Here is a 57,671-nt window from a genome sequence, read left to right as displayed (position 1 = left end):
CAATTGTGGTTGATGATTATAAAGTACTTAATGAAGACGGTTTACGTTTTGAAGATGAGTTTGTACGTCACAAAATGCTTGATACTATCGGCGATTTATATATGAGCGGTCATAATATGATTGGTGAAGTAGTTTGTTATAAATCAGGTCATGCATTGAATAATCAATTATTGCAAGCATTGCTTGCTAAACAAGATGCATGGGAATATGTGACCTTTACAGAAGAGCAAACTGTACCACTTGCGTTGGGTACTCAACAGCTTATTTTAGCGTAAAATCATAAGCAATATTGTTATATATTATAAACGCTCCTATTTTTAATGGGAGCGTTTTTATTTTATATTTAAAGAGATAATAGTATGAATAATAGTCATTTTTTTGCTCATTTATCACGATTAAAACTAATTAACCGTTGGCCTTTAATGCGTAATGTAAGAACGGAAAATGTATCGGAGCATAGCTTACAAGTCGCTTTTGTTGCACATGCTTTAGCCATAATTAAAAACAAAAAATTTAATGGTAAGGTGAATCCTGAGCGAATCGCATTATTAGCCATGTATCATGATGTTTCAGAGGTCATAACTGGTGACCTACCAACACCTACAAAGTATTATAATCCGCAAATCACGGTTGAATATAAAAAGATTGAAAAAATAGCACAACATAAACTTATTAATATGCTCCCTAAAGAGTTACAAGATGACTTTAGAGCATTAATCGATGATGATTTTTATGATGAAGCAGAAAAAAGTATCGTAAAACAGGCTGATGCATTATGTGCTTATCTTAAAACTATTGAAGAATTGAGTGCAGGTAATAATGAATTTAAATTGGCCGAACAACGTTTAAAAAAGACTTTGTCTGAACGTAATAGCCCTGAAATGAACTACTTTTTGGATGTTTTTCTTCCTAGCTTTAGTTTATCATTAGATGAAATCACAATGGATAAATAGCTTTTCCACTTATGATAAATATAACGCTTAACAGCTTGACTTATTGATAGATAGGTCAGATAGCTTTCAAGTTTGCCTAACTTGTCTAGGTAATCAAGCATCATGCTCATAATATACCTTTTATACTGCTTATTTTTTTATAACGCATAATCAGTATAGAGCTATAGATGCATAAATTAGAAGATTAAGAAAGTTATTAAGCAAAGGAGTGGTATAATTAAAACAGATTGTAGTTTTGTTAAGGCGTCTTAAAACGCTATAAACGTTTTAGTCATCTACAATTTTTTTTACCTTATTAAATAAAATAAACTAAAATGTATGTGCTACCTGAAACCTCCCTACGTTCGGTTATTGGCGTAATAAACATTCCTGAATTTTACTAACTTCATTATTAAGTGCTTCAATAACTAAGTTAGGGTGATATCTTTCAAGCGTTTTTACATTTTCAAATCCATCATTAACAACAGACCCTGTATACTGTTGGGCTTGTTTAATGTTGCTGAATAGATAACTAATATCGTGTTGGTTACGAGTTGCTGTTAAAGTATAACTAACAAAATATTTAGCATGATATTGATAGTCTACGATAGCATTGGCGACAACATGATTACCTTCAACTAATTTGATGGTATCGCCACCATTAACTGTAATAGCTTGTTGGGTAGGCATATTCCAATATGGCCACCATTGTGCACCCAAATAGTTTTCACTACTTAGCACAACGGGGCTGTTATCTAATTCTTGTGCAATACATAACGATAAAGAGGAGTGAAGGATGGTAATCGGTCGTGATGTGCTAAATTTATTTAATATATCGATACCTGACGAATCTTTAGTGATTTCAACGCCTTCTGTATGATAAATTGACATCATTTTTTGAGATGCACAGCTAGTTAGAATAGTTAAAACAGCAAAATAACCAATTAACTTTTTCATACTACATCCTTTTTAAGTCTAATTAATTTTATTTTTTAGTAACTGATGAGTTAATTTTTTAAAATGACAAATGCCAATTTCACTAAAGCACCTTTAATAAGAAGATTGCTAATCTTCTTTACCGCGGATCTTACGAGATAAGCGTTTAAACCCATGAGTAAATTTCTTAATTGCCATGGCAAAAAAAGGAACTTTAATTTCGATACCAAAACGTTCTTGTGCCTCTATCGCATCATTAGCTTTAGTTAACCATATAAAACCTGAGTTAGTTAAATCAATTGCTTTGATTTTTCCTTCTGGCGTTAAGATAAAATTACCACCATGCACATCATTAGATACTAAGTTATAACTGTGAAGTTTTTCGATACAGCTTTTGACTTGCTCACCATACTCTCTCATCTCTTCCCATTTTAGGCTGCGACCCTCAATAAAATTAAATATCATATAGTGACGTTTGGTTCTTTTGTCAAAAGCGACCAAATAAAGTTCATAAGCTATATCACATTTATCTAGCGATATTTTTGCCAGCTTGCGAATTAAATTAAAATAAAAATCACCGGTTATTTTGGCAATGAGTTTACGTTCTAAACGGTGCTCAACGCCCCCATCGATTTTAAAAATAAATTTTGTTTGATTATGATTAATTAAATAAGTATATCGTTCTAATTTATCGCTTGGATCGAGCAACTCATGATGTCCTTCTTCGGACAAAAATTGGTCAAAAAGGTCTAGATAATTTATTTTATCATTTTGTATGTAAGCGAACGTCATGTCTCCGCGTTCGACTTCAATAATTTTTGCAAAGTTATTCAAATTTATTATCCCAGAGTACATCAAAAAAAGTTGGTTTATCTTAAACATTATCAGCATTAAAGTAAATGAAACTGTAATGGTTAATAAGGTTGTATTGTTAAATAATAGCGTTCTAAAAATCAAAAATATTAGTTAGATGATCAAAATGATATTATATGGTTAAATTATCCACTTCATATTGTTTTGTCGGTTATTTATGTCCAATAAAGTATCTAACTGGTTTTTATACATCGTTAGAACAGCAAATCAATTGTTATATACAGGTATTACCACTGATGTTGCTAGACGTTTACAGCAACATCAAAGTGGCAAAGGTGCTAAATGTTTAAAAGGCCATCAGGATTTGACGGTTGTGTATCAGATTTTTATTGGTGACAAATCGATAGCACTAAAGCTTGAATATAAAATAAAGCAGCTCTCTAAGCAGAAAAAAGAGGCATTAGTCAAAAACCGTCCCAATTTTGATGAATTATTAAAATTAATCAATTAATCAAAATGTTAAAGTTTACATTATCGACATTAGTTTTATCGATGGCGCTTTGATTGCTTCAATTTGCTTGTTAAATTCTAATAACTGTTGTCGCCAAAAATCTTCATCAGTTATCCATGGAAAAGCGATAGGAAAAGCCGGATCCTGCCAACGGGCGATAATCCATGCTAAATGGTGAACCATTCTCATCGCTCTTAATGGCTCAATTAATCTAAGTTGTTCTTTATCAAAGTCACAAAACTCTTGATACATTTCAATTAACATATCTAACTGTAAGCGTTGCTCTTGTTGGTTGCCATAAAGTAGCATCCACAGATCTTGAATAGCAGGTCCATTACGAGCATCATCAAAATCAACAAACATTGCACCATCTCGCCATAAAATATTGCCAGCATGGCAATCGGCGTGCAGTCGGATAGGTTGCCAATCATTATGCCAATATTGTTCAACTGTTGTTATTAATTGTGCCAAAATTGTTTTCAGATCGGATTGCACTTTTCTAGGAATAAAATGGCAAGATAATATCCTCTCTTGGGGATGATAAAGATATTCTTCTAATCCGATGGTTGGACGATGCAAAAAAGGTTGTCTAGTGCCAATTTGATGAATACGACCAAGTAACATGGCAACGGATTCCATCTGTTCCAGATTATCTACTTCATATTGCCGTCCGCCAACACTTGGAAATAGGGCAAACCGATAACCTAGATGCTCATGGAGCGTGGTATTATTGAATATTAAAGGAGCAACAACAGGAATTTCAGCGTCAGCTAATTGCTTGGTAAACTGATGCTCTTCAACGATTTGCTCACTACTCCAACGATGAGGTCGATAAAATTTCGCGACATAGCGAGTGCGATCCTCATCATGAAATTGATAAACTCGATTTTCATAACTATTTAAAGCGGTAAGACCTGAATCAATGCGAATGCCGATTGATGCCAAACTATCAAAAATTAATTCAGGCGATAAAGCATGAAATGAAAAAGCAGCATTATCCATTACAGGTTTCATTGTTGGCTAAACCATTCATCTAACTTCTGTTTTAAAGGCTCTAAACCCATGCGTTTAGGTGATGAAAAAGGTGCAACAGTAATATCGCCCTGAAAAGGTAAAATCGCTTCTTTAACCATGTTGACCTGTTTTTTTTGTGCGCCAGAAGCCAATTTATCGGCTTTAGTTAATAGTAACATCACGGGAATATCAACCGAAACGGCCCACTCAATCATTTGTTGATCTAAATCTTTTAAAGGATGTCTTATATCCATTAATACAATCAATCCTTTCAAGCTTTCGCGTTTTTGAAGGTATTCTCCTAAAGATTTTTGCCATTTACGTTTTATTGCTTCAGGAACTTGCGCATAGCCATAACCGGGTAAATCAACGAGACGGCAATTTTCTTCCACTTCAAAAAGATTGATTAATTGAGTTCTGCCTGGTGTTTTACTGGTTCTTGCTAATGCTTTTTGATTGGTCAACGTGTTAAGTGCGCTGGATTTGCCTGCATTAGATCTACCGGCAAATGCCACTTCAACCCCGCTATCACTTGGTAAATGAGAAATATCAGGTGCACTTAAAATAAAATGTGTTTTTGCATAGTTTAATGGTCGAATATCGGTCATAAAAAAGTATCCTTTAAATGCGCTAACGGCACTTAATTGATTAAAATGCTGTTACTGTATAGAAAAACTCAAGCATTGACAACTTTTTCGACGGCTTTTGTCAATCGTCTCATACCTTCTTTAATTTCGTCCTCGGTTATTAGCAAAGATGGGGTGAAACGCAGTACATTTGGGCCTGCATTTAAAATCATCACTTGACTCTCAGTAGCGGCATTTAAAAAATCTCGAGCTTTATTATGGTACTCAGGTTGTAGTTCTGCACCTAACAATAATCCTTTTCCTCGATATTGGCGGAACAGCTTGAATTTATCATTAATTTCTTCAAGTTGTTCAATGAACAGCGCGCGTCGGTTTTGTACGCCTTCAAGTACTTCAGGGGAATTGATGATGTCAAAGGCTTCACAAGCCACAGCACAAGCAAGGGGATTGCCACCATAAGTAGTACCATGTACGCCGGGATGCATGACTGAAGCAATGTCATTGGTTGTTAACATCGCACTAATTGGAAAGCCACCTCCTAATGCCTTAGCCGAGGTTAGAATATCAGGCGTTACTCCATATTGCTGATAAGTATATAAACTACCTGTTCTTCCCATGCCGCACTGTACCTCATCAAACACCAGTAATGTTTTATATTCATCACATAGTTTGCGAACACCTTGCAAAAATTCGGGGGTTGCTGATGTTAATCCACCTTCGCCTTGAACAGGTTCTAATACAATAGCACAGGTATGATCATCGATTACCGCTTTTACCGCATCAAGATCATTAAATGGAACATGAATGATATCAGCTGGTTTTGGTCCAAAACCATCAGAATATTTTGCCTGTCCGCCTACCGAAACAGTAAAAAACGTACGACCATGAAAAGATTGATAAAAAGCAATGATTTTGCTCTTATAAGGGCTATATCTTTGTGCTGCATAATATCGCGCTAGCTTAAATGCGGCCTCATTAGCTTCCGCCCCTGAGTTAGCAAAAAAAACACGATCAGCAAAAGTATTGTCAATCAGTTTTTGAGCTAGATTTAATGCGGGTTCATTAGTAAATACATTACTAACATGCCACAACTTTTCGCTTTGCTCATGCAAGGCTTTTACTAACCGAGGGTTACAATGACCAAGTGCATTAACTGCAATGCCGCCAGCAAAATCAATATATTCTTCACCATTTTGATCCCAAACACGACTACCTTGGCCTTTGACAGGAATAAATTGAGCCGGTGCATAAACAGGTAAAATGACTTGATCAAAAAGTTCACGAGTGATTTTTGCGGGCATTGTTTCATCCTTATTTATTTTTATTAAATGATTTCATATTATTTTAAGCGAATTAATTGCAGTGTAAAGTAAATAATTATTCAATTATTTTAAATTAATATTCAATTTGAAAAACAGTTTTAATTTGCAAACTTGTTAAATAATTTTCTTCTGCTCTCTAATTATTTTCAGGTATAATCAGCAACTGTTCGTTCATTGTACTTAAAAAGAGATAAAAATGAGTCGTGTTATTTATTGCCATTATTTAAAAAAAGAAGCGGATGGTTTAGATTTCCATCTTTATCCAGGAGAGCTAGGCAAACGAATTTTTAATGAAATATCAAAACAAGCATGGCAAGAGTGGCTCAAAAAGCAAACCATGTTAATTAACGAAAATAAATTTAACATGATGAATCCAGAACACCGCAAAAAAATTGAAACCGAAATGGTTAAATTCCTATTCGAAGGTGAAGATGTTGTTATTGATGGGTATAAACCTCAAAATTGAGATAAAAAATGAAAAATAGCAAAAAGCTCATTGCATTAATTATTACTGTCAGCCTACTAACAGGCTGTCCTAGCCAAAATTCGCACAAAGATGATGAAGACTACTACGTCAAAGATACCAATGCCTTCAATATCTTAATCAGCCAATATGCTAACAACATCGAACAAATTTGGGGGCCAAAAGAAGTCCTTATAGCGGGTCCTAAAGACTATGTTCAATATGAAGATAATCTCAAAACCCGTGTCCATATTAACTTCGTTTCGGGTGTCATAACCATTGAAACCATGGCCGAATCGCCGATAGAAAATTTAAAAGAAGCGATCGTTTCAACATTACTCATGCCCGAGCCGGTTGATATTATTCGTCACGATAAGATTAGCCAAAACTTATCTAAAGATCCATTTTTATTCAATCAGGTATTAGACCAAGACCACCAACCGATTCGCTGGAGCGGTCGGGCCAACAGCTTTGCTGATTATGTTCTTGCCAACAACCTAAAATTCCGCACCTCTGGCCCACATAAAATCGCCTATGTTGAAATCAAACTTGTTCCTAACCACATTAACCAACGTGCTAAAAAATTCTTACCAATTGTTACCGAAGCATCAAATCGTTATTTTATCGACGAACGCTTGATACTTGCCATTATGGAGGTCGAATCCGCATTTAACCCCTATGCGGTTAGCCGTACAGATGCACTTGGATTAATGCAAGTACAACAACATACTGCCGGTCGTGATATTTTTAAATTACGAGGAAAATCCGGTGAACCAAGTAGAAAGTTCTTACTAGATCCGCGTAATAATGTCGATATGGGAACAGCGTACTTATCATTATTAAAAACCAAGTACTTAGCAGGCATTAACAACCCAATTTCGTTAAGATATGCAATGATTACTTCTTACAACGGTGGGGCGGGTAGCGTGTTGCGTACGTTTTCAAATGATCGCAACGAAGCCGTCAACATTATCAACTCAATGACACCGCAACAAGTATATCGAAAGCTAGTCACTTCGCATGTTTCGCAAGAGTCGCGGAATTATTTAGTAAAAGTAAGCCGAATTTTAGATAACAAGTAAGTAACCAATATAAATAGCCCACTTTTCACTTTTATGGAAAGTGGGCTATTTTATTTTAAGAATAGAAAGGTCATAATGTTTTGTTAAAAACATAAAATAAAAACTTTAATAAAATCAGTACCTTTCCTGAACGATTTTTTGATGGTTAAATGGCTGTTATAAAGCGCTTTATTCGTGGTTTTGTTAATTTTTTGTATGCCGGATCCTTGTTTAGGTTGGGTAAATAATTGATTTTTCTTGAAAATAGCAAAATAAAAACTTCAATAAAATCAATACCTTTCCTGACAACTTTTTGGATTTAATTGCGTTATTTTTTTAACAAAAAGCAACTCACAAAAAACACCCAAGGTTATGTTGTGTGCCTTATTTCGGCGTCAGAATGTGCCGATAATAGAGGCGGTCAGCACGCCAAACAGGGATGTTTGACGAGTCTGTGTTTTGTCTGGAACAAATTTAAACATTTGAGTATCGAGAAGATGTCCTCAAAGAGCCGAGTATCACGATGATATGAGTAATCATAGTCGATGCGTTAAGACCGAGCGACGGCGTTGGTTATCGAAGGCCACATTCTGCAGCCAAAGCATGGATTCTCAGGGAATTCGCTTTAATTCCCTAACTCGGATGTGATCGCTATAGCTATTTTGACATTAAACTACAAAAGTCAGAAACCAATGCACCCAATCCATCCACCAAAACAAAAAAGGGTTTATTTTTCGTCAAAAATTTGTCAGAAAAGGTATTGATTTAATTTAATTTTTTTATTTGGTGTTTTTGTTCAAAAACACACCAACAAAATCTTAATCCTATTAACTTAACAAAACTTTACAAATTTTTAACAAAAAAACTAGCGCATTATTATTCAACAGATTATAATTTCACCGCTTTTAAAGCAAGGAAAAGCTCATTAGTTGAGCGGTTAATTATAAAAAATCTAAATAAAACAAAAATTTACTTGACAGGATGAACGAAATGCGCTATCATACTTGGCATCTGGCATCTGGCATCTGGCATGCCAAACCTATGCCCTAAAACTTATAGAATCTCACGGTAGTCAAAAACAGACACCATTCTTATTTTCATTACCGAAATCGACAACTTTATCGGCAAGGCGATCGCCGATTTCCAATTTGTTATCTAAATCTTCATTATTATCTAAATCCTCGCTGGTTTTTGCGCCACTGCTCTTATTGTCATATACGCAAGGAACACAGGCGTTGACGGCATATACATCAAGGGCAATAGAGGGGAGTGCACCGTATTTAACGTTTGATGGAGGTCGAACTAAAGCGACTTCAACAGATAGTTTATTGTCTATTACGTTGTCGGATGGTAGAACTTTTACACCGTCAACCAACACATCAAGTGCCACAAACCCCATAAAGTTACCTAATGCAGGGGATACTATGGGTGATATAGTTACTTTTGTGCCACCATCAGTCAACCAATCGGGTGTTTTCTATTCAGTGAGTTTAAACGATTTAGTGAATACATATCATTATTGGGGGGATGACGATGGAGATGGACAGGGTACTAATGGTCTAACAGCAACGGGGAATTTATCGGTGAATTTTGCTGATAAGAATAATCTTACTGTTAGCCGTAGTGATATTTTAGATCCCTGTAAGGCGCCTTATGAAGTGAGATTACGTACTTCTGGTGGAAGTTTAACGACCCAGTATGGCGTGCCAAATAGCAGTACTTTTGGTCGTAGTTCGCTCGTGGTGTATTATATCAGTCCAAAACAGGCTAAAGTCTGTCACGCAAGACCGAGTTTATATTTGGGTAGCGCTGATTATTTTGTTTCTAATGCGACGCGTGATGACAGTCGCTATGCAGGCCCATCTAGCATATGGAATCCTGAAAAGGGCTTTTTAATGCAGTCTACAACCCCATCCTCTTACGGTCTTAATTTTCCGACAACAGGTGCTGATGGTCTTTATTTTGATTTAGATATAGGTGGAGTAGATGAAAATCAGTTGACTTGGTCTCCCGTTACTCATGAGGGAATAACAGCGGCAGTGCATCGGGTAAGACCACGTTCTGGCTCATTCTCTGACAGACAGGGAAACAACATACAATACGATGCTTGGATTCATGATAGATCCCAATATGTAACTCGGGTAACGTTAAATGGTCCTAAGGCAAATAATAGCCAAACAGGTTCAAATAATCCTAGTCGTCTAAGTGTGCCAATTTTACCGCAGACCTTTGAGTTAGAGGGTAGGGATAGCAGTGGTAATGTGGTGGTCAAGTATGGTTTTGTATTGCAGAAGTGGTTCGTGGACCGAACTATTGAAGCTGCTCGGAGAAATCATTCATCTTGGTGTAGTAGTTTGGGTTATCGTATGCCACAGGTTAGGGACTTGACTAACGCAGTGAAGACAGGTAGTACCCCTGTTATTGGCGCCATGCCGTCGTCAACAGGTAATTATTATGAGCGTCGAATAGGGGGAGGATTTTTTTCGGAGTGGGGCATCTCGGGATTTTATAATATCAAAACCACACTCTACTGGGCGAGTGACGTAGCAGATTTATTTGTCGACTCGTTTGACGGCCACATAGAAAACTCTCGCTCCAGTTTTTACCGTCATGGCATTTGCGTAACACCTTGACTTTTAATCTTTAAGCTGTGAGGGTGCTTATTAGGGTGGCCGTGGCGGCTGAGCCCCATAATAGTGCTCTTTCCGACCGACGATGCTGAAGGAGTGAATAGTTTCTCAATATAAATAATTAGGCATTATTATCATAAAAATTGAGTAAAATTAGTACTAAACAAAACAGGCTATTTTCTAGCCTGTTTTTTTGTATAAATGTCAAATAATTTTTTTATAAAAATATTAAAAAGTGATGATGTACGATTCTAGTAAGGTGATTTTTTGTGGCGTATAATTTGGTTCCCACTAATCAACTTTCTAGCGTAAAATCAAGATGAAATTTAATGCAATAATTGCGGCCTTAATGGTTACAAGTCTATCTTGTGCTGCAACAGAACCAGCTCCTCATTGGGGCTACGAAGGTGAAAATAGCCCAGAAAATTGGGGAAGCCTTTCGCCAGAATTTTCAACCTGCGAAACTGGAAAAAACCAATCACCTATCAATATTGAGCATGTTTTTAAAACGCACCATGACAAGCTTAAACTAGCATTTAAACAAAGTAAGCAAGAAATCATCAATAACGGTCATACAATTCAAGTTAATGTTAATGATGGCAATACGCTTGAAATTGACAACGAAGTGTTTACGTTACAACAATTCCATTTCCATACACCAAGCGAAAATAAGATTAAAGGCAAACAATTTCCTATGGAGGCTCATTTTGTTTATAAAAACAAAAATGGTGACTTAGCGGTTATCGGCCTGATGTTTAATAAAGGAAAAGCTAACCCTGAATTGGCGAAAGCTTGGCAACAAATGCCAGAAGAAGGGGATACAGCAGCATTAAATCAGCCTGTCGATATTAAGGCTTTATTACCGAATAGGTTAGATTTTTATCGCTTTAGTGGATCTTTGACAACGCCACCTTGCTCTGAAGGTGTTCGATGGATTGTGTTAGAGCAAGAAAGTAGTGCATCTGCTGAACAAATTGAAAAGTTCCATTCAATCATACATCATGATAACAACCGTCCAGTTCAACCTTTGAATGGACGAGTGATAGTTAATTAATACTTTTTGGCTCTATGGTGAGAGTGAGTAGAGCCAATAATTACTGCACTTATCACTTATAACACACTAAAATATATAATGTATTTTTTAATGGCTTTTTATCATTAAACATTACACGAATACCGTATAAAAATTTTACGCTATCATCAAATAATATTAATATCCTGTCAAAACATGAAAAGTCATATAATCAGGACTGCTTTATTGATTTTATGTTCAGGTGTTTTTTATCTTTATCTTATCTTTAGTGCCTCAGCATCTTGATTGTCATCAATCATATTCTATAAATACGAGTGGATAGGTTAACTGAACCACCTATCGTTATATGCTTTTAGAGATGAAAGCATGATTATTGGCAAATTAAAGTCAAATCATCAAAGAAAAGTAGTCTTAATTTTAGAGCAATAGCGCTCACCGATATGACAGCAATACATAAACCCAGTATGAATTAAAAGAAGTTATATTATTCAACAATAAAAATTGTGTTTTTTATAATTAAAAAGGAATAGTTAACATGAAAGGTAAAATTTTAAGTCTAGCAGCAATTGTCGTAATGGGGGGATTCTTTGCCGTTCAGCTAATGCAAATCAAGAGATAGTTTGTCCCGAATCGGTAAAAATAAAATATGCTAAACCTGAACTAGAAGTTGTGCCCGAAGGCTGGGAAGTGTCTGAAAAAGGCTATGATAAGAATAAAATTAATGGTTTAATCTTGCCAGAAGATATCGCTCACACCAGTTCTCTTATTCGACTCAATCAAGTGGAAGTATATTCCGGAAAATCACCTGATTCAGCAAAACGAATAAAACCCAAGCCCGCAACGATAAATGGGAAAAAATATAAGGCAGTTTGGTTATTAGAGAGCAGTGATGATACTAATAAACTGAGCTTTTGGGCTAGCTGTAATTATAACTACAATAACGAAGTACAATTGACAAAGCCTATTGATGCATCACTGAAAACTTGTTGGGCAGTTGACACCCAAAATTAGCATCAAGGAACACTTGCTAAATTAGTGTGTAATACTGAAAAAGCAAAATAAATTAATATTAGTTTGGATATTTCGGGGGATATGTTCACATTTCCCACAAAAGTTATACCTCAATAAAGATAGTAAAAGGTAGTCGTTTGTGACTGCCTTTTACTTTTGTCAGAAATTGGCGTTTTATATAGTCCTTTATCACACTTATAACCATATTGGAGCAAGTGAAATAAATAATGAAAATCTGAGCGGATCAAATCGTTATATAGATTGCTTTTCTATATGTTGATTTATAAAATCAATGACAGGTTGCCAAATTTCTTGTTCGGGTGCTTGATAATCCCATAAGGGTGTAACCAACTCATCTAATATTTGCAATTTAGCGAGAAAATTTTTTGAATAGGTTTGACGTTGTTCATCTGACATGGCTAGCAACCTTTCTGACGAAATGTATTTGCGCTTTTGCCGTGGGTTTTCAATAAAATTGCCTAAACTACATAATTCTTTCTCATTTTCACATTCTGAATAGGAAAAGGGATAAGTTTGTTCTACTTGGTCAAAAGTGTAAATACCCCAAACTTAGTACAAGATTCAAGTAGAAAATAATACTCCTTGTTTAGGGTTTTATACTCAATCTGCGTTATATTATTTAATGCTTCATGAGGTTTTTCGTTGTTATAACTGGTTAGCCATTCTTCTGTTACCTTTCTTGCTTGTTCCAGATTATTAAATAGATATAAATCTAGTACCTCTGTGCGATAGATGCGATTAAATCGTTCCAATATACCCATTTTGATATGGGTTGCCGAGCTCAATATAATCAATGGCTATATCATGTGATTTAGCCCAGTTAATAAACGTATTTCCAGTGAATTCCGGTCCATTATCTACTCGTATTTTGAGTGGATAATTATGATATTCAGCCAGTTTATCCAGATAACGGGTGATCCTGCCAGCCGGCAAACTGACCGCAATATCAATGCCTAGCACCTCACGATTAAAGTCATCGATGACATTGAAGTGTGGATAATTCAACAGTAGATTCCTCCCACAATTGAACGTAGTTTATTCGACTTGCCTACGATAGTTATTGCTAGTTAGGTAGTTTCTGTGAAATAAATAGTGCTGCTAAATTTCCTGCAATTCCATTACCAATTATGATTAGTTTATTCTTTTTTATATAAGCCCTTTAGACTCTATATAAATTAATCCAAATGATTTTTAAAGTTTAATATCACATACATCAGCTCTTTCCATATAATTTGTGGAAACTGAAGAAAATATAATTTTTTTATTTTTATCAATAAGATAAGTTGCAGGGATAGGCAGTTTATACGTCTTATCATTATTAAATAATTCTAAATCTGCTCCCATGTTTTTATAGATATCACGAACATTTTCTTGCAGCGTAAAAACAAGCCCATATTTATCAGCAATTTCGTTCCCTTTATCAGAAAGTATTCTAAATTCGAGGTTATTTCGTACCGTTACATCGTGATTAAAATGAATAGTTTGAGGAGAAATCGCAATAACCGTTGCACTATCAATAAGATTGTTATTTATAGCTTCTTGGTAATGTGCTAATTCAGCCATACAAAACGGACACCAATTACCACGAAAAAAGCTAAGTATAACTGGATTATGTTGCAATGTATCGTAGAGCGAAATAGGTAGACCCTCAGCATCTGGCAACGTAAAATCAGGAGCTATATCACCGACTTTAAGAGCGTGGTTTTCTAAATTTAGCTCTATAAGTTCATGAAGTGATTGTCCGAACGCATTTAAAATATCAACTGGCACAGTTTGCGCCATTTCTTTTTGTATTAGCTCAAGTTTTTCATTTAATTTCATGATTATTTTCCTTTAGAGGTTTATTTATTGTGCGTATAGCTTTTTTAACAATACGCTGTGTAAATGCTGAATCACTTTCTGATAACCATTGTGAATAGAGGTCTGATACCCAACTTGGTCGAGTTTTACTTGCATCATTTAACCAATTAGCAACTGAATCTTGGACATATTTTTCAGGTTCGTTTTTTAATGGTTCAAGTAAAGAAAGAGCCATTTCAGGTTGTGTTTTTAACTCACTAATATGCTTAGACCAACCCCCTCTAGGCCTTAAACATTCAACTGGAATGGCAAACCACCTAACGTAGGGATTTGGGTTTATTACCCAAGTAGAAAGTAATTGAATAGAAACAATTAAATCAGAAGATAATTTTTCTCGAACGGCCATCCAAACCCATTTGCAAACTCTAAAGTGGATATCTTTAGCGTAAGATTGAATCTGGATAAGTAATTCTTGTAGCGATAGTGGAGGTTTCTTTTGGGTAAGAACCACTCTAAATAAATGCTCTTGATCTATTTGTAAGCATTCATTGAGATTAGTCGTGGCACCAAGCCCGTTATTCAATATGTCAATACGATTCATTATTCGTAACACCCTGGTAATATGATATTGTTGGGGTAGATGATTTTTTAATCTGTTCAGTTAACTTTCCATGTATCGTATCACTCATAAAATACTGACTCATAAAGACCGAATGAAGTCGATATGGAGTAAAACCGAAAGTTCTTCCCATTGTCAGCAATTCATAATAACAATCAATAATCTGATCTACATGTAATACTATTAAAAGCCGATTATTCGGCATAATTATTAAGTACGGAGAGAAATAAGGTAGTTTTCGTTCACTTTTAATAAGCCCTTTGAGAACATATTCTCGACTTATCAACCAAATAGCTTCAAAAAACGCATCATACGTGGAAGCAAATTTTATTGTTATCTTATCTTTAATAAAAGATGATTTGTTAAGATGCGTAACAATTCTAAGATTCTTTGTTTCCTGAAGCATATCAGTAATCTCTAAATTCATAAATTATAATTAATCATCTTTAAGCTGAGACATTTTATTTAAAATACAAACGAGCGTTTTAATTTCAGAATCTGTTAAATTTTTTGTAATGTTAGCAATCCAAAGACTATGTTCCTTGAAGATTCGGTGTATCAAATCTTGGCCTTTTTTAGTCAGAGTAATATCAATTTTTCTTCCATCGGTGATGTCTTCAGTTTTATTGACCAATTTTTCTTTAACTAAAGAATGAATGAAAGAGGTTATCGTTGGTTTTGTAACTCCACTCAGAGTAGCAATTTCTTGCGGTGATAGCACCTTATGCTCAAATAGAAGTACGAGCACCATAAAACGCCCCTCAGATAACTGATAATCACTTAGTCGTTTAGCACATTCTTTGTCTATTCTCATTCCAGTAGAAAGTATACTAAAACAAGCTTCTACCGATAATATATTGGCTGCTTTATGTTTTTTAATAATACGAGCTAATGATATATATTTTTTTTCCAACTTCACGATTATGGCCTCCTTTTAATATAGTTAGATGTCTAACTAAACCGCCAAAAAAATAGTTAGACATCTAACTATATCTGGATTATAAAAAAAACATATTCCTTGTCAAGAAATATTAAAAAATAATTTCACTTAAGTATAAAGCTCATCAACAAAACAAATTAATACAGATTGTAACTACCCCCTAAAATAGTACAGCAAAAAAGTAGAAAATTCTCTATGATAAAAGTAAAAGGGGATTTAATTATGGAAAAAATGACTGAACATCAAATCGTCGCTATTTTAAAAGAAGCTGAAGCGGGTATTCCCGTTAAAGAACTGTGCCGTAAATATGGCATGGGTAATTCAACTTTCTATAAATGGCGGGAAAAATACGGCGGAATGGAAACTTCGGACATCAAACGCTTAAAGGAGCTGGAGGTTGAAAACCGTAAGCTTAAGCAGATGTTTGCCGAGCTGAGCTTAAAATCCCAGCTTCAGGAAGAAATCATAAAAAAGCTTTAGTGCCCACAACAGCACGTAAAACGTGGGCACAGCAACTACAACAAAATCATTTAGTTACTATTGCTATGAGTTGTGCCATTGTTGGCTTAAGCCATTGTGCTTACTATTATCAACCTAAGTTACTGGATGATTCGGTGATTATTTCGGTGTTGAATGCTATCACAGACCGGCATTTACGCTGGGGCATTTCCTAAATGCTTTAATCGTATCAGAAAGCTCGGCTATAAATGGAATCATAAACGGGTGTATCGGGTGTATTGTGAATTAAAGCTTAATCTCAGGGTAAAGCGTAAAAAACGCATTCCTCCACGATGCCCGGAAAGGTTATTAGTCCCCAATAAACAAGGTGAATGTTGGTCAATGGATTTTATGAGTGACAGTAGTGGTAATCAACGTCGCTTTAGGACATTCAATGTCATCGATGACTTTAATCGTGAGGCGCTAGGCATTGATATTGCAGTAAGCTTACCGGCAGGGAGAATTACCCGTTACTTAGATAAACTGGCCAAATATCATGGCTATCCATTAAAAATACGGGTCGATAATGGGCCAGAATTTACAGGAAAAACCTTTATAAACTGGGCTAAATCCCATTGATATAGCCATTGATTATATCCAGCCCGGTAGCCCTTATCAAAATGGCTATATTGAACGATTTAATCGTACCTATCGTACTGATGTACTCGATTTATATCTTTTTAACAACTTAGCACAAGCAAGGAGAATAACCGAAGAATGGTTAACGATTTATAATACCGAAAGACCGCATGAGGCATTAAATAATATGACACCCATTGAGTATAAAACACTAAAACAAGCAGCATGATTTTCTACGTGAGTTGTGTACTAAGTTTGGGGTATTTACAGCGATTACATCCAGATATTTATATGAATGAGTTATTAGTTGGAATGCGTACTATTAATCAAGTTTTAGCGCATATTATGAAAAAACTTGATATTTATGATGAATTTAAATTAGGTACATCTGAATTGTATGTTAAGTAAAAATTTATTTATAAATTTAACTTAATGCGGATGGCAAAGGACTAAGTGGTGGAGCTGGCGGGAGTTGAACCCGCGTCCGAAATCTCTACATCCTCGGTACTACATGCGTAGTTTGTTTTTGAATTTCATCTACCCGCTGCGAACAAACACGCCACTGATAAACTAGCTTGATTAAGTTTAATGCTTCCGCCCCAAGCAAGGCTTCCACACGATCTCGTTTGGGTTTGACTCCTCTTGATCCCCGTCCTACGAGCGGAGGCTAGGGAGAGAAGGCTCTATACAGGTTATTAAGCTGCTAGTGCGTAGTTTTCGTCGTTTGCGACTATTTTTTTGCGGTTTATTTACGAGGCCTACCGCACCTCGGCATGCACCTTGGGTTTCGCAAATCCCGTCGAATCCAGAATCAGCCCCAATTGTGATTTGTAACTATGTACAATATCGGGCCATTATAGGTGAATTCAAGTATGAATACAAGTTAGCCGACTTCGGGATTAACCCAGTTTTCGGTTGGTTTTTCGTCTTTTAATGCCGTAATAATATTATCAACAGCACATTTTGCCATCGCGTAACGAGTTTCTACCGTTGCTGATCCTACATGAGGCGATAATAATACGTTATCAAGCTCTAGCAATGGTGAGTTAGTCGGGAGCGGTTCTATCTCGAATACGTCTAGGCCAGCAGCTTTGATGGTTTTATTTTTTAGTGCTTCAAATAATGCTTGTTGATCAATAATTTTTCCCCTTGCGCCGTTAATGAGTATGGCTGATGGTTTCATTAAGGCGAGTTTTTCTTTTGTGATTAGTTTTGTCGTTTCTTCGGTTAAAGGTAGGATGATCACTATAAAATCGGCTTGTCTTAATACGTTGTCGAGTTCAAGACGTTTAGCATTATAGGTTTGTTCGATATCATGCCGAGCTGATCGATTGTAATAAATAATGTTCATATCAAAGCCACAATGAGCGCGTTTGGCAATCGCTTGTCCAATTCGTCCCATGCCTAAAATACCGATGGTTTTCCCGTAAATATCGGTTCCATAATATTCTGGTGTGATCCCTTTTTTCCATTTTCCGTTATGAATGAGGTTAGATAATTCAACAGTTCGGCGTGCGGTTGCCATCATTAGTGTAAAAATTAGATCTGCGGTGCTTTCAGTTAATACTTTTGGTGTATTCATTAATCGGATGCCGTGTTTTTTTAAGGCATTAAGATCGTAGTTATCAAAACCAACTGAAATGGTTGCTGCTGCTTTTAATTTTGGCATTTTGGCTAAAAAGTTGTCGTCAATACGAGTGGAGATGTTGCCAATCATACCTTCGGCATTAGCTAGTGCGTTAGTATAACTTGTTGAATTGTAATCTGTGTTGTCATCAAATACGGTTAAATTGAAAGCTTGTTCTAGTCTAGTTTGTTGGTCAGCAGGAATTTTACTGAATAAAACTACGTTCTTTTTCATATACTCGCCTACATAATTTTGTTTACATCATTTTGTAACAGTATATCGCTATTTTTTAGAATTGTAATTCAATCAAAATTAGCCGATTTTATGTCTGTTAATGAGTTTTAAGAAAGTATGTGTATCAGTCAAAAATAAAATTTGTAATAGTTTAGATAGTAATGTTGGTTGTGTACTGATTTTGTGCTTTGATTAAAATTAATAGATAAGGTTTTATTGTATTGATAACTTTATTTTAAATTTTAAAAAAAATAAAAAAATATTTATTAAAAATCATTGTGTTATTTATTTTTTCATTAAATATTAAAAAATAGGTGAAATTAAATTGAACTTTTTGCTATTTAGATTGTCTATATTAACAGATTATGTTTTTCATTTTTTGCCCTCCACTCGAATATTCGAGTGGATTTTTTTTGCCTTGTTTTTGGTGAAAAATAATTTGCGTTTAGTTAAACAGAAATATAGTATCTATTTGGGTTATTAAATAGCATTATTTTATCAATTCTTCCTTCAATATTTTTCACTTTATGTTGAGTTGCTAATTCTAAAAATAAATATCTAGCAATAAAATGCGCTTTAGTAATAGTTTTATTTATGTGAGCTGAGAGAGTTTTCATGTTATTTACAAAAAGAATACAAGGGCACCTTGTTGCACTTATGACAGTGTTTATTTGGGGAACGACTTTTATTGCAACTAAAGTTTTATTAATCGATTTTAAGCCGATTGAAATTCTGTTTTTTCGATTTAGTTTAGGGTATGTTGTCCTTTGGATCTTAGCACCGCGTTTTTTGGCATGGCAGGGTTTTAAAAAAGAGTTTATGTTTTTGTGTGCTGGGCTGTGTGGTGTCACTTGTTATTTTTTGTGTGAAAATATTGCATTAACTTATACAACGGCATCTAACGTTGGGATTATTACTACTTTAGCACCAATATTTACTGCGATATTATCGATATTCTTTTTAAAGGCCGAAAAACCGCCTAAACGTTTTTATATTGGTTGTTTATTTGCCGTTATTGGTGTTGGGGTCATTAGCTTTAATGGCAAGTTTGTTCTTTCGCTCAATCCACTTGGTGATCTGCTAACTATGTTAGCTTGTTTGTTTTGGGCTTGTTATTCAATTTTGGTAAAAAAGAGTAGTAATTATGGTTACAATACAATTTTATTAACAAGAAGATTCTTTTTTTATGGTCTGATGTTGATGTTGCCAGTATTGTCTTTCTTCGATTTTGAATGGCATTTGTCTCGTTTTACCGATCCAGTAAATCTACTCAATATTTTATTTTTAGGTGTCGGTGCTTCGGCAATTTGTTTTGCATCTTGGAATTATGCTGTTAAATTAGTAGGGGCAGTCAAGATTAGTATTTATTTATATTTAGTCCCTATTCTTACCATTATTGCTGCAGTTATTATTTTGAATGAGTCTTTTACTTGGATTGCCGCTATTGGTACATTGTTTACGCTTTGCGGTGTACTGTTGTCAGAAAGTAAGGTTAGTATAAAAAGAAGCTAATTTTTTATTTGTCTACGAAAGCCCAAAAGGCGCATTAGTCTCTTGGGTTTGATAGTTTTTTTATATTTTTGATATCATTAATTAAGTTGTTGTACTCTTTTGTCGATGGCATCCATAATAATTTGTCCAAGATGTTCATAATTTTCATCAAAATGGTGTCCGCCGGGTAGTTTGAATGCTTCACCTTTCATTTCTGGTTGTAAGCATCCTGTTTCGTCTTTTTCTTCTTCACCGTAAATACAAAATAGTTTGCTTGCTGGAATTTTGTTGACTTCTGGCCCTGTTTTCATTTCGTTGCCTGATTGGCCAAGCCAGCCACTGATTTCGATTTCAAAATTGGCATCTTTTGAAAAGGCAATCATAACAATTGCTTGAACGCTATTTTGATCTGCAATTGATAAACGATTATAAAGCGAAGGTAAGATGTCTCCACCAAATGAATACCCTGCTAGCACAAAACGGGTTGTTCCCCATTTTTCTCGGTATTGTTGCATTAAGTAGCTCAGATCTTTAGCACTACGTTCAACCGAACGATGTTGCCAAAATAGTTTTAATGCATCAACTCCAACCACGGAATAACCGTGCGAAGCCATGTATTCTGCCGATACTTTATCTAAATCACGCCAGCCCCCATCTCCCGAATAATAAAGTGTTACTGTATTAGGGTGAACTTCTTTATTGGTTGCCGGTAATTCAATAACAGGTAGTTGTTCATATTTCCCAAACAAAACCGATGCAAGGTGTAAGCTTAGTAGTTCAACTGGCGAGGCTTGATACTCCCCTATTGACGTTGTGACAGCGATTTTTTTTTGTTCACGAGGAAAGACAGCCACTTCTTCTTCAGGTGGGTTATTCCAAATCACTTGCCATGTTCCATGGCTTGCTTGTGCTGGCAAAGGGAGGTCACAATCTTTATGATTTAATGTAAATTCAATTGATAGTGCTTTCGCATCATCACTTTTTTGCTCTGTTAACCAACGGTAAGCAAAAGCCGCACCTTCTTGCATTCCTGCAACGACAAATTGTGATTCATTTAATATCTTGACGGCTTGATTAAAGCGGTTTTGTTGTTCACTACAACTCTTTTCTTTTGGTTTTAATTCAAACTGTACTAGTTTGGCACCCATTTTTTCAGATAAGTCTAATAGCTGTTGTTCTGTAAAATGATTTCTATTGGTGGCAACAATGATAGCAGCAGCTTCAGCTTGTTGTTTAGGGCTTGCTGATATGATCGAAAGGTCATTGCTGATTGTTATCGTTTTTACTGATGCACGACTTTGGTTTTTTATAAAATACCAACCAATAAATCCTAGTAATGTTATGAGTATTACGGTAATTAAGAATAAAATATAACGTATTATTTTTTTCATTTTATGAACTCTTATTCTTTTTTAGCCCTGTTATGCCGCCTGAAATGAGCATGGTTGTGTCAATTATTGCAACTAAAGGATCAAGTCCTGCAGGAACGGCCATATAACGGGGTTCCCAATGTGTTGCGAACTTTTCTTTAAAACGGCGTAATCCTTGAAAATTATAAAAACGCCCACCACGACGAAAAACTAATGCACCGAGCCTTTGAATCATAGGCGCTCCTCGACGCCTTTGCATTCCAGCAAGGGGTACCATGCCTAAACTGAAGTATTTAAAGCCTTTTTCTTGATAATGTAAAATCAAACCAACCATCAAAAATTCCATCGTTAATTTGGGAATATCTTGCACAACACGCATTAAATCGATACTAGCTGAATAGTTTTGATTAGTTTCTAACAAATTAACAAAAGCAATAATGCGTCCTTCATATTCGATGGCTGCGATTGTAAAATTATCTAAATATTGTTTAGAAAAAGATCCTAATGAAAATTTTTTTTCTTTCGAATGTTTGTTTTTAAGCCAAGCATCCGATACAGCTTTTAATTGCTCAAGTGGAGCAGTTCCTGGTGGATAGAATTTTAATGAGAGTCCATCGCGTTGCCCACGATTCCATGTATAACGAAGATCTTTATAAGTTTTTGATGTTAAGTCAAATATTTTTAAGTTAACTAATGCTTCTTCGCCGAGCTTAACTGTGCGCAAACCAATATCCATATAGAAAGGCAGATTAGCCGCTTTGACTTGATAAAACACAGGACGTAGGTGATGTTCGTCACATAAATCACGGAATGACCAAATCAAATCGGCTTTTTCGGCGTTATCTCCTATTGGGTCATAAAGGGCGACCATGCTTCTCCCTCGTCTTGAATACATGATGAATGCTGTTTCGCTGGCATTAAAAAGTAATGATTTATCACCACTCATCGCAAGCCCACCTTCTGGTTGTTTTGAATCTAAAACAATTTGGTAAGCTTTGCTAAGCTGGTCATTGTTAGGCGTGGTTAAAATAGGTAATGCGGGACGGAAAATCCAAAATAGCATGACACAGCTTAATAAAATAAAGCTTCCCAAAGCTGCGCGTAGTGCTCGAGGAACTTTGCTATCTAACTCAAATTGCCACCATAATGAGTGGCTATAAGGTACGTCTTGATAGATGAATAATATTACCCAAACAAAAAGGGCTATGGTACAAAAGCAAATTGCAAAAAAATTAAAAGAAAACGGTATGACGATTAAGCGGCTTTTTCGATAAAAAGCATGTCTAAAATGGATTAATAAGATTGCGACGCATAATAATACGCTGGCCTCTATCCAATGCAATCCTCGTAGTAATGAAAGTGCAGATCCTATTAGTAATAATATGACCGAAACACTCCAAGCCGAAAATAACCGGCGGCGTAATCCCATTGCGAGTAATAAGAATAAAACACCAATTAAGCTAGCGCTTAAATGCGCAATGTTGATCACTTTTTCAGGAATAAGTGAGATGATTAATTTGCGGTTAAAACCAGGTAAAACGCTTGAGAACATCATAACAACGCCAGCAAAAAAAACTGTTGCTGCCATGACTGATGCAGCAATACCTGTTTTGGCTTCTTTAGCTTGTGGAGGAGCTAAAAAGTGTTTCCCTTCATTGGCAAGTAACAAGATACTGGCTGGAATTAGGGGGAGTAAAATATAAATGATACGATAGAGAACAAGTGCAACGGTTAACGATGCGGTCCCAATTTCTGATGATAATGACGCTAGCATAATAGCTTCAAAAACACCTACGCCACCAGGCACATGGCTTAACACTCCAGCGACTAATGCGAGAATGTAAATCATAATAAAAGTGAAGAAATTAGGTTGTATTGGCAATAAAAAATAAAGTATAGCACCAGCTAAAACAGCATCAAATAAAGTGATAACAAGCTGACAACTTGCCAGTTGAATGTTAGGTAAACGGATTGTCCAGCGAAATAATTTAAATAATCTGGTATTTTCATTCGGCCTTTCAGGCAATCGATGATAGCATAAAAAAACGAGCAACAAGGCATAGATGCTAAATATTGAGCCTGCAGTTAACCATACGCTGTTTTTTGTCATATGAAGCGCCAACATGGTTTGATGAGGATGGATGAGGGCTGCGATTGCTGCAAACAACGGTAATGAAAAACCTAATGATAATGTCACAAAAAGAGACATTCTAGCAACATCTATAGCGGTTAAACCTTGTTTAAAGTAAAGACGACACCTTACAGCACCACCTGATAATGCCGATAGACCGATTGCATTACCAATAGCAGAGGCGCAAATTCCACCAACAATAATAGTAGAGGGTTTTAAATTAACGCCTGCGTAACGTGCGGCTGACCATTCGTAACAGATTAACATTAAATAGCTACCGATCGCAGATAGACACGATAATGCAATTGTACGCATAGATAAATTATGTATTGCGAGTTTTAACTCACTAAGATTGATTTCTTTAAGTAAGTGCCAGCATACAATAAGTGCTATGAAAAAAATAGATAGGCCAAATAGTAGAGCTAAAAATTGGCGATAGCGAGTGAAGTATTCTATGAACTGCCAAGGCAAAACTTTACGCGCTGATATTTTCACTTAATCAACTCCAATACTTGCTTCGATAATATTTTTATTTTCGCATTCTACCTTCCCAATCTAGTTAAAACAATCATAGAAACATAAAAAATATTCACATTAAATATTTTTTTAATTTACGTTATCAAGTTTACTTAATATTTAAAAAGATAGTTAGAAGTTTGTTTATTTATATAACTCGAAATATTAGTATGCAATGGTGGTGAGAAACGTTATAGATAAATGCCATTAAGGTGATAAGATTTTATCGCAATAATATATAAATAGCTAAGGTTAATCATTAGTCAAAATGAATATTAATTTACTATGTTTAGTAAAGTATTTGCCAACTATTTGTTATTAATTCTATTTAAATTTTTTACGTTTATCATTTTATCTTAATTAACTTTTTGAGTAAAAACTGGATGAATAAATTACCAAATACACAATTAACACAGCAACAGCAAAAAATTGTTTTGGATATCCAACTTTTTGTGAAACAAAAACTTATTAATGACTTTTCTGGTCATGATATGGCGCATATTGAACGGGTGGTGAGATTGGCTATGCAGATTTTGCAACATGAACCCAAAGCCAATAGCTTTATTGTGATTGTGAGTGCTTATTTACATGATGTTATTGATGACAAAGTAGTTTACGATGTCAACCAAGCTACTACTGAACTACGTCAGTATTTAACATCGCTTGCTTTGACTAATAACGAAATTGAGTTGATTTTTGCTATTATCGAAAACATGTCATATCGAAAAAATCTTTCAAATAAAAAAACGTTATCGTTTGAAGGTCAAATTGTGCAGGATGCGGATCGTTTAGATGCACTAGGCGCAATTGGTATTGGGCGTACTTTTTATTATGGAGGAAATAAGCATAATATAATGCACGATCCTTTAATTCCACCAAGAACGTCAATGACAGAACAGAATTATAAACAACCTAATACCGTCATTAATCATTTTTACGAGAAGCTTTTTTTGCTTAAAGATATGATGAATACTAAAACCGCAAAAAAAATGGCTAAGCAGAGGCATCGCTTTTTGGTTCAATTTGTCGCGCAGTTTGAAAAAGAGTGGTTGGGTGAAAACTCATGATATGATCACCTAATTTTTGAATAGTAGAGTTAGGCGAGTATGCCGTACGCTACCTTAAAAACGGTTTTTAATCTATCTCAAGCTCGCTTAGTTTTTTTACAGTTAGAACGGTATTGGTGCACCAACAAGCCACAGAACAATAGGTAACGTGATTAAACTTAATAATGTGCTTAATAAGGTTGCACTTGATACCAGTTCTGGGTGAGTATCAAACTGAACTGACATGAGTGTTGTATTGGCTGCACTTGGCATTGCAGCTAATACAATTAATACCTGCTTATAAATTGGTAAAATGGGCATAAAATAGACCATGCAAAATGCGACTAGTGGTGAAATGATCATTCGGGTAAGTAATGAAAGTGAAAGCTTAGGATAATCCAGTTGTTGGATCTTTATTTTGGCAAGTTGCATTCCCAAAATAATCATAATCACAACGATCGACGAATCGCCAATCATTCCAATGGATTTTATAATTGATTTAGATAAAGGAATATGACATAACTGAAAAAGAATACCTAAAAAAGCGCCATAAGCTACAGGCATTCGGATAACTTTATTGATGACATCCTTTTGACTGACAATGTCTCTACGAGCGCTGCCTTTTGCTGCATAATAGATACCAACAGTGCTCATTACAAATTGTTGTAATACCATCATAATTACGCCAAGATCAAACCCTACTGAGCCAAAAAAAATTAACAGTACTGGTGTACCATAATTACCATTATTCATAAAACATGAACTTAAAATCATGGCGCAGCGCTCTTTGGTTGAATATTTCATTATCATAGACAAAATTGAGATGATAATAACTAATGAAAAACAAAGACCCAAAATATAACAAATATAAAATAGATAATCGGTAGTCAAACTATGTGTATAAAATGTTTTAAATGCCAAAAAGGGGGATAGTACATAAAGTGACATTTTCGATAGATTAGCGACATCAAAATTTAAGGCTTTCTGTGCGATGAAGCCCACAATAAAAATACAAAAAATAGGGAATAAAATAATAAAAAATTGCATAAGTTATATCTTTTTTGGTTAATTTTATTAATTCATTGAATCAAGAGCAATAACGATTGATTCTCGAAGCTTTTGACAAGTATCATCATCAAGCGCTTGGTTGTGTTTATCTGTTAGAATAAACAGATCTTCAATATGTTCGCCGATAGTTGCAATTTTTGCACTGCGTAATGATAAGTCTAAGTTAGCAAATATTTCACCCACATAAGCAAGCAACCCCGGCCTATCGAGTGCAATGAGCTCCATATAAGTTTGGCTGTCATTGAAAGCAGAAAGAAAGTTAACTTGAGTGGGTACTAAAAACGATCGTAACCGTTGTTTAGGTGGTTTAATGGTTACACCTTTATAAACAGGTTGCTGTAGTGCTTTATCAAGTGCATTCACTAGGCCTTGATTTCGATCTTCTTGCACTGTTTGTCCATTAGGATCTAATACAATGAAAGTATCAAGCGCAAAGCTTTTTTTATTCGTAATGATAAGCGCATCGTGAATTGTTAAATTGTGCATACTTAGCGTATTACAGACAGTTGCAAATAAGTAAGGTCTATCTGGCGAATAAATAAAAATTTCACTGCCACCATGATATGGGTGGGGATTTATGGCTACCAATATTTTGGTCAAATCGTGCTGTAATAAAATTTGTGTATGCCATACAATCTGTTCTTTAGTATAACGAAGAAAGTAATCAACACGATAGCATTGCCAAAGATCTTTAACGATCTGTTCATCATAATTTTGCTTAAGTAAAATGGCTAACGCTTCTTGTTTATTTTTACGTGCTATACTTCGTTGCTCAGGAATTTGGCGGATATCTGAATCAAAGGAGTTTTTTGCATTAAGGTAGAGTTCACGCATTAAACTTTGTTTCCAACTATTCCACAGCGTTTCGTTTGTTGCACACACATCTGCTACTGTAAGACAAAGCAAATACTGTAAACGACGTTTACTTTTGACAATTTGAATAAACTCGTTTATAACGGCAGGATCTTGTAAATCGCGGCTTTGTGCTGTTACCGACATTAGTAGGTGATAACGTACTAACCAAATAACTAGTTCAGTATCTTTGGTTTCTAATCCATGCAATTGGCAAAATTCTTCAACTAGATGGGCTCCAATTTCAGAATGATCACCATGTCGTCCTTTACCTATATCATGAAATAACCCTGTAATAACTAATAATTCAGGTTTAGATAATTTAGCAAAGACTTTTGCGCTATTAGGGTGTTTTTGCTTGCCGCTTTCTGTTTTTAGACTATCGAGCTCAAGCAATAAGCGGATGGTGTGTTCATCAACGGTGTAAGCATGAAACAGGTCAAATTGCATCATGCCAGATATCTGTTTCCAGCCCGGTATATAGACCGAAAGTATGCCATATTTATGCATGGGTAAAATTGCTTTTTCAATTGCATCTGGGTGTTTGATAATTAACATGAAAAGCGATCTTGCTTTGGCATTTTCACAGAGTAAATTAGTTAGAGAACGTCTTGCTGAGCGTAATTGTCTAATGGTATTAGAATAAAGGCCAATCACTTGAGGATTAAGCAATATTGTATAAAACAGCTGCATAATCATAATAGGCTCTTTTTTAAAGATCTCATCATCTCTTACATCAATGAGTTTGTCTCTAATTTGAAAATATTCATCGATATTATAAGGTTTATTTTGTGGGCTATGATTAAGAATAGACTCATAAAACAGCTGTAATAGCATTTGATTGAGTTCAGTAATATTGTGAGCAACACGATAATAATCATGCATCATTTTTTCTACAGGTGTGTTACCGTCACCTTTGTAACCTAACATATTGGCAATGCTAAGTTGTCGATCAAAAAGCAAGCGGTTATCATAACGAGAGATCACACAGTGCAAGGCAAAACGCATTCGCCATAAAAATTTACGACACGTTTTAAAGTCTGCAATATCTTCAGGGGTTAAGTAGTTGAAATCGGACATTTTTTGCAAAAATTCGCCACCAAAATGGCGAGTTGCGATCCATTGAATGATTTGCATATCTCGCAAACCACCTGGACTATTTTTTAAATCAGGTTCTAGATTATAAGAGGTACTGTGATATTGTTTGTGGCGTTCTTGTTGTTCTTGAATTTTTGCTTTATAAAATGCATGGGAAGGCCAGATTTTATCGCTAAAAATTTGTTTATGTAGTTCATCTAACAGTAATTGATTTCCCGAAATAAGTCTTGACTCAATCAAATTAGTCATTATGGTGATGTCATTTTTCGCTTCTTGTAGGCAAATTTTTAATGTCCTAACACTGTGCCCTATATCTAAATGTAAATCCCATAATAAGCGAACAAGATCACCAATTTGTTTTTCAATTTCTTTAGTTAACGGATAATCACTAAGAATCAAAATATCAATATCTGACAATGGATGCAATTCAGCCCGTCCATAACCACCAACGGCAACCAAAGCGATGCGGTTGCGTTTAAAGAAAGAGGAGACATGTTTAGGTATTTGGTAGAAAGACCATAATCGTTCAAGCAAACGATCGATAAATTGACTACGTAAATGCACTAGCGTATCAATATCAATTTGTTGCTCAAATTGCATCATAGACCATTGTTGAAAAGCTTCGAGTTGTTGCTTTAGATAGAGGATATTTATTTGTTCATCGCTAAAATCAAGCGGCGATACAGGGTAAAACAGATGCGTTTTAGTCATGATCATATTATCAAATCAAGATAATTCAATAGCCATATCCTTACCCGATTTTCAATGAGTGTCAAGCTACCGTTAGAATAATATGATTATTTATGACTGATTTTTATAATAAAAAAGGAACAATAATTTGTTCCTTTTTTAAAACTTTCAATAAAATATAAGTTTTAGTATAAAACCTATAAGGTAAAATCGCTTAAATCATCTTCATTCATTTCAGCATCAATTTGCCCAACTAAGTAAGAGCTCATTTCGGCTTCTTGTGGTGCAACTTGTACATTATCAGATACTAGCCAATTATTGATCCACGGAATTGGATTTGATTTAGCTTCAAATGGCAATTTTAGTCCAACCGCTTGCATACGGATGTTAGTGATGTATTCGACATATTGGCATAAAATGTCTTTATTCAAACCAATCATTGATCCACCTTCAAACAAGTATTCTGCCCACTCTTTTTCTTGATTTGCCGCTTGCAAAAAGAGGTCATAACACTCTTGTTCACACTCTTTGGCTATGTCTGCCATTTCAGGATCATCTTCGCCACTTCGTAGCGTATTAATCATAAATTGTGTGCCGGTTAAATGTAGGGCTTCGTCACGGGCAATAAGTTTAATGATTTTTGCATTACCTTCCATGAGCTCACGTTCTGCAAAGGCAAAGGAACAAGCAAAACTAACATAAAAACGAATAGCTTCAAGTGCATTGACACTCATTAAGCACAAATAAAGTTTCTTTTTTAGTTCGCGTAAATTAATAGAAACAGTGCGATTATTGATGTTGTGGTTACCTTCGTGAAATAAATTATAGTAACTTGCGTAGCTAATAAGGTCATCGTAATAACCTGCAATGTCACCGGCACGTTTTTGTATTTCTTTATTGGTAACAATATCGTCAAAAACGACAGATGGATCGTTAACAATATTACGAATGATATGCGTATATGAACGTGAATGAATGGTTTCTGAAAACGACCAAGTTTCTACCCATGTTTCAAGTTCTGGAATAGAAATTAGGGGCAATAATGCAACATTGGGGCTGCGTCCTTGAATTGAATCAAGCAAGGTTTGATATTTTAAATTACTAATAAAAATATGTTTTTCATGTTCTGGCAATGCGGCGTAATCAATACGATCTTGAGAAATATCGACTTCTTCAGGGCGCCAAAAGAAAGAGAGTTGTTTTTCAATTAATTTTTCAAACATTTCATACTTTTGTTGATCATAACGCGCAACATTTACTGGCTGTCCAAGGAACATAGGTTCTTTAAGTTGGTCGTTATGCACATGCGAAAAGGTACTGTAATTCATACTCATAAAAGAACTCCTACTAATTTATCGTTGCTTTTACCGCTACCTTTCGACAGTGTAAAAGGTAAATGGTGGGGGGGATGATTTTCCCCTCATAAAAATTTTATTTTAGTATGTACTGTTTAGGTCTTAACAATAGCTAAATTTTACAAGCGCCACCTTCACAACCATCGTCACTGTGTGTTGTTGGAACAATATCACCTTGAATATCTTCAGCCCCATCGCGTGTATTATGATAATAGAGTGTTTTTACGCCAAATTTATAAGCGGTCAATAAGTCTGATAATAGCTGTTTCATTGGTACTTTATCATTTGGGAATTTAGTCGGATCATAATTCGTATTAGCCGAAATTGATTGGTCAATAAATTTCTGCATAATTCCTACTAATTGTAAATAACCTGTATTATTTGGAATTTGCCAGAGTAATTCGTAGAAGTTTTTCAGATTATTATAATCTGGAACAACTTGTTTTAAGATACCATCTTTTGAAGCTTTAACACTAATAAAGCCTCGAGGTGGTTCAATGCCATTTGTTGCATTGGATATTTGTGAAGAAGTTTCTGATGGCATTAATGCCGATAAAGTTGAATTACGTAGCCCATGGGCTTTGATAGATTCTCGTAATGATTCCCAATCATAATGTAAAGGTTCTTTTGTAATAGTATCTAAATCTTTTTTGTAAGTATCGATTGGTAAAATGCCTTGAGCATAAGTTGTTTCGTTAAATAGTGGGCATGCACCCTTTTCTTTAGCAAGATTATTAGAGGCTTTTAACAAGTAATATTGCATGGCTTCAAAAGTACGATGCGTTAAATTATTTGCACTACCATCAGAATATTTAACGCCATTTTTGGCTAAATAATAAGCATAGTTAATAACGCCAACGCCTAATGTGCGACGATTGATTGAAGAGTTTCGAGCCGCAGGAACAGGGTAATTTTGGTAATCCAGTAGCGAATCAAGCGCACGTACCGTTAAGTCAGCAAGTTCTTCAAAGTCATCTAATGATTCGATTTGGCCAAGGTTAAAGGCTGATAACGTACAAAGTGCAATTTCACCTTTTTCATCATTGACATTATTAAGTGGCTTTGTTGGTAGCGCAATTTCCATACATAAATTAGATTGATGAACTGGCGCTAATTGAGCATTAAATGGGCTGTGAGTATTACAGTGATCAACATTTTGGATATAAATGCGTCCAGTTGATGCGCGCTCTTGCATTAATAGTGCAAAGAGTTCAACGGCTTTAACCACTCGTTTGCGAATATTGACATCTTGTTCATATTGGTGGTAAAGCGTTTCAAACTTATCTTGATCGGCAAAAAAAGCATCATAAAGCCCTGGGACATCTGATGGGCTGAATAAAGTAATATTTTCGTTTTTGATTAACCGTTGATACATTAATTTATTGATTTGTACCCCATAATCTAAATGGCGAACACGGTTTTCTTCAACTCCACGGTTATTTCGTAAGACTAACAAGCTTTCGACTTCTAAATGCCAAAGAGGATAGAAAACGGTTGCGGCTCCACCACGGACACCACCTTGTGAACATGATTTAACCGCAGTTTGAAAATATTTATAAAAGGGAATGCAGCCAGTATGAAATGCTTCACCACCACGAATTGAACTTCCTAAAGCACGAATTCTTCCTGCATTGACTCCAATTCCTGCACGTTGCGATACATATTTTACAATAGCGCTTGCTGTTGCATTGATTGAATCCAAACTATCATCACACTCAATTAATACACAGGAACTAAATTGACGAGTAGGCGTACGAACACCTGCCATAATTGGAGTTGGTAGTGAAATCTTAAAGGTAGATACTGCATCATAAAAACGTTTTATATAGCTAAGGCGTGTTTCTTTTGGGTAATTGGCAAATAAACAGGCTGCGACTAGAACATACAAAAATTGCGCGCTTTCATAAATCTCTCCAGTAACGCGATTTTGTACCAAATACTTTCCTTCAAGTTGTTTAACTGCGGCATATGAAAAAGACATATCTCGCCAATGATCGATGAACTTATCCATTTCCGCAAATTCTTCTGGAGTATAATCTTCAAGCAGATGTTCGTCGTATCGTTTATTTTCTACTAACTTCTTAACATGTTCGTAAAGAGATGGTGGTGTAAACTGGTTAAAGGCTTTTTTACGTAAATGAAAAATAGCTAAGCGAGCGGCCAAGTATTGGTAATCAGGGGCATCTTGAGATATAAGATCGGCTGCAGCACGAATAATTGTTTCATGGATATCTGAAGTGCGGATTCCATCATAAAATTGAATATGAGAACGCAATTCAACTTGTGATACCGAAACATTATCTAATCCTTCGGCTGCCCATGTAATGACTTTATGGATTTTATCAAGATTTATTGGCTCTTTTTTGCCGTTTCGCTTTGTGACAAGTATTGATTTATTCATTTTTCATTCACTGTAATTATGTATTTTTGTAATATTTATAGTAATTGATATTTATCAAAATATACAATATATAGTACCTATTAATTATTTAATTACTATATATAGTAGGATTGTTAATTGGTAATGCTGATTTTATTAACGAAAATCAGGTTTTATTGATTTTAAAAGGTACTGTCAGTTTTTATTAACAGCCCCATAAAGATTGGTATAAGTGGAAAAAATGAAAATATTGTATATGATAAGATCTACCTATGAATAGATAGATCTTAAAATTTACAGGGGCGTCGTCAATACTTTATCTTCTAGGTATAGATACGCATATGCCATTTTTATCTTCTTTTTCTTTATCGCGACAATGATATTTTCCGTCATAAGTATGTATATCACAATACTCTCCTACCCATGTATTCCATAAGTAGTATCGATTATAACTCTTTGATTGGTCTTCATCTGGTCCAAAAGATCCTGGATAAGGTTGTTGGCCCGGATCGCCCCATTCACTAAATAATGTTCCTATTTCACGTGTATATAATATTTCTTTTTTCTTATCACTTAACTTCGCATTACTTACTTCGCGATCGTGACTTAAGCGATAACGACCACTTTTATTTGAACATGCCTCAATAACCTCATCAAGATCACCTTTCATCGCTTGTAGTATTCCTTTATTGTTATATTTTTGCTTCCAAGCATCAAACCATTTGGTAAGGGTAAATGAGTATTGAATTGTTGTATTTTTAGTTTTGTTTTTTCCTTCAATTACAACTGTATACCCAGAGCCAGAGCCCATAACATGTTGCCAAGCTTTACCTGGATTTCTTGCATCAGGGGTATTGAAAGTTACCGTGACATAATTATTATTATTGGTGACATTAACTAGTGCATTGCCTTGCTTAACTTTCCAAATGTAGTTTGAGGCGATACCTGGGTTGGACAAAATCAAATTAAATTTAGCACCATAAAAACCTGTAGTTGGGAAGTTCTTTACTGGATTAACACTCGATTGATGTAAGAAACCATAATTTGGATCCCATTGGTTCTTGTGACTCCCTTTAACCGTAGATGGATTTAATGAAGGTTTAGCATAACAAACAAAAGCATCATCTAATATAGTATACGTTTTAGATGGATGAGTGATGACATCCTCATTAGGATAGGTATTGGTATTAGGGATACCATACTGTGAAGATAAAATTAAATCAGCCGATAATTTGACTTTAAAAGGTGCATGCATTCCTTTTGAGGATAAGCTACAAAAAGTATCGTTATCCTTAGGGGTAAATTCAACAAGTTCATTATTTCGGTTAGTATAATACCAAGTCATATTAACTTTTTGTTGTCCCATGAGTTCAAGTGCTTTTAATTCATCGCCATCAAGATCAAAGTACTCATTATTATTCGGTTGTTTTATTGGCGCTGCATTAATTGTATTTTTGAAAGGGTAGTGATGCTGAATGGGTAAATATTTTACTTCATCTCCATAATAATTTTTGTTATTTACACTCAAACCAAATAAATTTAAATCATCGATACTCTGCTCAATTATTGGAGATAGAGATGGGTGTATCCCGTGAATAGCTTGAGTTGTGTGAACGCTAAGACTTGCATGACTTATTTCGGAAAATTGCGATAATATTGTGGTGTATATCACCGATTTTAAATGTTTTTTTATTATTACTTGATTCATGTTTGAACTCCTTTTCATTATTTTTTTTATCCTAAAAAAATTAAAAGTCATCATAAAATGATGACTACTTTTAAAAGTTGGCGATTTTAGATTAGGCCATGATAACTAGTCAAATGATATCTTTTTTAAAGATATCTAATTGATCAAATTTTAGTTGATTGGTTGGATGGATATGTAAAAGTATGAAATTAAACTTGATTTTTTTTAGACTTATAGCGTTGAATTAAACTCGCTTGGTTTTGTGCATCTAGCCATGCTAATTTATCTGTGTAATTTTTTTCTGCACCACGTGTTGTGGGGTGGTAGTATTTTGTGTCTGCCATTTCTTGAGGAAAGTAATTTTCACCTGCGGCAAAAGCATTTGGCTCGTCGTGGGCATAGCGATATTCGGCACCGTAGCCTAGTTTTTGCATTAAATTAGTTGGTGCGTTACGTAAGTGTTCTGGAACATCATAATCTGGTTTAGATTGTGCATCGGCCATTGCTTGTTTAAAAGCAAGGTAAACCGCATTGCTTTTTGGGGCGCAAGCAAGGTAGATAATAGCTTGTGCAATTGCTCGTTCTCCTTCAGCTGGACCAACTCGGGTAAAACAGTCCCATGCTGCTAGTGCCACTTGCATCGCTCTTGGATCGGCATTGCCGACATCTTCTGAGGCGATAGCTAATAACCGACGAGCGACATAAAGGGGATCGCCACCGGCCGAGATAATCCTAGCATACCAATAAAGTGCAGCATCGGGTGCTGAGCCTCGAATCGATTTGTGGACAGCTGAAATTAAATCATAAAAACGGTCACCTTGGTTATCAAACCTAGCGCTGCGTTCACCCATTACCTCCTTGAGTAGTTCAGGGGATAGATCTTGACCATCGGACATGTCAACCAATAGCTCAAGTGTATTAAGCGCACGCCTTGCATCACCTCCTACAAATTCAGCAATCTGTTTTTTGGTTTCTTCGGGCAGCAGAATATTTCGGTTACCGTAACCACGGTCGGGATCGTCCATTGCCTGTTGTAAAATCTGTTCAATGTCGTAGTTGGTTAATGATTTAAGCAGATAAACTCGTGCGCGCGATAGTAAGGCGGAATTGAGTTCGAATGATGGATTTTCGGTCGTAGCGCCAATAAATGTTATGGTGCCGTTTTCAACATACGGTAAAAATGCATCTTGTTGGCTTTTGTTAAAGCGATGAACTTCGTCAACAAATAAAATAGTGCGAATGCCAGCTTGTTGATTAATTTTAGCTCGTTCAATCGCTTCGCGAATGTCTTTTATACCGGATGTAACGGCAGACACTCGTTCAACTTTTGCATTCGCATGGTGAGCAATGATTTCTGCTAATGTTGTTTTACCGGTACCTGGTGGCCCCCAAAGAATCATTGAGTGCAAATTACCAGCTTCAATGGCCTTTGGTAATGGCTTGCTTTCATCTAGCAAATGCGATTGCCCTATATATTCAGATAAGGTCCTAGGACGCATTCTTGCTGCTAACGGTTTAAACTCATCAGTGGTAAATTCAAAAGACATACTTGGCATGGAAGGTCATTATCCAAATTGACAAATTGAAACTATTATATACTCGTTATTTAATAAGTGAAAAAAGAAAAGAAAATATCTTTTCCCATTAGCATAAAAACGGTAATATTTTGAACTAATTTAGTTATTAGACTTTGTTTAAGTTATTAGATGAAAAGTAAGGATTGGGCATGAAGAAGTGTTTATTGTTAATCGGGTTATTGGCGAGCTTATCAGTATGGGCTGGCGATAAAGAAGTATTACAACAACGTTTAGATAAAATTGAAGGATTTTATGCCAGTTTTTCTCAAAATGTGAAAACTGAAGACAATCAACCTGTGCAGGACGGTAAAGGAGATTTATGGGTTAATAGGCCTTACTATTTTAATTGGACAATGAATGAGCCAGATGAAACTTCAATTATTTCTGATGGAAAAAATATGTGGGTGTATACGCCAGCGGTTGAGCAAGTAAGCGTAATGGATTTAAAAAAAGCGGTTGATAATCGTTTAATGTTACTTATTACTGATAGCCACAATCCAATTTGGGATGTTTATCAAGTGACTCGCAAGCAAGACTCATTTACACTTAAACCGACGGATGGGTCTAATCAAGATTTTATTATTTCTGTATTACCTACAGGTATGATTTCAAATTTCACTATCATTGAAGAAGATGGCCAACGTAGTTTTTATGATTTGTCTCGACAAAAATTAGGTAAAGTATCATTAGACAAGTTCAAGTTTACACCACCAGCTGGTGTGACTATTGATGATCAACGCTAGAGTTTTATAATATTTTTTATGTAAAAAATTATTATGTTGGCGTTATTTGGTATATAAAATAACGCCAATTAATTTAGTTTGACAATTTTATTGTTAGTGTTTTTTTTATCTTGTCTGATGAAAAAGTATTTACTCGTAGTTATCTTCATTAATGCTGACAACTGGATTATCAGAGAATAGATAATGATCGCGTTTAGTCTCAAAATCCTCGCTTATGGCATCAAATAGCATTTTTTTCGTATTTTCTAAGTGTTGCCACATAGCTAATTTAGCAGCTTTAGGATCTCGATTAATGAGAGCTTCTAAAATTTTGTCGTGTTCTTCCCACCAACTTTCAATATCTTGTTGTTGAACATGCTCATGAAGTTTTTTCCATAAAGGGTTTAATGTTCTTTGTCGCCATGTTTCTTGAACAATGGTAGTTAAAGCTGTATTACGAGTTATCATAGCGATTTGAGTATGGAATTTTAAGTCCCAATTCGAATCACGATAGTGATCTTCTTTTTTTGCATTATGTTGGATTTCTAATAGTTTAACGATATCATCTTTAGTAATTTGAGTTGCGGCAAATTCTGCAATATTGCTTTCTATTAGTTGACGAGCTTGCAGTAGTTCAAATGGCCCAGTGGTAGAAAAATTTAAACCGGGTGAAGATGTTAAAATATTGGATTGTAAACTATTGGCAATAACATGAATACCAGATCCTTTTCGTGCATCAACAAAACCTTCAACTTCAAGCATAATAATTGCTTCTCTTACAACTGAGCGACTAACTTCTAGTTCCTCACAAATTAATCTTTCTGACGGTAATTTGCTACCAACTGGGTAAGTACCATTAATAATTCTTTTTTTTAATTCGGTTGCAATAATTTGATAAAGTCGTTGATATTCGTTTTGTTCCTGAGTCATGGTAACTTTTACATAATTCCTAAATTGCTCATCATTGTAAAATAACATCTAATCGTGTGGAATTAAATAATATTGTTCTATTTTTTTCAATTTAAGAGACCATTCATCAAAGATAACTTACAAATGGTAAGTTTGTCATATAATTTATGAGTTTTAATTATGTGATGTATGTCAACTTTTTTAGTTGTCATACATGTTAATATGAGCCAAGATATAAGCATACTTGGAGTATTAATATGTATAAAACAATTAAAAACTTAAGATGGTATATGATAGCGTTAGTAACCATAGGAACAATATTAGGTTATCTTACACGAAATTCTATAGCTGTTGCTGCTCCTGTTTTGAATGAAGTAATGGGTCTGACAACTCAACAATATTCGTATGTCGTCGCGGCATATTCAGCTTGTTATACTATCATGCAGCCTGTTGCAGGATATATTTTAGATCTATTAGGTACACGGCTAGGTTATGCCGTTTTTGCTTTATTATGGTCTGTATTTTGTATTAGCACTGCATTTTCAGGCAGTTGGGTTGGGCTAGCATTTGCACGTGGTGCGGTGGGTGCAACTGAAGCTGCTATGATTCCTGCTGGCTTAAAAGCAACTAGTGAATGGTTTCCCGCAAAAGAAAGATCAATTGCGGTTGGTTGGTTTAATTTGGGTTCGTCATTAGGTGCTATGATTGCTCCTCCATTAGTTGCATGGGCTATTTGGTTCCATAGTTGGCAATGGGCATTTGTTTTATGTGGCTTATTAAGTTTTATTTGGGGGATTTTTTGGTTCATACTTTATCGTCATCCAACTAAACAAAAATATTTATCTGAAGAGGAAAAAAAATATATTTTATCTGGTCAAGAGGCTAGTCATCAAACTTCCAACACTGAAAAATTACCAGCTAGTAAAATCCTTTCCAGTCGACGTTTTTGGGGTATTGCATTGCCAAGATTTTTAGCTGAACCAGCTTGGGGGACGTTTAACGCTTGGATCCCTTTATTTATGTTTACTGCCTATGGTTTTGACTTAAAACAAATAGCAATATTTGCTTGGATGCCAATGTTATTTGCTGATATTGGGTGTGTGCTTGGTGGGTATATGTCTCCATTTTTTCAAAAACGTTTTAATGTTAGTTTGATTAACTCTCGTAAATGGGTGGTTACTGTCGGGGCAGTATTGATGATAGCACCAGGTTTAATTGGTTTATTCTCAAGTCCTTATGTCGCTATATTTTTATTCTGTATTGGAGGCTTTGCTCATCAGACATTATCAGGTGCTTTAATTACCTTATCATCAGATGTTTTTGGCCGAAATGAAGTAGCGACAGCAAATGGCTTTACAGGTATGGCGGCGTGGTTAGCAAGTACAATTTTTGCGTTAATTGTTGGCGCACTTGCTGATACTGTTGGCTTTAGCCCACTATTTATCATTTTAACTTGTCTTGATCTTTTAGCTGCTGTTGCAGTATGGACAATTTTAAAAACACCGACAACAAATGAATAATAATTAATTTGATTACATATGATATTAACCTATGTAATTAAATAGTTAATACTACATTATGGAGAAGAAAATGTTTTTTTTAACTGAAGATTTTTTACTAGACACAGAATTTTCTCGTCAGCTTTATCATAATTATGCTGCTGAACAGCCGATTTTTGATTACCACTGTCATTTACCACCTGAACAAATTGCTCAAGATTATCAATTTAAAAACCTGTATGACATCTGGTTAAAAGGTGATCATTATAAATGGCGTGCGATGCGTACTAATGGTGTTGCTGAAAAATTTTGTACTGGTACTGACGTAGATGACTTTGAAAAATTTAAAGCTTGGGCTGAAACCGTACCACATACCATAGGCAACCCTCTATATCATTGGACTCATTTAGAGCTTCGTCGACCATTTGGTATTGATAATATTTTATTATCTCCATCAACTGCTGAAGTGATTTGGAATAAATGTAATGCAATGCTAGAAACTAAAGCTTTTTCAGCCCGTAGCATTATGAAAAAAATGAACGTCAAAATGGTCGGTACTACTGATGATCCGATTGATGATTTAGTTCATCATAAAACGATTGCACAAGATAGCTCATTTGATATTAAAGTGTTACCAAGTTGGCGCCCCGACAAAGCGTTTAATATTGACTCTGAATTTTTTGTTGCTTACTTAGAGAAATTATCTGCGGCTGCAGATATGACAATATCAAGCTTTCACGTACTTTGCCAAGCGTTATCAAAAAGAATGGATCATTTTGAGCAACATGGTTGTAAAGTGTCTGACCATGCATTAGATACTGTTGTTTATGAAGAAGCCTCAGAACAAGAGTTAGATACTATCTTAACTAAACGATTGTCGGGTGCTATGTTGAGTGCTAAAGAAACAGCACAATTTAAAACGGCAGTACTTATCTTTTTAGGTGGTGAATATCACAAACGCGGTTGGATACAGCAGTATCATATTGGTGCATTGCGTAACAATAATTCGAAAATGTTTAATTTGATGGGACCTGATGTGGGCTTTGATTCGATTAATGATTCACCAATTGCTCAGCCACTATCTCGTTTGTTAGATGCACAAGCAAAACAAAATGCATTACCTAAAACAATACTCTATTGTTTAAATCCATCTGATAATGAAATTCTAGGTACGATGATAGGTAATTTTCAGGGAGAAGGTATTCGCGGAAAAATGCAATTTGGTTCAGGATGGTGGTTTAATGATCAGAAAGACGGCATGATTCGTCAAATGACTCAACTTGCGCAACTTGGTTTATTAAGTCGTTTTGTCGGTATGTTAACTGATAGCCGTAGTTTTCTTTCTTATACTCGGCACGAATATTTTAGGCGCATTTTATGTCGCATGATTGGCCGTTGGGTTGAAGATGGCGAAGCCCCTCGTGATATCGAGTTATTAGGTCAAATGGTCAAAAATATTAGTTTTGATAATGCTAAAAACTATTTTGGTATTGAATTAAGTTAACTAGTTAAAAAAGAGTGATGCTCATGAAGACATTAAACAGAAAAGACTTTCCCAGCGCAAAATATACTACACGTGTTGTTCAGTTTGGCGAAGGTAATTTTTTACGTGCATTTTTAGATTGGCAATTAGACATCCTTAACGAAAAAACAGATCTTGATGCTGGCGTTGTTGTTGTTCGCCCATTAAATACAGACTTTCCACCATCGTTAAATACTCAAGATGGATTATATACTACACTGATTCGTGGTTTAAATGAACATAATGAAGCAGTAAAAGAATTTAGGATGATACGTTCAGTCAATGATGAGATAAATGTTTATACTCAGTATGATCAATATCTTGAATTGGCTAAAGATCCGAATATTCAATTTATTTTTTCTAACACTACCGAAGCAGGCATCAGTTATGTTGAAAGCGATAAAATCACTGATAAGCCTGCTATTAGCTATCCCGCTAAACTAACTGCTTTTTTACATGAGAGATTTTTACATTTTTCTGGTAGTAAAGAAAGCGGGTTAATTATAATTCCTTGTGAATTAATTGATTATAATGGCGATGCACTTAAAAAATTAGTACTTAACTATGCTCAACAATGGCAGTTATCAGATAAATTTATTTCATGGATCGAAAATGATAACTTATTTTGTTCAACATTAGTCGACAGAATTGTGCCCGGTTATCCAAAAGCACAAATAACCGAACTAGAAGCCGAATTAGGGTATAAAGATAATTTCATCGATACTGCTGAGTACTTCTATTTATTTGTTATTCAAGGACCTCAATGGTTAGCTGAAAAACTCTGCCTAGATAAGTGCAATATGAATATCAAAATTGTTGATGATATTAAACCATATAAAGAGCGAAAAGTAGCTATTTTAAATGGTGCACATACTGCATTAGTACCTGTTGCTTATCTTGCCGGGATTGATACTGTGGGTGAGTCAATGAATGACCCTCAAATCTTATCTTATATTAAAGATACGATTTTTGATGAGATTATCCCTGTTTTAGATTTACCTCATCAAGAATTAGTGGATTTTGCGGAGTCCGTGATTAGCCGTTTTAAAAATCCATTTATTGAACATCAATTAATGTCGATAGCTTTAAATAGCATGACAAAATTCAAAACTCGGATTCTTCCACAATTACTTGCTTATCAAAAAGAGAAAGGTGTATTACCTAAACATTTAGTCTTTTCTTTTGCGGCTTTAATCGCTTTATATCGAGGTATTCGTAATGAACAAAATTACTCATTACAAGATGATGCCATTTGGTTAGAGCGTTTTCGTTCTGGATGGATGAAAATTGCTGAAGGTCGAGGAACCTTTGCTGATTTAGTTAACACTATATTAAGTGACGATACTCATTGGGAGCATAATTTACTAAGTATTCCTCAATTAGCGGAAACAATAACTCAGTATTTAGCTGTCATCATCGAAAAAGGTGTACGCTCTGCGATTGAACAATGTGGTATTAGTGGTAAATAGAATGAGCGATGTGATGATTAAATTTATAAAAATAAATAACAAAGATAATGTTGGTATAGCATTATCAGATTTGGAAGCACACGAAGCCAATATTGTGGTCGATGGTCACCATATTGATCTACAACAATCTATCAAACAAGGGCATAAATTTGCTCTTAAAGATCTTGAGCAAGGTGAAAATATTATTAAATATGGTTTGCCTATCGGGCATGCAACTTGCTCAATTAAAGCTGGTGAACATATCCATTCACAAAATTTGAAAACCAATTTGAATGATATTGATGATTATCAGTATCATCCACATTTGTCTAAAAATGATTCATTACACGAAATACCAGACAAGGAAGTGCAGATTTACCGTCGTAAAAATGGTCAAGTAGGTATTCGTAATGAACTTTGGATTATACCGACTGTGACATGTATTAATGGTATAGCACAACAAATTGTTAAACAGTTTTGTGATGAGTTAAATAATCAATTAGAAATTGATGGTATTACCGTGCTTGAGCATCCTTATGGATGTTCTCAATTAGGACAAGATCATAAAAATACCAAAATTATTTTACAAGATTTAGTCAAACATCCTAATGCTGGAGCAGTGTTAGTGATTGGACTGGGTTGTGAAAATAACCAAATATCTGAGTTCAAAGATGATTTGGGTGAATATGATGAATCTCGAGTCAGATTCCTTATTGCGCAACAAGAAACAGATGAAGTTGAATCAGCTTTAAGTCACCTAAGAGAACTTTACGCTATTATGAAAAATGATAAGCGTGAATTAGGTCGATTAAGTGAATTGAAATTTGGTTTAGAGTGCGGTGGTTCGGATGGTTTTTCTGGTATTACCGCCAACCCAATGCTTGGGTTATTTTCTGATTACGTTATTTCACATGGTGGAACCAGTGTACTCACTGAAGTGCCAGAAATGTTTGGTGCTGAAAATATTTTAATGTCGCATTGTGTTGATGAGTCGACCTTTGATAAAACAGTGCATATGATTAATGATTTTAAGCAATATTTTATTTCAAATAATCAACCTATTTATGAAAACCCCTCACCAGGAAATAAAGCTGGCGGTATCACCACACTAGAAGAAAAATCACTCGGCTGTACTCAAAAAGCTGGTGGAAGTGAAGTTATAGATGTTCTTAAATATGGGCAAATGTTAACAAAACAAGGACTTAATTTGCTCAGTGCTCCAGGAAATGATGCGGTTGCGACAGGTGCTTTATCTGCAGCAGGGTGCCATATGGTGTTATTTACAACAGGTAGAGGAACGCCTTATGGTGGAGTTGTACCTACTGTCAAAATTTCTACTAATAGTCAATTAGCAGAAAAAAAAGTGAATTGGATTGATTTTGATGCAGGAAAACTTATCCATGGAGTTTCAATGCAATCACTATTAACAGAATTCATTGAGCATATCGTTCTTATTGCTAACGGAAAGAAAACATGCAACGAAAAAAATAATTTCAGAAATTTGGCCATTTTAAAAAGTGGCGTAACTCTCTAAAAATAATTATTCATTTATTAGTTAATGATGTCATTAAGTCACTTTTACTTAATGCAGGAGGCTTTTTTTTATAAATAATATAGGAATCATATTATGGAAAATAATAAAGATAGAAAAATCACATGGTTAGTAAGATTTTCCTACGGAAGTGGTAATTTAATTGGTAGTGGTGCGCTTGCAATTAGTGGTGCATGGTTACTCTATTTTTATACTACATTTTGTGGGTTAACCGTTGTTCAAGCCGCAGTAATTTTCTCTATTGCGACTTATTTGGATGTAATCTTGAACCCATTAATGGGCTTTATTACCGACAATTTTTATCAAACTAAAATAGGTCAACGTTTTGGGAGGCGTCGATTTTTTATCCTAATGGGTATTCCATTGATGACGATTTACCCAATGTTATGGATTAATGGAATGGGATTTTGGTATTACCTTATTACATATATTCTATTTGAAATCATTTATACCAGTATTATGATCCCATTTAATACCTTACCTGTTGAAATGACTTCTAATTTTTCTCAGCGTACTTATTTAACTGGTTCAAAAGCAATGTTTGGTAAAGTAGCTAATTTCTTAGGTGCTGCAATACCGGGGGTTTTCTTTTACTTTTATAGCAAAGAGTCAGCAACTCCGTTTTTGTTAACTGGTATTACTTATGCTGCGATTATGATGTCGGCGTTAATTTTGCTCTATTGTAACAGTTGGGAAAAACCAAAAGAGCAAGTTAAAGATGAACATGTACATAGCTTTTTTGAAGCAATCAAAAAACTTTTTATTGATATATTTTCGACCTTCCGTATTAAAACTTTTAGAACTCATTTAGGAATGTATTTGTTTGGTTTTGGTGCCGAATGGTTATTTACTGCTGTATTTACTTATTTTATCGTATTTAGCTTAGGTGAACCACGATCATTTGTTGCCTCAATGAACTCTTTGAGTAGTATTTGTCAATTATTTTCAACTGCTTTCTTTATGATGTATTGTGCTAAAAAAGGATTTAAAAAACCGTTCATTATTGCGTTACTGATTGTTGTTTCATCAATGATTGGTTATGTCGGCATCTACTATTTTAATCTTCCTCAGGCGACTTGGATTGTTATTGGTATTACCATTTGGTTTGGTTTAGGAACTGGCGGTGTTTATTACATTCCGTGGAGTGTTTATGTCTTCCTTGCTGACGTTGATGAAGTAGTGACGAATCGACGCCGTGAAGGTGTTTATGCTGGCGCGATGACAATGGCAGGAAAATTAGTTCGCGCATCTATTGTATTTATACTCGGTATTATATTAAGTGCTTATGGATTTGAATCAAAATCACATGTACAGCCGCAAAGTGCCATTGATGCTATTAATGGCATTATTATTTATGGTGTTATTGGCATGGCATTGATCGGTTGTTTCTTTGCGTGGAGAATGAAACTTGATCATGCTACACATTCAGTCATTATTAATGAAGTTGCACGTATTCGACAAGGTGGAAAAATGGAAGATGTTACCCCTGAAACCAAAAAAGTAGTCGAAGAATTATCAGGTATTGCTTATGAAAAATGCTTTGGTAATAACAATATTGGTTTTAAACAAAAAGTGTAACGACAAAATAGAATTATATTAAATAAATTATCAGGATTAATTATTGCAAATTCTGTTATTTATTCGTTAATTAATAAACGGTAAATAAAAATTATTTAATTACCGTTTATAAAACAGTAAGGAAAAATAATGACAACAGTATCAGTAATAGATTTTGGCGCTATTGGTGATGGGAAATCAATGAATACCATTGCTTTTGAAAAAGCAATACAGCATATTAAAAAGTTAGGTGGAGGAACAGTCGTTGTTCCTTCAGGCATTTATTATACAGGGGCAATTCAATTCTGTAGCAATTTAACTTTTGTTATTGAGCAAGGTGCAACTTTACTATTTTCTAATAATTCAAATGATTATCCTATTGTTAATTCGCGTTGGGAAGGCGTAAAACAAGATATATACATGCCATGTATATATGGAAAAAATATTGAAAATGTGATTATCACTGGTGGCGGTACAATCGATGGTAATGGTCAAAAATGGTGGCATATTTTCCGTAATGAGCGTAGTAGCCTTAAATATCCAAGACCTTATCTGATTGGATTTGATTTTTGTGAACGAGTAACTATTGAAAAACTATTTTTAACTCAATCACCAAGCTGGACGGTACATCCAATGGAATCAAATAATGTGGTTATAGATAATGTATCGATTTTAAATCCTGCTGACTCACCAAATACAGATGGAATTAACCCAGAATCTTGTCGTAATGTTAGAATATCAAATTGTTATATTGACGTGGGGGATGATTGTATTGCGATTAAAGCAGGTACAGAAGAAACAGCTGAAAAAAGCCCTTGTGAAAACATTTTAATTACTAATTGTAATATGATTCATGGTCACGGAGCCGTAGTGTTAGGTAGTGAAATGAGTGGCTGTATTAGGAATGTGACTATTACTAATTGTGTGTTTCAAAAAACCGATCGTGGAGTTAGATTTAAAACTCGCCGGGGTCGAGGTGGAATAATTTCGGATATTACTTTTAGCAATATTGTTATGGACGAAGTACTGTCAGCATTTGTCATGAACTACTATTACTATTGTGGGCCTAAAGGTAATGATCCTATTGTTTGGAATAAAGAGGCATTACAAGTTAATGAATCAACACCAGCATGTAATAATATCAGTTTTTCTAATATTATTGCGAAAAATGTCCGAGCTTATGCCGGATTTTTATATGGTATTCCTGAATCACCAATATCTAATATTTCGTTTGATAATATCCGGATATCAATGCAAGTTAATGCTCAAGCGGGGGAAGTTGACATGTTTAAAGATGTCAAACCTGAAGCAGGAAAAGGATTTTTTATTGAAAACGCAGATAGCATTTTATTTAACAATGTAATTATTGATAATATCGTTAGCGAACCACTGAATATTAGAAACAGTACGAACGTTTATGTTAATCAATCATTTGTCAAACAAGATGGTAAATTAGTAAGTCTTACGGTTTAATATTATCGCCAAAAATAACCGCTTTGTAGCGGTTATTTTTTTATAGCAACAATTAAAATATGAATAGTTGTTAGTAGTTAGATGCTTTTTAGCCACATTGAAAAAACAGTATAAAGTAAAGCCGCTATCGATTTGCGTTTTTCATAATGCGTGCTTTATCAACTTGCCATTGACGTTCTTTAATATCAGTGCGTTTGTCGTATTCTTTCTTCCCTTTGGCAACACCAATTTTTACTTTTGCCCATGCGTTCTTCCAATATAAAGAAAGGGCAACAACGGTATAACCTTGGCGATTAATTTGACCAAATAATGAATTGAGCTCTCGCTCATTTAGTAGTAACTTGCGATTACGCATTGGTTCGCAAATAACATGCGTCGAGGCGACATTTAGTGGTGTAATGGTTGCCCCAAATAGCCATGCTTCACCGTCTTTGAGTAGAACATAGCTATCACTAATATTGGCCTTGCCTGCTCGCAGTGATTTCACTTCCCAGCCTTGCAGGGATAAGCCCGCCTCGATTTCTTCTTCAATGAAGTACTCATGGCGTGCTCGTTTATTTAATGCAATAGTTGCCGAACCTGGCTTGTGTGATTTTTTCTTAGTCATAATGTGCGTTATTATAGAGTTACGTGATATTATATGCTACTAATTTTACTTTTTTATTTTATTATTATGGCACATGTTTTTCACGAAGTTATCGAACCTTATTCAATCGAGCAAATGTTTGCTTTAGTCAATGATATTGAAAAATACCCAGAATTTGTCCCTGATTGTATAGCAACTGGTATTATTAGAAAACAAGATAATACTATTGCTGCATTTATTGAGGTTGAAAAGTTTGGTTTTAAAAAATCGTTCACTACATTAAATCAAATCAATGAACCTAATTCAATTGATATGAGACTTTTAGATGGTCCATTTAAACAGTTATCGGGGCGATGGCAATTTGTTGAAATTGCTGAAAACAAAAGTAAAATTAGTTTGACTTTAAATTTTGAGTTCAAAAATAAATTATTAGGTATGACTTTTACCCCCGTTTTTAAAGAAGTCATGACTGGTATGGTTAATGCGTTTTCAAAACGAGCAAGGCAGATTTATCAAGATGATTAATATTCAAGTTGTTTATGCGTTACCGAATAACTCCACAGTCATTGATTGCAATGTTGACGAACAAACGAATGTCTTGCAAGCAATTACAAAATCCAATATCTTAACGATATGCCAAATAAAATTAGATGAGCATTTAATTGGCATTTATGGAAAGCGTTGTAATCTTAATGAATTGGTTAAAAATGGTGATCGTATTGAACTATACCGCCCTTTAATCAATGATCCTAAAGAAATAAGACGAAAAAAAGCGACACAAAAAAATCATCACTAAAGGCAAAGGAAACCAAATGCATAATATGCTAATTGAAAAAATTGAAACTTTATGCAAAAAACGTGGTATTAAACTGACAACGCAACGTCGAACTGTCTTAGACATCATGTTAACGGCTAATAGAGCAATGAGTGCGTATGATCTTCTTGATCTACTTAAAGTCAGCGAACCACAAGCTAAACCGCCAACAATTTATCGTGCGCTTGAATTTCTACTTGAGCAAGGCTTTATCCACAAAGTGGAATCTTCGAATAGCTATATTATTTGCCCACATTTTCAAGACCCAGAACATATATCAATTTTATTGATTTGCGATAAATGCCAACAAATTATTGAAAAACACTCTGAGCAAATCGAAGAACAGCTAAAACAACTTGCGCACCAAAATCAATTTTTAATAAAGCACAGCGTGCTTGAAATACATGGACTTTGTCAGCAGTGTCAACCTTAATTATCGTTCTTTGGTTAATAAATATTGTTTGCGACACCGTTGGGCAAATTGCGTTCAAGTATGCGGCGATCACATCTCCAAAAAAGCAAGGCTTATGCTATTGGCAAAAATTATTTGGAAATTTCTGGCTTTGGATCGGCTTTGGTGCTTACTTTCTTGGGTTTATTTTTTGGTTGGCATTTTTAAGTCAAGTGCCATTATCGGCAGGCATTTTATTGGGATCCTTTAATATTATCACAGTGATGTTAGCTGGACGGATCTTATTTAAAGAACACCTTACTTTATTCCGAATCGTAGGAATATTTTTTATCACGACTGGCGTAGTATTAGTGGGGCTAACTTAATGAAAAAATTTTATATCATCGGTTTTATTTTATTGCTATTTTTTGACACCTTTGGGCAAACTAGTTTTAAATTAACCGCACTATCAGCCTTGCCTTTTGAAGCTAGTTTTGATTGGTTAGTCCGAATTTTTACTTATGGTTGGGCTTACTTAGTTATGCTGGGCTATACAGGGGCTTTTATTACTTGGATGGTATTATTAAAAAAAGCACCAGTAGGTCCTGCGTTTGCGGCTTCTCATTTACAAGTGGTTACAGTTATGCTGGTATCTGTTATTGTTTTTAATGAACAAATTACCATTACTCGGTTATTAGGTGCGTTATGTATTATTATTGGCATCATTTTCCTTGCCTTGGCCGAGCAAAGATTGCAGCGTACATCCTAGTTTTTAGCTTCTTATATTGAAATTTATATTTAATTATAAAAAATAGGCGATATTACTTTGTGTATGGGGATTAAGTTGAGTTTATTTAGGGGAGAGTGAAAACTGTATTGATTCCTAATCTAACTATCAGACATTCCTTATCTATTTTTACTTTGTTAGACAATTATATGTAAAAATAGATAAGCAAATTCAGTTTTATTTAGTTTCGTTCTCGTTCAAGTACCACTAAATAAGCTTCTCTTTTCCAAAATAAAAATAAGCGACGTATGTCTTTTTCCATGGTAACAACTCGCCAACCTTGTTCTGCATTCTTATTTAAGGCTTCAGTAAATTTAACCTCATTAACATTAGCGTTACCCAAAAGTAACGAAGACAAAGTTCCTTCTTGAAAAACAATAACCTTATATTCTTTCATATAATTAATTCATTAGCTTTTAATAAATCATTATTTTTAATAATAAGTCACTCCAAAAATGGGACGGCATTATATACTTTTTAATTTTTTACTTTCAAGAGAATAATCAGTTTGTTTAAAAATAGATACGTTTAATCGATTTTTGTTCCATCAATTGTTAACTAATGTATAATATTTGTTTACACGCACCTAAAAGTTTTTCCAACTAAAGTTTCAATACTAAAACTAACAAAACATTACAAAACTTTAATAAAAAAAAGTGGTTATCTGTTTTTAACTAGTTATACTTTGAAAGAAAAACTACTCAAATAGAGTATAAAACCAATATAAAACTATTGAAAATAAAATTCAAAAGCTACTTGACAGGTAAGACATTATGAAGAATTGTTTCAGTATCATTTTTGGTATTAAACCTCAGGTTTGCCAAGCCTATATATTAAATTTGCTTAATTACCTATGTCGTCAAAAACAGATGCAATACTTATTTTCATCACGGAACTTAGCGAAATCATCATCACCGTTAGCCTTTGCGTTGTTGTTATTGCCGTATTCGTTTGATTCGCAGGCTTTATCGGCGAAAACCACAAGTGCTATTGAGGGTAGTGCGCCGTATTTGACGTTTGATGGGGGACGAACTAGGGCGACAATAAATGATGTATTGGCCATCACGTTGCCAGATGGAGCGAGGGTCACCCCTTCATCCGATACCTCAAGTAGAACAAATCCAATGCTGGTAAGGAATATAAGTACTTTTGATGATATACACACGTTGGTGCCATCGGGGAAAAATACCATGAGTTTTAGAGACTTAATTGCTCAAGGTAATTGGGGGGATGATGATGGGGATGGTCAAGGTACTTATGGTGTAACAGCGGACGGAAGTATATTTATGTATATTCGTGATAAGTATGGTCGTACAGTAAATCGTAGTGATACAGTGGATGTATGTAAGGGTCCTTATGAGGTAATATTAAGTAGTACAAGGCATAGTTTAATAACACGGTATGGGGTGCCTCGTGCTTCTTATCTTGATGCTCAGGAAAAGACGTATTATATCAATTTGAATCAGCCTAGAGTTTGTTATGCAAGGCCATATCTTGGCGTTTCGGCTAACGTTGCTGGTATATGGAATACTTATGAGGGTTTTTTGGTTCAGTCAACAAGTTCTTCATCTTATGGACTTAATTTTCCTACTACGGGTGCTGATGGGTTGTATTTTTATTTAGCTGCAGGTGGTGGGAATGATGTAAGTAAGTTGAAGTGGGCTCCAGTCACGCGTAGTGGCATAACGGCTACCGTAACAATGGTAATTCCTAATGAAACCCCTGATATGAGAGAAGTTTTCGCTCGTGTTCAGTTAAGTGGTCCTAGGGCAGATAGCACTCAAATACAATCAGATAATCCTAGTCCACTTAGTAGACCTAGTTTACCACAGGTTTTTGAGTTAGAGGGTAAGGATAGTCAAGGTAATGTGGTGGTCAAGTATGGATTTAAGTTGAGGCAGTGGTTCGTCAATCGAAGTGATATAATAGATACAGTTCCAGGTCAAATACAATGGTGTAGTAGTTTGGGCTATCGTCTGCCTAGGATAAAGGATTTAACCAATGCGAAATGTGGTGTGGGTCCGGATTTTCCATGTTTAGGAGTTGATGGCGCCACGCCGTCGTCAGGTGCTAAGCATTTTCAGCGTCGAATAGGTGCAGGCTTTTTCACTGAGTGGGGTGATATGAACAGTTACCCCGATGCTGGCTTCATGCCTTTCACTGGCTACTGGACGAGTGATGTGATATCTGACAATTATTTTGATGTCAACACGAGGAATGGTTACGTCGCCAGATACAAGTCCGGCAAACATCCAGCTGTTTGCATAACGCCTTAGTTCTTAATCTTTATGCGTGGGGACGCTTATGAATCCAATAGAGAGTAATATAACAAAGAAACAAGCCCCTGAGTTGCGGAGCCGAGCGGGGCTGGCTTGCCAGCCTTGCGCTTTAATGACTGAAAGCCCCAAAAGCACCTCTCGGCAGACGATGCTGAAGGTGTCATTGGCTGCGTAATGTAAGTATGCGGTTACGCTAATCGTATCATCCTTATGCTTGTCTCTTCAAGGCCATTTTCTTTTTGCTATGATGTTCAAATTGTTCCTGATAAATAATAATACGCCAAACATTTGTTTGGCGTATTAATCTGCTTTGCTGTCGGCATATCTGACTCTGAGACGATACAATCCAAATAACCTTGGGTGTTTTTTCTGTGAGTTGCTTTTTTGTTAAAAGAGGACTAGTTGCCACTTAAAAAGTGGTCAGAAAAGGTATTGATTTTATTTAAGTTTTTATTTTGACGTTCTCAAGTAAAATCAAGCGGTTATACACCTAGGCAAGATATTGATAGCTAACAACCCCATAAAATCATGAATAGAGCCCCTAATAACAGCTATTTAGCTTGCAAAAAGTGGTCAGAAAAGATATTGATTTTATTTGTTTTTTTATAAAAATAAAAGCATTAAATTTGCTTATCTAAGTTCTTTAGCATCTCAATAATTGGCCTATTGGCGTCTGGGAATTCGTCAGCATTGAGATCTTCTTGGTCAACCCAACGACTTGGTTGTCCTTCTTTAGCAAAAGGAACGCCATCCCATTCTTCGACTAAATAAGCATGGATGGTGATGTCGCGATCTTCATAACTGTGTTTAAAGACTTTTAAGAATTGGGCTTGATGGATGTGAATGTCGACTTCTTCGGCAATTTCGCGTAGTAAGGTTTGATATGGGGTTTCACCGTTCTCAATTTTCCCACCCGGAAACTCCCAAAAACCGGCAAGATGGGAATCTTCGCCGCGTTGGGTGATAAAAATTTGACAATTTTGTGAACGAATAATACCTACAGCAATTTCAGTATGTTTTTTCATAATCCTGTCTGTTTATCTGTAAATTTAGGGAAAGTAGAAGCTTTCCCTTTTTATTAAATCACCGACTTTAAGCGGTGATTTAAACATCAATTTATTTGATAATACTAAATTTTTGTCTTAATTAACAGCACCATGACAATGTTTATATTTTTTACCTGAACCACAAGGACATGGATCGTTGCGTCCTACTTTGGATTGTGAGCGTACCATTGGTTGTGGTGCACCAGTTGGCTGCGCTTCACTTTCACCACTCATACCGGCTAGTGATTCATGATTAGCTTGCTGCTTAGCCATTAATTTTTCCATTTCGGCAAGGCGTTGGCGTTCGGCTTCGTCTACTTCTTCTTGCGAGCGAATTTGTACACGGCTTAGAATACCAATAACATCATATTTTAATGATTCTAACATGCTGGCAAACATATTAAATGATTCTCGCTTATATTCTTGTTTTGGATCTTTTTGCGCGTAACCACGTAGGTGAATACCCTGACGTAAATAATCCATTGAAGCTAAATGTTCTTTCCAAAGCGTATCAAGTGTTTGTAGCATGACACTTTTTTCAAAGTGTCTAAATGCTTCAGCACCAGCAGTGTTTTCTTTTTCTAAATATCTGTCTTGTGCCATTTGTAAAATACGTTCGCGCAGTGTTTCTTCATGTAGATTTTGTTCTTCATCTAACCATTTTGCTATTGGTAAATCTAAGTCAAAGTCTGTTTTTAGCGCCGATTCCAGTCCCGGAATATCCCACATTTCTTCAATTGATTGTGGTGGGATATATTGGTCAATTAGCGTATTAAATACATCGTTTCGGATTGAATCAATAGTATCTTTTATGTCGGTATTATCCAGTAAGCCGTTTCGTTCACGATAAATAACTTTACGTTGATCGTTAGCAACATCATCATATTCTAGAAGTTGTTTACGTATATCGAAATTGCGACTTTCCACTTTCTTTTGAGCGTTGGCAATGGCTTTAGTTACCCATGGATGTTCAATAGCTTCACCTTCTTTCATGCCTAGTTTACGCATCATGTTACCTACACGTTCAGAGGCGAAGATTCGCATCAATGGATCTTCAAGTGATAGGTAAAAACGTGAAGCACCTGGGTCACCTTGACGACCTGCACGACCACGTAACTGGTTGTCGATACGACGTGATTCATGACGCTCTGTACCTAAAATGTACAGCCCTCCCAATGCAATCACTTCTTCGTGTTTTGCTTGCCAAGCTTGTTTTGCTTTTTCGATATCTTCTGGAGTTGGGTTTTCTATTTTTGCTATTTCGCTTTGCCAGTTTCCACCTAGCATTATATCGGTACCACGCCCCGCCATATTAGTAGCAATAGTCACAGCGCCTTTGCTACCAGCATTAGCAATAATTTCAGCTTCTTGAGCATGGAATTTGGCGTTTAAAACATTGTGTTTAATACCGGCTTTTTTAAATGCTTGCGAAACAAGCTCTGATTTTTCAATTGATGCTGTCCCAACTAAAACTGGTTGACCGCGTTTTACACATTCTTGTACATCCGCCACAATTGCGTTGATCTTTTCTTTTTCGGTCATATAGACAAGGTCAGATTGATCTTTTCGTTGCATTGGACGATTAGTTGGAATAACAATCGTATCTAAACCATAAATTTGATTAAATTCAAATGCTTCTGTGTCGGCTGTGCCCGTCATGCCTGCTAATTTCTCGTATAAACGGAAATAGTTTTGGAAAGTGATTGATGCAAGCGTTTGGTTTTCATTTTGGATTTTAACGTGCTCTTTTGCCTCAACTGCTTGGTGTAAACCATCAGACCAACGTCGCCCGTCCATTGTTCTACCAGTATGTTCGTCAACGATGATAATTTCATTATCTTTAACAATATAATCAACGTCACGATGGAAGAGGTGGTGAGCTCGCAATGCGGCGTTAACGTGATGCATTAATACGATATTACTCGGTGCGTAAAGTGATTCATCACCTTTCATGATGCCTTGTTTAATAAGTAATTCTTCAACTTTTACTAATCCACGTTCAGTTAAATTAACTTGGCGTGATTTTTCATCAATGGAGAAGTCTCCATCCCCTTGGAATTGATCAGAGTCTTCTTTTTCTTGACTGGTTAAATAAGGAATAATCTTATCAACACTAATATATCTGTCAGAACTATCTTCGGCTTGACCTGAAATAATCAGTGGTGTTCTTGCTTCATCAATTAAAATTGAGTCGACTTCGTCGACTAAAGCGTAATGCAATGGACGTTGTACTCGGGCATCTTTGTTAAATACCATATTATCGCGTAGATAATCGAAGCCATATTCATTATTCGTACCGTAGGTGATATCAGCATTGTAAGCCTCGCGTTTTATATGTGCGGGCATATTTGGCAGGTTGATCCCAACGGTTAAGCCTAAAAATTCAAATAAAGGGCGGTTATTTTCAGCATCTCGCTGTGCTAAGTAATCATTAACTGTAATAATGTGCACGCCTTTACCGGTTAATGCGTTTAAGTAGGCTGGTAATGTTGCTGTTAAGGTTTTACCTTCACCGGTACGCATTTCGGCAATACAACGTTCATTGAGTACCATACCACCAATTAACTGTACATCAAAATGACGCATGCCAAATACACGCTTACTCGCTTCACGTACTACCGCGAAAGCTTCTTCCAATATATCATCTAATTGGGTTCCAGCAGCAATTTTTTGTTTAAATTCGGTGGTTTTTGCTTTTAGTTCATCATTAGTTAATGCTTCCATGGCTGGTTCGAGTGCATTAATGTTTTCAACTCGCTTGCGCATGCTTTTTAAAACGCGTTCATTACGGCTACCAAATACTTTTGTTAATAATTTTAATAACATAACTTTTCTCTTCTTTTCAATGCGGATATAAGGAATTAACCTTATATAAAAATTAGTTTTATTTGAGTTATAAATGCATTAAGCGGTAGCTTTGGGACCAGCCCTTATGCCATTATCTGGAGATAGTCGAATCACTTTGGATGAAAGTTCAATATCGTTGGGTGTGATAAAGAGCGCTGCAATGCATTGTTTTTGTGAATGCGGTATCGTTTGTGATTTTTTTTGATCTGCTTCTTGGTGGTCTTGTACAATGGATGAAATTGCAATAATCCCAATTTGCGAGACAGAAGCTTCTAAAGGTAGCGCTTCTTGTTGATATAAACTGAATCCAGCAGCAATTGCACCTAATAATAAGTGTGATAAAGCGGTTTTAATAATTAAGCGTTTGCTGAGTTTTTGCCAATAGTTGATCATTGTCATAACGGTGTTATGTTAGCATTTTTTACTCAAATGAAAAACAATTATTACAAATGGTAATTTTTTATTATTTTAATTTACATATGAATAAAATAAGCTTTTTAGAGGGATATTAAGTAATATGGACATTAAACTAGTACGGTTATAATTATTTGATTTTTTTGTAAATGCCACTTTTTTTGAAAAATAAGTGGCTTTAAATCAAATCAGTTAGGCATTATTCTAAACTTGCATGGCGATGTGCCATATCATCATTACTGTCTTTTTGTTGATTGCTCATGGTAAGAATGACTGTGTCAAAGATGACAAGTAACATTTGTTCAAAAAGACTCCCTAGTGGTTGTTGGCTTATTTGTGATGTGGAATATTTATTGCCAGATTGCAAAATAATATCAGGAGTCTGAATTTTTGCTAGTGTAGAATTAGGTGATGCACAGATAATAGCAAGATCAATAGCTTGCTTTAGTGCAGATTCTGCTATCATATTGACAGTGTTTGTTTCTCCCGACGCCGATGCTACAATTAATAAATCGCCCTGTTTTGTGGATGGTGTTGTCGTTTCGCCTACGACAAAGGCATTTAGCCCAAGTTGCATAAGCCTCATTGCTAAAGCTTTTAGCATAAGGCCTGATCGCCCTGTACCATAAACAAAAATACGATTATGTTGTTGTATTTTTTGTATCAAGTTCGTAATATTTTGTTCCGTTAATGTTTTAACCAAACGATTTAATTCGTCAATGATTAATTGTGATTGCATTTTTTTTCCTTAATAAGGGCAATAGCCTGAACTATTGCCGAGATAAAAATATGCCATTAGTTAACTTAACATTTTATTTTTATTAGCAAATTATTGTTATTTATTTTCCAATAAAACTTTACCAAGATTTAAATTCATTTCGTATTTAATTGCTGAGCAATCAATTCTTCGGCTTGTTGACAACTTAAATGCTGACACTGGGTAATAAAAGTTTCGTTCTGAAATAAAGTAAATAGTTTTCTAAGTATCGATAAATGTTGATTACTAGTTGATAACGCCAAATTAAAGATTAAATGGCAAGTTACCATTAAGTCAGCATTTTCCATTTGCCTAAATACAATGCCTTTAGTCGAACTATACTAAATTCAGTCGTAAAAGTTTATATAAGATTTGTGATTGGTGTGAAATAACAGCGCTCATTACTAATGATATGGCAGATCCCATTCAAGTTGCTGAATTAGAAAAACAAACTCACGTTATTTTGTGTTAGTTTAAGGCTAAATTGATTTGTTAAATAATGATAATTGATTAATGTAATAACTTTATTTAGTCATACAAAATAATTGACATAATAATGAGCTGTTCTGCTATTATATTTGCATAACTTAAATTGACGAATCATAAAGATATGAAAATTCTCTTTGGTGTTCAAGGAACTGGTAATGGCCATGTCAGTCGTTGTAGAACATTAGCTAAAGCTCTGAAAATAGCTGGTGCTGATGTTGATTATATTTTTAGTGGACGAGACCCTAAAGACTATTTTGATATGCAAGCTTTTGGAGATTATAAAACTTATCGAGGAGTCTCTTTTGCAACGCTTAATGGTAAAATTAATTTTCGTAAGACTGTACAACGAATACGAGCATTTCGGCTAATTAAAGATGTACGTGAGCTTGATTTATCAAAGTATGATTGCATTATTAGTGATTTTGAACCAGTAAGCGCTTGGGCAGCGCATCATCAGCATCGAGAGTGCTTAGGGATAAGCAATCAGGCGGTGTGTCAATATCTTAAACCTAAAGAATATGGAATGATGGCTAATGTCATTATGAAATATTATGCACCTGTTACAAAGCCGATTGGTTTACATTGGTTCCATTTTGGGCATAAATTATTACCACCAATGGTTGATACATTCCAAACTACGCCAACAGAAGATGGTAATGTTGTGGTTTATTTGCCGTTTGAAGGCCT

At 35.3% G+C, this 57,671-nt stretch carries 52 protein-coding genes, 1 other RNA gene and 3 pseudogenes (2 of these 56 only partly in view); 27 read left to right on the top strand and 29 right to left on the bottom strand.

The genetic code is table 11. From position 1 onward, the window contains the following. Nucleotides 1-275, top strand: the 3' portion of a protein-coding gene (gene lpxC / locus GA0061081_RS01700; protein ID WP_091346480.1) for a UDP-3-O-acyl-N-acetylglucosamine deacetylase. The gene continues 640 nt to the left of window position 1, outside the view; the window shows 275 of its 915 coding nt (coding positions 641-915); its start codon lies off the left edge, out of view; it ends in the stop codon at nt 273-275. A gap of 84 nt (nt 276-359) precedes the next feature. Beyond that, on the top strand, nt 360-953 hold the full coding sequence (gene yfbR, locus GA0061081_RS01695) for a 5'-deoxynucleotidase (RefSeq protein WP_091346478.1): 594 nt from the start codon (nt 360-362) through the stop codon (nt 951-953). A gap of 348 nt (nt 954-1,301) precedes the next feature. Here yfbR and GA0061081_RS01690 read toward each other — a convergent pair whose 3' ends face one another. Together GA0061081_RS01690 and GA0061081_RS01685 are read right to left on the bottom strand one after the other, a co-directional pair. Next, nucleotides 1,302-1,889, bottom strand: coding sequence for a hypothetical protein (locus tag GA0061081_RS01690; protein WP_091346476.1), 588 nt, complete (start codon nt 1,887-1,889; stop codon nt 1,302-1,304). A gap of 108 nt (nt 1,890-1,997) precedes the next feature. Further along, nucleotides 1,998-2,702, bottom strand: coding sequence for a lipopolysaccharide core heptose(II) kinase RfaY (locus tag GA0061081_RS01685; protein ID WP_160403947.1), 705 nt, complete (start codon nt 2,700-2,702; stop codon nt 1,998-2,000). 196 nt (nt 2,703-2,898) lie between these two features. Here GA0061081_RS01685 and GA0061081_RS01680 point away from each other — a divergent pair, with 196 nt between their 5' ends. Then, nucleotides 2,899-3,192 (top strand): GIY-YIG nuclease family protein, encoded by a 294-nt coding sequence (locus GA0061081_RS01680; protein WP_091346472.1) that lies wholly within the window; start codon nt 2,899-2,901, stop codon nt 3,190-3,192. Nucleotides 3,193-3,207: 15 nt separating this feature from the next. On the opposite strand, the gene GA0061081_RS01675 is transcribed toward GA0061081_RS01680, so the two are convergent. The 3 genes from GA0061081_RS01675 to argD form a co-directional block, all read right to left on the bottom strand. Beyond that, the gene (locus tag GA0061081_RS01675; protein ID WP_091346627.1) at nt 3,208-4,194 is read right to left on the bottom strand and encodes a serine/threonine protein kinase; all 987 of its coding nucleotides are present in this window, start codon (nt 4,192-4,194) and stop codon (nt 3,208-3,210) included. A gap of 8 nt (nt 4,195-4,202) precedes the next feature. Next, nucleotides 4,203-4,805, bottom strand: a complete 603-nt coding sequence (gene yihA, locus GA0061081_RS01670; protein WP_174787044.1) for a ribosome biogenesis GTP-binding protein YihA/YsxC — start codon at nt 4,803-4,805, stop codon at nt 4,203-4,205. Between the two features lie 77 nt (nt 4,806-4,882). Further along, the gene (gene argD / locus GA0061081_RS01665; RefSeq protein WP_091346469.1) at nt 4,883-6,094 is read right to left on the bottom strand and encodes a bifunctional acetylornithine/succinyldiaminopimelate transaminase; all 1,212 of its coding nucleotides are present in this window, start codon (nt 6,092-6,094) and stop codon (nt 4,883-4,885) included. A 217-nt stretch (nt 6,095-6,311) separates the two neighbouring features. On the opposite strand from argD, the gene GA0061081_RS01660 reads away from it, so the two are divergent. The 5 genes from GA0061081_RS01660 to GA0061081_RS01635 all read left to right on the top strand — a co-directional run bounded on the left by GA0061081_RS01660 (nt 6,312) and on the right by GA0061081_RS01635 (nt 12,313). After that, complete coding sequence (locus tag GA0061081_RS01660; RefSeq protein WP_091346468.1) at nt 6,312-6,581, top strand: oxidative damage protection protein; 270 nt, start codon at nt 6,312-6,314, stop codon at nt 6,579-6,581. Between the two features lie 8 nt (nt 6,582-6,589). Continuing rightward, nucleotides 6,590-7,660, top strand: coding sequence for a membrane-bound lytic murein transglycosylase MltC (gene mltC, locus GA0061081_RS01655; RefSeq protein ID WP_091346466.1), 1,071 nt, complete (start codon nt 6,590-6,592; stop codon nt 7,658-7,660). A gap of 983 nt (nt 7,661-8,643) precedes the next feature. Then, nucleotides 8,644-10,272 carry a hypothetical protein gene (locus GA0061081_RS01645; RefSeq protein WP_141683310.1) on the top strand — a complete coding sequence of 543 codons (1,629 nt, stop codon included), beginning with the start codon at nt 8,644-8,646 and terminating at the stop codon, nt 10,270-10,272. A gap of 316 nt (nt 10,273-10,588) precedes the next feature. Beyond that, a complete protein-coding gene (locus GA0061081_RS01640; protein ID WP_091346459.1) occupies nt 10,589-11,323 on the top strand; it encodes a carbonic anhydrase in 735 nt (244 codons plus the stop codon). A 666-nt stretch (nt 11,324-11,989) separates the two neighbouring features. Next, complete coding sequence (locus tag GA0061081_RS01635) at nt 11,990-12,313, top strand: STY0301 family protein (protein WP_091346457.1); 324 nt, start codon at nt 11,990-11,992, stop codon at nt 12,311-12,313. A 252-nt stretch (nt 12,314-12,565) separates the two neighbouring features. Here the strand turns inward: GA0061081_RS01635 and GA0061081_RS11035 are convergent, their stop codons facing one another. From GA0061081_RS11035 to GA0061081_RS01605, 6 genes are all read right to left on the bottom strand, one after another. Next, entirely contained in the window at nt 12,566-12,730 is a 165-nt protein-coding gene (locus tag GA0061081_RS11035; protein ID WP_167349274.1) for a hypothetical protein, read from the bottom strand. 122 nt (nt 12,731-12,852) lie between these two features. Beyond that, nucleotides 12,853-13,095, bottom strand: coding sequence for an integrase core domain-containing protein (locus tag GA0061081_RS11255; protein ID WP_091346455.1), 243 nt, complete (start codon nt 13,093-13,095; stop codon nt 12,853-12,855). Beyond that, a complete protein-coding gene (locus GA0061081_RS01625) occupies nt 13,073-13,339 on the bottom strand; it encodes an IS3 family transposase (RefSeq protein WP_065581808.1) in 267 nt (88 codons plus the stop codon). Before GA0061081_RS01625 ends, GA0061081_RS11255 begins: the two co-directional genes overlap by 23 nt. 186 nt (nt 13,340-13,525) lie before the next feature. After that, nucleotides 13,526-14,155 (bottom strand): peroxiredoxin family protein, encoded by a 630-nt coding sequence (locus tag GA0061081_RS01620; protein WP_085248680.1) that lies wholly within the window; start codon nt 14,153-14,155, stop codon nt 13,526-13,528. Continuing rightward, complete coding sequence (locus GA0061081_RS01615; RefSeq protein WP_091346453.1) at nt 14,142-14,735, bottom strand: DNA alkylation repair protein; 594 nt, start codon at nt 14,733-14,735, stop codon at nt 14,142-14,144. The genes GA0061081_RS01620 and GA0061081_RS01615 overlap by 14 nt, the downstream gene beginning before the upstream one ends. Nucleotides 14,736-15,189: 454 nt before the next feature. After that, a complete protein-coding gene (locus GA0061081_RS01605) occupies nt 15,190-15,672 on the bottom strand; it encodes a MarR family winged helix-turn-helix transcriptional regulator (RefSeq protein ID WP_065581812.1) in 483 nt (160 codons plus the stop codon). Nucleotides 15,673-15,915: 243 nt separating this feature from the next. On the opposite strand from GA0061081_RS01605, the pseudogene GA0061081_RS01600 reads away from it, so the two are divergent. Together GA0061081_RS01600 and GA0061081_RS01595 are read left to right on the top strand one after the other, a co-directional pair. Beyond that, nucleotides 15,916-16,999 (top strand): annotated as a pseudogene (locus GA0061081_RS01600) (IS3 family transposase). Between the two features lie 8 nt (nt 17,000-17,007). Further along, a complete protein-coding gene (locus GA0061081_RS01595) occupies nt 17,008-17,178 on the top strand; it encodes a hypothetical protein (RefSeq protein ID WP_209435338.1) in 171 nt (56 codons plus the stop codon). Between the two features lie 46 nt (nt 17,179-17,224). Here the strand turns inward: GA0061081_RS01595 and ssrA are convergent. Both ssrA and GA0061081_RS01585 read right to left on the bottom strand, forming a co-directional pair. Further along, nucleotides 17,225-17,589, bottom strand: a transfer-messenger RNA (tmRNA) gene (gene ssrA / locus GA0061081_RS01590). A gap of 64 nt (nt 17,590-17,653) precedes the next feature. Further along, nucleotides 17,654-18,631, bottom strand: a complete 978-nt coding sequence (locus GA0061081_RS01585; RefSeq protein ID WP_091346448.1) for a 2-hydroxyacid dehydrogenase — start codon at nt 18,629-18,631, stop codon at nt 17,654-17,656. Nucleotides 18,632-19,246: 615 nt separating this feature from the next. Here GA0061081_RS01585 and GA0061081_RS01580 point away from each other — a divergent pair. Beyond that, nucleotides 19,247-20,143, top strand: coding sequence for a DMT family transporter (locus tag GA0061081_RS01580; RefSeq protein ID WP_091346446.1), 897 nt, complete (start codon nt 19,247-19,249; stop codon nt 20,141-20,143). Between the two features lie 77 nt (nt 20,144-20,220). Here GA0061081_RS01580 and GA0061081_RS01575 read toward each other — a convergent pair whose 3' ends face one another. Both GA0061081_RS01575 and mprF read right to left on the bottom strand, forming a co-directional pair. Continuing rightward, nucleotides 20,221-21,513: a virulence factor family protein gene (locus GA0061081_RS01575; RefSeq protein ID WP_091346444.1), complete on the bottom strand. Its 1,293-nt coding sequence runs from the start codon at nt 21,511-21,513 to the stop codon at nt 20,221-20,223. A gap of 1 nt (nt 21,514) precedes the next feature. Beyond that, the gene (gene mprF, locus GA0061081_RS01570) at nt 21,515-24,118 is read right to left on the bottom strand and encodes a bifunctional lysylphosphatidylglycerol flippase/synthetase MprF (RefSeq protein WP_209435337.1); all 2,604 of its coding nucleotides are present in this window, start codon (nt 24,116-24,118) and stop codon (nt 21,515-21,517) included. Nucleotides 24,119-24,522: 404 nt separating this feature from the next. On the opposite strand from mprF, the gene GA0061081_RS01565 reads away from it, so the two are divergent. Continuing rightward, complete coding sequence (locus GA0061081_RS01565; protein WP_091346442.1) at nt 24,523-25,206, top strand: HD domain-containing protein; 684 nt, start codon at nt 24,523-24,525, stop codon at nt 25,204-25,206. A 102-nt stretch (nt 25,207-25,308) separates the two neighbouring features. On the opposite strand, the gene GA0061081_RS01560 is transcribed toward GA0061081_RS01565, so the two are convergent. The 6 genes from GA0061081_RS01560 to GA0061081_RS01535 form a co-directional block, all read right to left on the bottom strand. Beyond that, nucleotides 25,309-26,232, bottom strand: a complete 924-nt coding sequence (locus tag GA0061081_RS01560) for an AEC family transporter (protein WP_091346440.1) — start codon at nt 26,230-26,232, stop codon at nt 25,309-25,311. Between the two features lie 27 nt (nt 26,233-26,259). Further along, nucleotides 26,260-28,914 carry a bifunctional uridylyltransferase/uridylyl-removing protein GlnD gene (glnD, locus tag GA0061081_RS01555; RefSeq protein WP_174787042.1) on the bottom strand — a complete coding sequence of 885 codons (2,655 nt, stop codon included), beginning with the start codon at nt 28,912-28,914 and terminating at the stop codon, nt 26,260-26,262. Between the two features lie 176 nt (nt 28,915-29,090). Continuing rightward, on the bottom strand, nt 29,091-30,221 hold the full coding sequence (nrdB, locus tag GA0061081_RS01550) for a class Ia ribonucleoside-diphosphate reductase subunit beta (protein ID WP_091346625.1): 1,131 nt from the start codon (nt 30,219-30,221) through the stop codon (nt 29,091-29,093). A gap of 139 nt (nt 30,222-30,360) precedes the next feature. Continuing rightward, nucleotides 30,361-32,649 carry a class 1a ribonucleoside-diphosphate reductase subunit alpha gene (nrdA, locus tag GA0061081_RS01545; protein ID WP_091346436.1) on the bottom strand — a complete coding sequence of 763 codons (2,289 nt, stop codon included), beginning with the start codon at nt 32,647-32,649 and terminating at the stop codon, nt 30,361-30,363. Between the two features lie 295 nt (nt 32,650-32,944). Beyond that, a complete protein-coding gene (locus GA0061081_RS01540) occupies nt 32,945-34,336 on the bottom strand; it encodes a hypothetical protein (RefSeq protein ID WP_091346435.1) in 1,392 nt (463 codons plus the stop codon). Between the two features lie 188 nt (nt 34,337-34,524). Then, entirely contained in the window at nt 34,525-35,871 is a 1,347-nt protein-coding gene (locus GA0061081_RS01535; RefSeq protein WP_091346433.1) for a replication-associated recombination protein A, read from the bottom strand. 170 nt (nt 35,872-36,041) lie between these two features. Between GA0061081_RS01535 and lolA the strand changes: the two genes are divergently transcribed. Further along, nucleotides 36,042-36,635 carry an outer membrane lipoprotein periplasmic chaperone LolA gene (gene lolA, locus GA0061081_RS01530; RefSeq protein ID WP_091346431.1) on the top strand — a complete coding sequence of 198 codons (594 nt, stop codon included), beginning with the start codon at nt 36,042-36,044 and terminating at the stop codon, nt 36,633-36,635. A gap of 129 nt (nt 36,636-36,764) precedes the next feature. Here the strand turns inward: lolA and exuR are convergent, their stop codons facing one another. After that, a complete protein-coding gene (gene exuR, locus GA0061081_RS01525; protein ID WP_091346429.1) occupies nt 36,765-37,544 on the bottom strand; it encodes a transcriptional regulator ExuR in 780 nt (259 codons plus the stop codon). A gap of 236 nt (nt 37,545-37,780) precedes the next feature. On the opposite strand from exuR, the gene GA0061081_RS01520 reads away from it, so the two are divergent. The 6 genes from GA0061081_RS01520 to GA0061081_RS01495 all read left to right on the top strand — a co-directional run bounded on the left by GA0061081_RS01520 (nt 37,781) and on the right by GA0061081_RS01495 (nt 46,574). Continuing rightward, nucleotides 37,781-39,043 carry an MFS transporter gene (locus tag GA0061081_RS01520; protein ID WP_091346427.1) on the top strand — a complete coding sequence of 421 codons (1,263 nt, stop codon included), beginning with the start codon at nt 37,781-37,783 and terminating at the stop codon, nt 39,041-39,043. Nucleotides 39,044-39,113: 70 nt separating this feature from the next. Further along, complete coding sequence (gene uxaC, locus GA0061081_RS01515) at nt 39,114-40,526, top strand: glucuronate isomerase (protein WP_091346425.1); 1,413 nt, start codon at nt 39,114-39,116, stop codon at nt 40,524-40,526. A gap of 23 nt (nt 40,527-40,549) precedes the next feature. After that, complete coding sequence (locus GA0061081_RS01510) at nt 40,550-42,013, top strand: tagaturonate reductase (protein WP_091346423.1); 1,464 nt, start codon at nt 40,550-40,552, stop codon at nt 42,011-42,013. A gap of 13 nt (nt 42,014-42,026) precedes the next feature. Beyond that, a complete protein-coding gene (locus GA0061081_RS01505; protein WP_091346624.1) occupies nt 42,027-43,526 on the top strand; it encodes a UxaA family hydrolase in 1,500 nt (499 codons plus the stop codon). 93 nt (nt 43,527-43,619) lie between these two features. Further along, nucleotides 43,620-45,122 carry an MFS transporter gene (locus GA0061081_RS01500; RefSeq protein ID WP_091346421.1) on the top strand — a complete coding sequence of 501 codons (1,503 nt, stop codon included), beginning with the start codon at nt 43,620-43,622 and terminating at the stop codon, nt 45,120-45,122. Between the two features lie 129 nt (nt 45,123-45,251). Further along, nucleotides 45,252-46,574 (top strand): glycoside hydrolase family 28 protein, encoded by a 1,323-nt coding sequence (locus GA0061081_RS01495; protein ID WP_091346419.1) that lies wholly within the window; start codon nt 45,252-45,254, stop codon nt 46,572-46,574. Nucleotides 46,575-46,698: 124 nt separating this feature from the next. On the opposite strand, the gene smpB is transcribed toward GA0061081_RS01495, so the two are convergent. Then, a complete protein-coding gene (smpB, locus tag GA0061081_RS01490) occupies nt 46,699-47,181 on the bottom strand; it encodes an SsrA-binding protein SmpB (protein ID WP_091346417.1) in 483 nt (160 codons plus the stop codon). A gap of 33 nt (nt 47,182-47,214) precedes the next feature. On the opposite strand from smpB, the gene GA0061081_RS01485 reads away from it, so the two are divergent. From GA0061081_RS01485 to GA0061081_RS01465, 5 genes are read left to right on the top strand one after another with little or no spacing between them, the layout of a single operon-like run. Next, a complete protein-coding gene (locus GA0061081_RS01485) occupies nt 47,215-47,685 on the top strand; it encodes a type II toxin-antitoxin system RatA family toxin (RefSeq protein ID WP_209435336.1) in 471 nt (156 codons plus the stop codon). Further along, a complete protein-coding gene (locus GA0061081_RS01480) occupies nt 47,678-47,956 on the top strand; it encodes an RnfH family protein (protein ID WP_202112723.1) in 279 nt (92 codons plus the stop codon). The genes GA0061081_RS01485 and GA0061081_RS01480 overlap by 8 nt, the downstream gene beginning before the upstream one ends. Before the next feature lie 16 nt (nt 47,957-47,972). Beyond that, nucleotides 47,973-48,407: a zinc uptake transcriptional repressor Zur gene (gene zur / locus GA0061081_RS01475; RefSeq protein ID WP_091346412.1), complete on the top strand. Its 435-nt coding sequence runs from the start codon at nt 47,973-47,975 to the stop codon at nt 48,405-48,407. After that, nucleotides 48,395-48,751, top strand: coding sequence for a DMT family transporter (locus GA0061081_RS01470; protein WP_091346410.1), 357 nt, complete (start codon nt 48,395-48,397; stop codon nt 48,749-48,751). Before zur ends, GA0061081_RS01470 begins: the two co-directional genes overlap by 13 nt. Then, entirely contained in the window at nt 48,751-49,134 is a 384-nt protein-coding gene (locus GA0061081_RS01465; RefSeq protein ID WP_091346408.1) for a DMT family transporter, read from the top strand. Before GA0061081_RS01470 ends, GA0061081_RS01465 begins: the two co-directional genes overlap by 1 nt. Before the next feature lie 199 nt (nt 49,135-49,333). On the opposite strand, the gene GA0061081_RS01460 is transcribed toward GA0061081_RS01465, so the two are convergent. After that, nucleotides 49,334-49,549 carry a DUF4177 domain-containing protein gene (locus GA0061081_RS01460; RefSeq protein ID WP_091346406.1) on the bottom strand — a complete coding sequence of 72 codons (216 nt, stop codon included), beginning with the start codon at nt 49,547-49,549 and terminating at the stop codon, nt 49,334-49,336. Nucleotides 49,550-49,925: 376 nt separating this feature from the next. Here GA0061081_RS01460 and GA0061081_RS01450 point away from each other — a divergent pair, with 376 nt between their 5' ends. Continuing rightward, nucleotides 49,926-51,428 (top strand): hypothetical protein, encoded by a 1,503-nt coding sequence (locus GA0061081_RS01450; protein ID WP_141683309.1) that lies wholly within the window; start codon nt 49,926-49,928, stop codon nt 51,426-51,428. Between the two features lie 623 nt (nt 51,429-52,051). On the opposite strand, the gene mutT is transcribed toward GA0061081_RS01450, so the two are convergent. From mutT to GA0061081_RS11250, 5 genes and pseudogenes are all read right to left on the bottom strand, one after another. After that, complete coding sequence (mutT, locus tag GA0061081_RS01445) at nt 52,052-52,456, bottom strand: 8-oxo-dGTP diphosphatase MutT (protein ID WP_091346400.1); 405 nt, start codon at nt 52,454-52,456, stop codon at nt 52,052-52,054. A 117-nt stretch (nt 52,457-52,573) separates the two neighbouring features. Next, nucleotides 52,574-55,303: a preprotein translocase subunit SecA gene (secA, locus tag GA0061081_RS01440; protein WP_091346398.1), complete on the bottom strand. Its 2,730-nt coding sequence runs from the start codon at nt 55,301-55,303 to the stop codon at nt 52,574-52,576. Between the two features lie 78 nt (nt 55,304-55,381). After that, the gene (locus GA0061081_RS01435; RefSeq protein ID WP_141683308.1) at nt 55,382-55,723 is read right to left on the bottom strand and encodes a hypothetical protein; all 342 of its coding nucleotides are present in this window, start codon (nt 55,721-55,723) and stop codon (nt 55,382-55,384) included. 214 nt (nt 55,724-55,937) lie between these two features. Beyond that, the gene (gene hxlB, locus GA0061081_RS01430; RefSeq protein ID WP_091346394.1) at nt 55,938-56,477 is read right to left on the bottom strand and encodes a 6-phospho-3-hexuloisomerase; all 540 of its coding nucleotides are present in this window, start codon (nt 56,475-56,477) and stop codon (nt 55,938-55,940) included. A 202-nt stretch (nt 56,478-56,679) separates the two neighbouring features. Further along, nucleotides 56,680-56,824: pseudogene (locus tag GA0061081_RS11250) on the bottom strand (PTS sugar transporter subunit IIA); the annotation flags it as partial. Between the two features lie 5 nt (nt 56,825-56,829). Here GA0061081_RS11250 and GA0061081_RS11245 point away from each other — a divergent pair. Together GA0061081_RS11245 and GA0061081_RS01420 are read left to right on the top strand one after the other, a co-directional pair. Beyond that, nucleotides 56,830-56,967, top strand: a pseudogene (locus GA0061081_RS11245) (DeoR/GlpR family DNA-binding transcription regulator); the annotation flags it as partial. Nucleotides 56,968-57,105: 138 nt separating this feature from the next. Continuing rightward, nucleotides 57,106-57,671, top strand: the 5' portion of a protein-coding gene (locus GA0061081_RS01420; RefSeq protein ID WP_091346390.1) for an MJ1255/VC2487 family glycosyltransferase. 499 nt of this gene lie beyond the right edge of the window; the window shows 566 of its 1,065 coding nt (coding positions 1-566); it begins with the start codon at nt 57,106-57,108; its stop codon lies beyond the right edge, outside the window.

Source organism: Gilliamella bombicola, from assembly GCF_900094945.1.
GTDB classification, from domain to species: Bacteria; Pseudomonadota; Gammaproteobacteria; order Enterobacterales; family Orbaceae; genus Gilliamella; species Gilliamella bombicola.
Note: the sequence above shows the minus strand (reverse complement) of the source record. Positions and strands in the feature narration are given on the sequence as shown.

Excerpts from the sequence above, each read along its gene's own strand:
- yfbR (WP_091346478.1), top strand. The coding sequence starts at position 360 with ATGAATAATAGTCATTTTTTTGCTCATTTATCACGATTAAAACTAATT.
- GA0061081_RS01690 (WP_091346476.1), bottom strand. The coding sequence starts at position 1,889 with ATGAAAAAGTTAATTGGTTATTTTGCTGTTTTAACTATTCTAACTAGC.
- GA0061081_RS01680 (WP_091346472.1), top strand. The coding sequence starts at position 2,899 with ATGTCCAATAAAGTATCTAACTGGTTTTTATACATCGTTAGAACAGCA.
- GA0061081_RS01675 (WP_091346627.1), bottom strand. The coding sequence starts at position 4,194 with ATGGATAATGCTGCTTTTTCATTTCATGCTTTATCGCCTGAATTAATT.
- argD (WP_091346469.1), bottom strand. The coding sequence starts at position 6,094 with ATGCCCGCAAAAATCACTCGTGAACTTTTTGATCAAGTCATTTTACCT.
- GA0061081_RS01660 (WP_091346468.1), top strand. The coding sequence starts at position 6,312 with ATGAGTCGTGTTATTTATTGCCATTATTTAAAAAAAGAAGCGGATGGT.
- mltC (WP_091346466.1), top strand. The coding sequence starts at position 6,590 with ATGAAAAATAGCAAAAAGCTCATTGCATTAATTATTACTGTCAGCCTA.
- GA0061081_RS01640 (WP_091346459.1), top strand. The coding sequence starts at position 10,589 with ATGAAATTTAATGCAATAATTGCGGCCTTAATGGTTACAAGTCTATCT.
- GA0061081_RS11035 (WP_167349274.1), bottom strand. The coding sequence starts at position 12,730 with ATGTCAGATGAACAACGTCAAACCTATTCAAAAAATTTTCTCGCTAAA.
- GA0061081_RS11255 (WP_091346455.1), bottom strand. The coding sequence starts at position 13,095 with ATGGGTATATTGGAACGATTTAATCGCATCTATCGCACAGAGGTACTA.
- GA0061081_RS01620 (WP_085248680.1), bottom strand. The coding sequence starts at position 14,155 with ATGAAATTAAATGAAAAACTTGAGCTAATACAAAAAGAAATGGCGCAA.
- GA0061081_RS01615 (WP_091346453.1), bottom strand. The coding sequence starts at position 14,735 with ATGAATCGTATTGACATATTGAATAACGGGCTTGGTGCCACGACTAAT.
- GA0061081_RS01585 (WP_091346448.1), bottom strand. The coding sequence starts at position 18,631 with ATGAAAAAGAACGTAGTTTTATTCAGTAAAATTCCTGCTGACCAACAA.
- GA0061081_RS01580 (WP_091346446.1), top strand. The coding sequence starts at position 19,247 with ATGTTATTTACAAAAAGAATACAAGGGCACCTTGTTGCACTTATGACA.
- GA0061081_RS01575 (WP_091346444.1), bottom strand. The coding sequence starts at position 21,513 with ATGAAAAAAATAATACGTTATATTTTATTCTTAATTACCGTAATACTC.
- GA0061081_RS01565 (WP_091346442.1), top strand. The coding sequence starts at position 24,523 with ATGAATAAATTACCAAATACACAATTAACACAGCAACAGCAAAAAATT.
- GA0061081_RS01560 (WP_091346440.1), bottom strand. The coding sequence starts at position 26,232 with ATGCAATTTTTTATTATTTTATTCCCTATTTTTTGTATTTTTATTGTG.
- glnD (WP_174787042.1), bottom strand. The coding sequence starts at position 28,914 with ATGACTAAAACGCATCTGTTTTACCCTGTATCGCCGCTTGATTTTAGC.
- nrdB (WP_091346625.1), bottom strand. The coding sequence starts at position 30,221 with ATGAATTACAGTACCTTTTCGCATGTGCATAACGACCAACTTAAAGAA.
- nrdA (WP_091346436.1), bottom strand. The coding sequence starts at position 32,649 with ATGAATAAATCAATACTTGTCACAAAGCGAAACGGCAAAAAAGAGCCA.
- GA0061081_RS01540 (WP_091346435.1), bottom strand. The coding sequence starts at position 34,336 with ATGAATCAAGTAATAATAAAAAAACATTTAAAATCGGTGATATACACC.
- GA0061081_RS01535 (WP_091346433.1), bottom strand. The coding sequence starts at position 35,871 with ATGCCAAGTATGTCTTTTGAATTTACCACTGATGAGTTTAAACCGTTA.
- lolA (WP_091346431.1), top strand. The coding sequence starts at position 36,042 with ATGAAGAAGTGTTTATTGTTAATCGGGTTATTGGCGAGCTTATCAGTA.
- exuR (WP_091346429.1), bottom strand. The coding sequence starts at position 37,544 with ATGACTCAGGAACAAAACGAATATCAACGACTTTATCAAATTATTGCA.
- GA0061081_RS01520 (WP_091346427.1), top strand. The coding sequence starts at position 37,781 with ATGTATAAAACAATTAAAAACTTAAGATGGTATATGATAGCGTTAGTA.
- uxaC (WP_091346425.1), top strand. The coding sequence starts at position 39,114 with ATGTTTTTTTTAACTGAAGATTTTTTACTAGACACAGAATTTTCTCGT.
- GA0061081_RS01510 (WP_091346423.1), top strand. The coding sequence starts at position 40,550 with ATGAAGACATTAAACAGAAAAGACTTTCCCAGCGCAAAATATACTACA.
- GA0061081_RS01505 (WP_091346624.1), top strand. The coding sequence starts at position 42,027 with ATGATTAAATTTATAAAAATAAATAACAAAGATAATGTTGGTATAGCA.
- GA0061081_RS01500 (WP_091346421.1), top strand. The coding sequence starts at position 43,620 with ATGGAAAATAATAAAGATAGAAAAATCACATGGTTAGTAAGATTTTCC.
- GA0061081_RS01495 (WP_091346419.1), top strand. The coding sequence starts at position 45,252 with ATGACAACAGTATCAGTAATAGATTTTGGCGCTATTGGTGATGGGAAA.
- smpB (WP_091346417.1), bottom strand. The coding sequence starts at position 47,181 with ATGACTAAGAAAAAATCACACAAGCCAGGTTCGGCAACTATTGCATTA.
- GA0061081_RS01485 (WP_209435336.1), top strand. The coding sequence starts at position 47,215 with ATGCTACTAATTTTACTTTTTTATTTTATTATTATGGCACATGTTTTT.
- GA0061081_RS01480 (WP_202112723.1), top strand. The coding sequence starts at position 47,678 with ATGATTAATATTCAAGTTGTTTATGCGTTACCGAATAACTCCACAGTC.
- zur (WP_091346412.1), top strand. The coding sequence starts at position 47,973 with ATGCATAATATGCTAATTGAAAAAATTGAAACTTTATGCAAAAAACGT.
- GA0061081_RS01465 (WP_091346408.1), top strand. The coding sequence starts at position 48,751 with ATGAAAAAATTTTATATCATCGGTTTTATTTTATTGCTATTTTTTGAC.
- GA0061081_RS01460 (WP_091346406.1), bottom strand. The coding sequence starts at position 49,549 with ATGAAAGAATATAAGGTTATTGTTTTTCAAGAAGGAACTTTGTCTTCG.
- GA0061081_RS01450 (WP_141683309.1), top strand. The coding sequence starts at position 49,926 with ATGAAGAATTGTTTCAGTATCATTTTTGGTATTAAACCTCAGGTTTGC.
- mutT (WP_091346400.1), bottom strand. The coding sequence starts at position 52,456 with ATGAAAAAACATACTGAAATTGCTGTAGGTATTATTCGTTCACAAAAT.
- secA (WP_091346398.1), bottom strand. The coding sequence starts at position 55,303 with ATGTTATTAAAATTATTAACAAAAGTATTTGGTAGCCGTAATGAACGC.
- GA0061081_RS01435 (WP_141683308.1), bottom strand. The coding sequence starts at position 55,723 with ATGACAATGATCAACTATTGGCAAAAACTCAGCAAACGCTTAATTATT.
- hxlB (WP_091346394.1), bottom strand. The coding sequence starts at position 56,477 with ATGCAATCACAATTAATCATTGACGAATTAAATCGTTTGGTTAAAACA.